The organism is Conexibacter sp. CPCC 205762, from assembly GCF_030646155.1.
Lineage (GTDB): Bacteria > Actinomycetota > Thermoleophilia > Solirubrobacterales > Solirubrobacteraceae > Conexibacter.
Window position 1 is genome coordinate 1 of the sequence record NZ_JAUTDN010000031.1, and the last position, 54,852, is coordinate 54,852.

The 54,852-nt window shown below is 73.3% G+C and carries 53 protein-coding genes and 1 pseudogene (1 of these 54 only partly in view); 25 read left to right on the forward strand and 29 right to left on the reverse strand.

Annotated features, from left to right (window positions below; translation table 11 throughout):
* Positions 1-610, reverse strand: a pseudogene (locus tag Q7L73_RS20225) (CdaR family transcriptional regulator); the annotation flags it as partial.
* Positions 607-2,619, reverse strand: coding sequence for a thiamine pyrophosphate-dependent enzyme (locus Q7L73_RS20230; RefSeq protein ID WP_304715626.1), 2,013 nt, complete (start codon positions 2,617-2,619; stop codon positions 607-609). The gene Q7L73_RS20230 and the pseudogene Q7L73_RS20225, both read right to left, overlap by 4 nt.
* 618 nt (positions 2,620-3,237) lie before the next feature.
* Between Q7L73_RS20230 and Q7L73_RS20235 the strand changes: the two genes are divergently transcribed.
* The 10 genes from Q7L73_RS20235 to Q7L73_RS20280 all read left to right on the forward strand — a co-directional run bounded on the left by Q7L73_RS20235 (position 3,238) and on the right by Q7L73_RS20280 (position 16,290).
* Positions 3,238-3,921, forward strand: a complete 684-nt coding sequence (locus Q7L73_RS20235) for a GntR family transcriptional regulator (protein ID WP_304692100.1) — start codon at positions 3,238-3,240, stop codon at positions 3,919-3,921.
* Positions 3,922-4,022: 101 nt separating this feature from the next.
* Entirely contained in the window at positions 4,023-6,137 is a 2,115-nt protein-coding gene (locus Q7L73_RS20240; protein WP_304692098.1) for a hydantoinase/oxoprolinase family protein, read from the forward strand.
* Between the two features lie 17 nt (positions 6,138-6,154).
* The gene (locus tag Q7L73_RS20245; protein WP_304692096.1) at positions 6,155-8,350 is read left to right on the forward strand and encodes a hydantoinase B/oxoprolinase family protein; all 2,196 of its coding nucleotides are present in this window, start codon (positions 6,155-6,157) and stop codon (positions 8,348-8,350) included.
* Positions 8,351-8,385: 35 nt separating this feature from the next.
* Positions 8,386-9,513: a substrate-binding domain-containing protein gene (locus tag Q7L73_RS20250; protein WP_304692094.1), complete on the forward strand. Its 1,128-nt coding sequence runs from the start codon at positions 8,386-8,388 to the stop codon at positions 9,511-9,513.
* Positions 9,510-11,024, forward strand: coding sequence for a sugar ABC transporter ATP-binding protein (locus tag Q7L73_RS20255; protein WP_304692092.1), 1,515 nt, complete (start codon positions 9,510-9,512; stop codon positions 11,022-11,024). Before Q7L73_RS20250 ends, Q7L73_RS20255 begins: the two co-directional genes overlap by 4 nt.
* Positions 11,021-12,010: an ABC transporter permease gene (locus tag Q7L73_RS20260; protein ID WP_304692089.1), complete on the forward strand. Its 990-nt coding sequence runs from the start codon at positions 11,021-11,023 to the stop codon at positions 12,008-12,010. Before Q7L73_RS20255 ends, Q7L73_RS20260 begins: the two co-directional genes overlap by 4 nt.
* Positions 12,007-13,017, forward strand: coding sequence for an ABC transporter permease (locus Q7L73_RS20265; protein WP_304692086.1), 1,011 nt, complete (start codon positions 12,007-12,009; stop codon positions 13,015-13,017). Before Q7L73_RS20260 ends, Q7L73_RS20265 begins: the two co-directional genes overlap by 4 nt.
* Positions 13,007-13,807: an SDR family NAD(P)-dependent oxidoreductase gene (locus Q7L73_RS20270; protein ID WP_304692084.1), complete on the forward strand. Its 801-nt coding sequence runs from the start codon at positions 13,007-13,009 to the stop codon at positions 13,805-13,807. Before Q7L73_RS20265 ends, Q7L73_RS20270 begins: the two co-directional genes overlap by 11 nt.
* Positions 13,804-15,195, forward strand: coding sequence for an aldehyde dehydrogenase family protein (locus Q7L73_RS20275; RefSeq protein ID WP_304692082.1), 1,392 nt, complete (start codon positions 13,804-13,806; stop codon positions 15,193-15,195). The genes Q7L73_RS20270 and Q7L73_RS20275 overlap by 4 nt, the downstream gene beginning before the upstream one ends.
* 18 nt (positions 15,196-15,213) lie before the next feature.
* Positions 15,214-16,290: an isocitrate/isopropylmalate dehydrogenase family protein gene (locus Q7L73_RS20280; RefSeq protein WP_304692080.1), complete on the forward strand. Its 1,077-nt coding sequence runs from the start codon at positions 15,214-15,216 to the stop codon at positions 16,288-16,290.
* Positions 16,291-16,358: 68 nt separating this feature from the next.
* Here Q7L73_RS20280 and Q7L73_RS20285 read toward each other — a convergent pair whose 3' ends face one another.
* A complete protein-coding gene (locus Q7L73_RS20285; RefSeq protein WP_304692079.1) occupies positions 16,359-16,610 on the reverse strand; it encodes a hypothetical protein in 252 nt (83 codons plus the stop codon).
* Positions 16,611-16,665: 55 nt separating this feature from the next.
* Between Q7L73_RS20285 and Q7L73_RS20290 the strand changes: the two genes are divergently transcribed.
* Together Q7L73_RS20290 and Q7L73_RS20295 are read left to right on the forward strand one after the other, a co-directional pair.
* Complete coding sequence (locus Q7L73_RS20290; protein WP_304692077.1) at positions 16,666-17,340, forward strand: hypothetical protein; 675 nt, start codon at positions 16,666-16,668, stop codon at positions 17,338-17,340.
* A 101-nt stretch (positions 17,341-17,441) separates the two neighbouring features.
* Positions 17,442-17,834 carry a DUF2237 family protein gene (locus Q7L73_RS20295; protein ID WP_304692075.1) on the forward strand — a complete coding sequence of 131 codons (393 nt, stop codon included), beginning with the start codon at positions 17,442-17,444 and terminating at the stop codon, positions 17,832-17,834.
* 13 nt (positions 17,835-17,847) lie between these two features.
* On the opposite strand, the gene ligA is transcribed toward Q7L73_RS20295, so the two are convergent.
* From ligA to Q7L73_RS20320, 5 genes are read right to left on the reverse strand one after another with little or no spacing between them, the layout of a single operon-like run.
* Positions 17,848-19,884 carry an NAD-dependent DNA ligase LigA gene (gene ligA / locus Q7L73_RS20300; RefSeq protein WP_370552420.1) on the reverse strand — a complete coding sequence of 679 codons (2,037 nt, stop codon included), beginning with the start codon at positions 19,882-19,884 and terminating at the stop codon, positions 17,848-17,850.
* Positions 19,885-19,914: 30 nt separating this feature from the next.
* A complete protein-coding gene (locus Q7L73_RS20305) occupies positions 19,915-20,697 on the reverse strand; it encodes an ABC transporter permease (protein ID WP_304692071.1) in 783 nt (260 codons plus the stop codon).
* Positions 20,694-21,629 carry an ABC transporter permease gene (locus Q7L73_RS20310; protein WP_304692069.1) on the reverse strand — a complete coding sequence of 312 codons (936 nt, stop codon included), beginning with the start codon at positions 21,627-21,629 and terminating at the stop codon, positions 20,694-20,696. Before Q7L73_RS20310 ends, Q7L73_RS20305 begins: the two co-directional genes overlap by 4 nt.
* A complete protein-coding gene (locus Q7L73_RS20315; RefSeq protein ID WP_304692067.1) occupies positions 21,626-22,777 on the reverse strand; it encodes an ABC transporter ATP-binding protein in 1,152 nt (383 codons plus the stop codon). Before Q7L73_RS20315 ends, Q7L73_RS20310 begins: the two co-directional genes overlap by 4 nt.
* Complete coding sequence (locus tag Q7L73_RS20320; RefSeq protein WP_304692104.1) at positions 22,774-23,934, reverse strand: PotD/PotF family extracellular solute-binding protein; 1,161 nt, start codon at positions 23,932-23,934, stop codon at positions 22,774-22,776. Before Q7L73_RS20320 ends, Q7L73_RS20315 begins: the two co-directional genes overlap by 4 nt.
* 156 nt (positions 23,935-24,090) lie before the next feature.
* Here Q7L73_RS20320 and Q7L73_RS20325 point away from each other — a divergent pair, with 156 nt between their 5' ends.
* Positions 24,091-25,152 carry a LacI family DNA-binding transcriptional regulator gene (locus Q7L73_RS20325; protein WP_304692065.1) on the forward strand — a complete coding sequence of 354 codons (1,062 nt, stop codon included), beginning with the start codon at positions 24,091-24,093 and terminating at the stop codon, positions 25,150-25,152.
* Positions 25,153-25,194: 42 nt separating this feature from the next.
* On the opposite strand, the gene Q7L73_RS20330 is transcribed toward Q7L73_RS20325, so the two are convergent.
* From Q7L73_RS20330 to Q7L73_RS20355, 6 genes are read right to left on the reverse strand one after another with little or no spacing between them, the layout of a single operon-like run.
* Complete coding sequence (locus tag Q7L73_RS20330; protein WP_304692063.1) at positions 25,195-25,818, reverse strand: RraA family protein; 624 nt, start codon at positions 25,816-25,818, stop codon at positions 25,195-25,197.
* Positions 25,808-26,200, reverse strand: a complete 393-nt coding sequence (locus Q7L73_RS20335; protein ID WP_304692061.1) for a VOC family protein — start codon at positions 26,198-26,200, stop codon at positions 25,808-25,810. Before Q7L73_RS20335 ends, Q7L73_RS20330 begins: the two co-directional genes overlap by 11 nt.
* Positions 26,188-26,973: an MBL fold metallo-hydrolase gene (locus tag Q7L73_RS20340; protein WP_304692059.1), complete on the reverse strand. Its 786-nt coding sequence runs from the start codon at positions 26,971-26,973 to the stop codon at positions 26,188-26,190. Before Q7L73_RS20340 ends, Q7L73_RS20335 begins: the two co-directional genes overlap by 13 nt.
* Positions 26,970-28,139, reverse strand: a complete 1,170-nt coding sequence (locus Q7L73_RS20345; RefSeq protein WP_304692057.1) for a Gfo/Idh/MocA family protein — start codon at positions 28,137-28,139, stop codon at positions 26,970-26,972. Before Q7L73_RS20345 ends, Q7L73_RS20340 begins: the two co-directional genes overlap by 4 nt.
* 10 nt (positions 28,140-28,149) lie before the next feature.
* Positions 28,150-29,601: a P1 family peptidase gene (locus Q7L73_RS20350; protein WP_304692055.1), complete on the reverse strand. Its 1,452-nt coding sequence runs from the start codon at positions 29,599-29,601 to the stop codon at positions 28,150-28,152.
* Positions 29,594-29,920, reverse strand: a complete 327-nt coding sequence (locus Q7L73_RS20355) for a SemiSWEET family transporter (RefSeq protein ID WP_304692053.1) — start codon at positions 29,918-29,920, stop codon at positions 29,594-29,596. The genes Q7L73_RS20350 and Q7L73_RS20355 overlap by 8 nt, the downstream gene beginning before the upstream one ends.
* Positions 29,921-30,064: 144 nt before the next feature.
* Here Q7L73_RS20355 and Q7L73_RS20360 point away from each other — a divergent pair, with 144 nt between their 5' ends.
* Positions 30,065-30,850 (forward strand): alpha/beta fold hydrolase, encoded by a 786-nt coding sequence (locus Q7L73_RS20360; RefSeq protein ID WP_304692051.1) that lies wholly within the window; start codon positions 30,065-30,067, stop codon positions 30,848-30,850.
* Positions 30,851-30,883: 33 nt separating this feature from the next.
* On the opposite strand, the gene Q7L73_RS20365 is transcribed toward Q7L73_RS20360, so the two are convergent.
* Positions 30,884-31,531 (reverse strand): ThuA domain-containing protein, encoded by a 648-nt coding sequence (locus Q7L73_RS20365; RefSeq protein ID WP_304692049.1) that lies wholly within the window; start codon positions 31,529-31,531, stop codon positions 30,884-30,886.
* 151 nt (positions 31,532-31,682) lie between these two features.
* The gene (locus Q7L73_RS20370; protein ID WP_304692047.1) at positions 31,683-31,976 is read right to left on the reverse strand and encodes a hypothetical protein; all 294 of its coding nucleotides are present in this window, start codon (positions 31,974-31,976) and stop codon (positions 31,683-31,685) included.
* A 3-nt stretch (positions 31,977-31,979) separates the two neighbouring features.
* On the opposite strand from Q7L73_RS20370, the gene Q7L73_RS20375 reads away from it, so the two are divergent.
* Positions 31,980-32,705: an alpha/beta family hydrolase gene (locus Q7L73_RS20375; protein ID WP_304692045.1), complete on the forward strand. Its 726-nt coding sequence runs from the start codon at positions 31,980-31,982 to the stop codon at positions 32,703-32,705.
* On the opposite strand, the gene Q7L73_RS20380 is transcribed toward Q7L73_RS20375, so the two are convergent.
* Both Q7L73_RS20380 and Q7L73_RS20385 read right to left on the reverse strand, forming a co-directional pair.
* Positions 32,695-33,813 (reverse strand): HD-GYP domain-containing protein, encoded by a 1,119-nt coding sequence (locus Q7L73_RS20380; protein WP_304692043.1) that lies wholly within the window; start codon positions 33,811-33,813, stop codon positions 32,695-32,697. The two genes, Q7L73_RS20375 and Q7L73_RS20380, sit on opposite strands and share 11 nt — an antisense overlap.
* A 62-nt stretch (positions 33,814-33,875) precedes the next feature.
* Positions 33,876-34,265, reverse strand: coding sequence for a hypothetical protein (locus Q7L73_RS20385; RefSeq protein ID WP_304692041.1), 390 nt, complete (start codon positions 34,263-34,265; stop codon positions 33,876-33,878).
* A 107-nt stretch (positions 34,266-34,372) separates the two neighbouring features.
* Between Q7L73_RS20385 and Q7L73_RS20390 the strand changes: the two genes are divergently transcribed.
* From Q7L73_RS20390 to Q7L73_RS20410, 5 genes are all read left to right on the forward strand, one after another.
* Positions 34,373-35,284: a glutamate cyclase domain-containing protein gene (locus Q7L73_RS20390; protein ID WP_304692039.1), complete on the forward strand. Its 912-nt coding sequence runs from the start codon at positions 34,373-34,375 to the stop codon at positions 35,282-35,284.
* Between the two features lie 52 nt (positions 35,285-35,336).
* Entirely contained in the window at positions 35,337-35,780 is a 444-nt protein-coding gene (locus Q7L73_RS20395) for a helix-turn-helix domain-containing protein (RefSeq protein ID WP_304692037.1), read from the forward strand.
* Positions 35,781-35,820: 40 nt separating this feature from the next.
* Positions 35,821-36,246, forward strand: a complete 426-nt coding sequence (locus Q7L73_RS20400) for a VOC family protein (RefSeq protein WP_304692035.1) — start codon at positions 35,821-35,823, stop codon at positions 36,244-36,246.
* 65 nt (positions 36,247-36,311) lie between these two features.
* On the forward strand, positions 36,312-37,052 hold the full coding sequence (locus Q7L73_RS20405) for a hypothetical protein (protein WP_304692033.1): 741 nt from the start codon (positions 36,312-36,314) through the stop codon (positions 37,050-37,052).
* Positions 37,053-37,808 (forward strand): hypothetical protein, encoded by a 756-nt coding sequence (locus Q7L73_RS20410; protein ID WP_304692031.1) that lies wholly within the window; start codon positions 37,053-37,055, stop codon positions 37,806-37,808. It begins immediately after the preceding gene.
* A gap of 8 nt (positions 37,809-37,816) precedes the next feature.
* Here Q7L73_RS20410 and Q7L73_RS20415 read toward each other — a convergent pair whose 3' ends face one another.
* The 6 genes from Q7L73_RS20415 to Q7L73_RS20440 are packed head-to-tail and all read right to left on the reverse strand — an operon-like array spanning position 37,817 to position 45,548.
* Complete coding sequence (locus Q7L73_RS20415; RefSeq protein ID WP_304692030.1) at positions 37,817-39,202, reverse strand: GH1 family beta-glucosidase; 1,386 nt, start codon at positions 39,200-39,202, stop codon at positions 37,817-37,819.
* A 14-nt stretch (positions 39,203-39,216) separates the two neighbouring features.
* A complete protein-coding gene (locus Q7L73_RS20420; protein ID WP_304692028.1) occupies positions 39,217-40,416 on the reverse strand; it encodes a sugar ABC transporter permease in 1,200 nt (399 codons plus the stop codon).
* Between the two features lie 5 nt (positions 40,417-40,421).
* A complete protein-coding gene (locus tag Q7L73_RS20425) occupies positions 40,422-41,207 on the reverse strand; it encodes an ATP-binding cassette domain-containing protein (protein ID WP_304692026.1) in 786 nt (261 codons plus the stop codon).
* The gene (locus tag Q7L73_RS20430) at positions 41,195-42,337 is read right to left on the reverse strand and encodes a sugar ABC transporter substrate-binding protein (RefSeq protein ID WP_304692024.1); all 1,143 of its coding nucleotides are present in this window, start codon (positions 42,335-42,337) and stop codon (positions 41,195-41,197) included. Before Q7L73_RS20430 ends, Q7L73_RS20425 begins: the two co-directional genes overlap by 13 nt.
* Positions 42,338-42,385: 48 nt before the next feature.
* Entirely contained in the window at positions 42,386-43,609 is a 1,224-nt protein-coding gene (locus tag Q7L73_RS20435) for an ROK family transcriptional regulator (protein WP_304692022.1), read from the reverse strand.
* Positions 43,610-43,625: 16 nt separating this feature from the next.
* A complete protein-coding gene (locus Q7L73_RS20440; protein ID WP_304692020.1) occupies positions 43,626-45,548 on the reverse strand; it encodes an RICIN domain-containing protein in 1,923 nt (640 codons plus the stop codon).
* 117 nt (positions 45,549-45,665) lie between these two features.
* Here Q7L73_RS20440 and Q7L73_RS20445 point away from each other — a divergent pair, with 117 nt between their 5' ends.
* Both Q7L73_RS20445 and Q7L73_RS20450 read left to right on the forward strand, forming a co-directional pair.
* Complete coding sequence (locus Q7L73_RS20445) at positions 45,666-47,282, forward strand: fatty acyl-CoA synthetase (protein WP_304692018.1); 1,617 nt, start codon at positions 45,666-45,668, stop codon at positions 47,280-47,282.
* Positions 47,282-47,974, forward strand: a complete 693-nt coding sequence (locus tag Q7L73_RS20450; RefSeq protein ID WP_304692016.1) for a response regulator transcription factor — start codon at positions 47,282-47,284, stop codon at positions 47,972-47,974. The genes Q7L73_RS20445 and Q7L73_RS20450 overlap by 1 nt, the downstream gene beginning before the upstream one ends.
* Here the strand turns inward: Q7L73_RS20450 and Q7L73_RS20455 are convergent.
* Positions 47,913-49,163 (reverse strand): PAS domain S-box protein, encoded by a 1,251-nt coding sequence (locus Q7L73_RS20455; RefSeq protein WP_304692014.1) that lies wholly within the window; start codon positions 49,161-49,163, stop codon positions 47,913-47,915. The genes Q7L73_RS20450 and Q7L73_RS20455 overlap by 62 nt on opposite strands.
* Positions 49,160-49,816 carry a response regulator transcription factor gene (locus Q7L73_RS20460; protein WP_304692012.1) on the reverse strand — a complete coding sequence of 219 codons (657 nt, stop codon included), beginning with the start codon at positions 49,814-49,816 and terminating at the stop codon, positions 49,160-49,162. The genes Q7L73_RS20455 and Q7L73_RS20460 overlap by 4 nt, the downstream gene beginning before the upstream one ends.
* 147 nt (positions 49,817-49,963) lie before the next feature.
* On the opposite strand from Q7L73_RS20460, the gene Q7L73_RS20465 reads away from it, so the two are divergent.
* A complete protein-coding gene (locus Q7L73_RS20465; RefSeq protein WP_304692010.1) occupies positions 49,964-50,269 on the forward strand; it encodes a hypothetical protein in 306 nt (101 codons plus the stop codon).
* Here the strand turns inward: Q7L73_RS20465 and Q7L73_RS20470 are convergent.
* Both Q7L73_RS20470 and Q7L73_RS20475 read right to left on the reverse strand, forming a co-directional pair.
* On the reverse strand, positions 50,245-51,708 hold the full coding sequence (locus Q7L73_RS20470) for an aldehyde dehydrogenase family protein (RefSeq protein WP_304692008.1): 1,464 nt from the start codon (positions 51,706-51,708) through the stop codon (positions 50,245-50,247). The two genes, Q7L73_RS20465 and Q7L73_RS20470, sit on opposite strands and share 25 nt — an antisense overlap.
* 50 nt (positions 51,709-51,758) lie before the next feature.
* A complete protein-coding gene (locus tag Q7L73_RS20475; RefSeq protein ID WP_304692006.1) occupies positions 51,759-52,097 on the reverse strand; it encodes a cupredoxin domain-containing protein in 339 nt (112 codons plus the stop codon).
* Positions 52,098-52,124: 27 nt separating this feature from the next.
* Between Q7L73_RS20475 and Q7L73_RS20480 the strand changes: the two genes are divergently transcribed.
* Together Q7L73_RS20480 and Q7L73_RS20485 are read left to right on the forward strand one after the other, a co-directional pair.
* On the forward strand, positions 52,125-53,162 hold the full coding sequence (locus Q7L73_RS20480; RefSeq protein WP_304692004.1) for a multicopper oxidase domain-containing protein: 1,038 nt from the start codon (positions 52,125-52,127) through the stop codon (positions 53,160-53,162).
* The gene (locus Q7L73_RS20485) at positions 53,159-54,364 is read left to right on the forward strand and encodes a ZIP family metal transporter (protein ID WP_304692002.1); all 1,206 of its coding nucleotides are present in this window, start codon (positions 53,159-53,161) and stop codon (positions 54,362-54,364) included. The genes Q7L73_RS20480 and Q7L73_RS20485 overlap by 4 nt, the downstream gene beginning before the upstream one ends.
* Here the strand turns inward: Q7L73_RS20485 and Q7L73_RS20490 are convergent.
* Positions 54,361-54,852, reverse strand: the 3' portion of a protein-coding gene (locus Q7L73_RS20490) for an ammonium transporter (RefSeq protein ID WP_370552421.1). It continues 756 nt past the right edge of the window; only the last 492 of its 1,248 coding nucleotides appear in the window; its start codon lies beyond the right edge, outside the window — the gene reads right to left on this strand; the stop codon is at positions 54,361-54,363. The two genes, Q7L73_RS20485 and Q7L73_RS20490, sit on opposite strands and share 4 nt — an antisense overlap.

Genomic DNA, 54,852 nt, shown 5'->3' on the forward strand with positions numbered 1-54,852 from the left:
CGGGCGGGCGCGGTGCGGCGCCGGCCGGGCGCGGCGCGGCGGCCTCGCTCGACGCGGTCGCGTGCGCGGTCAGCAGCAGCACGCCGTACGCGGCGGTCGGGGGCAGCAGGCCGTCGTCGAGCAGGGCGGCGGCGGCCGCGGCGGGGTCGCCGTCGCGGCGGCCGACCAGCTGGGCGAGCAGCTCGCGTTCGCGTTCGCGCTCGCCGTGCTCCAGCCGGCGCAGGCGGAACAGCTCGACGCCGATGTCGTGCGCGGCCTCGACGGCGGTTGCCAGCTCAGGGTCGCTGAGCGCGGCCGGCTCGTCGATCAGCCACAGGTAGCCGAGCAGCGTGCCGTCGAAGCGGACCGGGACGCAGACGCGAGCGCCCATGCCGAGGTCGCCGTTGGCGGGGACGCGGACGACGCCGTCGGCCTCCGCCAGCCCGCGCGACTCCAGCCAGCGGGTCACCTCCGGCGGCGCGGCGCGCTGCAGGATCGAGTCGCGCCGGACGCGATCGACCTCGCCGACGTGCGAGGAGTAGGCGAGCGAGCGGAAGCGCCGGTCGTCGAGCCCGACCGGCCGCTCCAGCTCGGCGGCGAGCGCGTCGACGAGGCCGAGCAGCTCGTTCATCGGACCGCGTCCTCGCCCGCGTCGCGCGCCGATGCCGCCGCGTCCCCTGCCGAGCGGGCGGCGACCAGGGCGGGATGCTCGACCATCTCGACCGCGGCGGAGCCGGGCTCGATCATCGGGTAGAGGATCTCGCCGAGTGCGACGTGCACGTCGAGCACGGCGGCGCGGCCGCAGGCGAGCGCGGCGTCGAGCGCCGGCAGCAGCTCGGCCTCGCTGCGGACCGTCCAGGCGGCGGCGCCGAAGCCGCGCGCGACGGCGGCGCAGTCGGTCGGTCTGGAGAGGTCGACGTGCGAGCGGCGCGACTCGTAGAACTGCTGCTGCCACTGGTCGACCATGCCGAGCACCTGGTTGTTCAGGATCACGATCAGCACCGGCAGCTCCGCGACGACCGCGGTCGCCAGCTCCTGCGCGGTCATCTGGAACGAGCCATCGCCGTCGACGCAGACGACCGCTGCGCCAGGCCGCGCCGCCTTCGCCCCGACCGCGGCTGGGGTGCCGAACCCCATCGTCCCGTGACCGCCCGAGGTGCAGAACGAACGTGTTCTCTCGCAGGCGAGGTATTGCATCGCCCACATCTGGTGCTGGCCGACGCCGGTCGTCCAGATGACGTCCTCGTGGCGCGCGTGGAGCGTGTCGCTGAGCAGCTCCAGCACCCGCTGCGGCTTCGGCGCCAGCTCGCGCGGCGCTTGCTCGTAGTGGAGCGGATGGCGCCGCTTCCACACGTCGACCTGCGTCAGCCAGGCGTTCGCGCCAGCATCTGCGGCAGCCGCGCCAGCATCTGCAACAGCCGAGCCGCGATCTGCGGCATCCGCGCCGGTGGGTGCGGCGATTGCGCCAGCGGGTGCGGCATCCGCGCCGGCCGGCGCGGCGACTGCGCCGGCGATCGCGGCGAGGGTGGCGCGGAGGGAGCCGACGATCGCGACGTCGGCGCGGCGGATCTTCGAGATCTCGCGCGGGTCGGCGTCGAGGTGGACGATCGCGGCGCCGGGGGCGAAGGCGTCGAGACGGCCGGTGACGCGGTCGTCGAAGCGAGCGCCGGCGGCGATCACGAGGTCGGCCTCGTTGAGCGTCAGGTTGGCGTGCTTGTGGCCGTGCATGCCGGGCGTGCCGGCCCACAGCGGGTGCGACTCCGGCAGCGCGCCCTTCGCCATCAGCGTCGTCACGACCGGGATCCGCGCCCGCTCCGCCAGCGCCCGCAGCTCGGCCGTCGCGTCGGCGTTGACGACGCCGCCGCCGGCGTACAGCACCGGGCGCCGCGCGTCCGCGATCAGCCCGGCGATCCGCGTCAGCGGTACCGCGCCCGGCTCCGGCTCGGGATCGCGTGAGCGAGGGGCGGCGTCATCGCGTGGGGCGGCGCCGGTGCGCGGCGCCGCGGCGGCACCCGTGCGCGAGGCGGCGGCGCGCGGCCCGGTGGCGCGCGCCGCGGCGGCGCTGTCGTTCGCACGGCCGGGCGCGACGTACTCGCACAGCGCCTCCTGCACATCGCGCGGGATGTCGACCAGCACGGGGCCGGGGCGGCCGGAGCGGGCGAGGCGGAAGGCGGCGTGAATCGTTGCGGCCAGCTCGCGCACGTCGCGGACCTGCCAGGCGCGCTTCACCAGCGGGCCGGCGACCGCGACGATGTCGCACTCCTGGAAGGCGTCGGTGCCGATCAGCTGCTGGCGCACCTGGCCGGTGACGCAGACCAACGGCGTCGAGTCCATCCGCGCGTTCGCGAGCGGCGTGACGAGGTTGGTCGCGCCCGGGCCCGAGGTCGCGAGCGCAACGCCGACCTCGCCCGACGCGCGCGCGTAGCCCTCGGCCATGTGGCCGGCGCCCTGCTCGTGCCGCGCGAGCACGTGACGGACGGTCGTGCCACGTGCGATCGCGTCGTAGAGCGGCAGGATCGCGCCGCCGGGCATGCCGAAGCAGACCTCGACGCCCTCCGCCTCGAAGGCGCGCAGGACGACGTCGGCGCCGTTGGCGGGGCGTACGTCGGTGGGGGCCGCGTCGGACGCGGCGGACGGCATGACGGTCATCGTGACCTCTGGTCGCGGAACGATTTCGGGCTGGCCAGCGGGTCGCCGGCGGCGAGGCTCACGCCGGCGTCGGGGCGGCCGGCGATGCCGCGCGCAGTGCGCGAGGCGGGCTTGAGGAGGCGTGACGAGACGCTGGCGACCGATTCCCCTAGCGGGGAATGCGCGCGCGGATCGCGATCGGCGCGAAGACGCTCGTGCGGGGCGCACGAGGGTCGATCGACCGCGGGCGGGAGCTGGAGCTGTGCTGAGCCACGGCGGTCATGCGCCGATCGTACGCCGCGGGCCAATTGAGCAGACGCGACAACTGTCGCGTCGTCACCGTGAGCGACGCAATTCCCTGTCGCAGTAGGCAAACAGAAAAACATTACGGTGCGTGAATCGACGCGACTGTGCCGGCAGTCACACATTGCCTTGACATCTCCACGGGGCGAGAAGATACTCGCCTTCGGATCCTGTATCCAGGATCCAATATCCGATCTGGGCACGCCGGCAGCGGTGCGTCCGGGGAAGGCGGCGCCGCCCGCGTGGGGCGCCTGAAGGGACCGGCGCCGAGGAGAGACGGCGCCGGGTAGGACTCCTGAAGTACGCCCCCCGCTTCGAAAGGACCCCGTGACCGAACAGCAGTCGACCGCGATCGCCTGGCGAGGACGGGTGCGGCTCGTGGACGAGGTCGCGGACGTCATCCGCGAGCGGATCTACGCGGGCACCTACGCGCCCGACGTGCCGCTGCGGCAGGAGCAGCTCGCGGCCGACCTGAACATCTCGCGCACGCCGCTGCGCGAGGCGCTGCGGATGCTGGAGACGGAGGGCCTCGTCAAGAACGAGCCCGGTCGCGGCGTCCGCGTCGTCTCGGTCGACGCGCCCACGCTGCTCGCCGGCTACGAGCTGCGCGAGGTGCTCGACGGGCTCGCCGCGCGGCTCTCGGCGCGGCACGCCACGCAGGAGGACCTCGACGTGCTCGAGGGCCACATCACGATCCAGCGCTCAGCGCTGGAGCAATCGGACGTCGGCGCCTACACGCGCGCCAACGTCGCCTTCCACGCCGCGATCGTCGCGATCGCCGGCAACGAGTTCCTCGCGGGCCAGCTCTCATTGATCCCGCTGACGGCCCAGGTCTTCACCCCCGCCCGGCGGATCGAGATGGTGCGCGCACGCGCCTCGGTCACCGAGCACGAGCGGATCGTCGCCGCGATCGCGGCGGGCGCGGAAGGAGACGCGGAAGCGGCCGCGCGCGCCCACATCCAGGTGACGATCGACCAGCTCAAGCGCAGCATCGCCGACGCCCCCGCCTGACCGAGCCGCACGAAACCGCACCACCGCTCACCGCACCCCGTTCCTCCCCGCACTCGCACCGCAGACCCAACGCTCCCCCGATGAAAGCCGGTACCCCGACCATGAGCGCCCTCCTCGTCGCCAGCGACATTGGCGGCACTTTCACCGACACGGTCACGATCGACGCCGACGGCGAGATCGGCCGCTACAAGGCGCCGACCGTCCCCGACGATCCGGCCCAGGGCGTGCTCGCCACGCTCGAGCTGGCGGCGAGCGAGCGCGGTCAGCAGCTCGACGAGCTGCTGCGGAGCATCACGCTGTTCGCGCACGGCACGACCGTCGCCACGAACGCGATGCTGGAGGGCAAGCGGGCGCCGGTTGGGCTGATCCAGACGCGCGGCTTCGGCGACACGGTGCCGATCATGCGCGGCTTCAAGTCGCTCGGCCTCGACGAGGACGCGGTCAAGAGCTTCCGCTCGCTGGTCAAGCAGGAGCTGGTCGTGCCGAAGCGGCTGATCGGCGAGGTGACCGAGCGCGTCGACTACAGAGGCCGCGTGATCACGCCGCTGGACGAGGCGGACGTGCGCGCGACCGTCCGCACGCTCAAGCAGCAGGGCGCCGAGACGTTCGCGGTCTCGCTGCTGTGGTCGTTCAAGAACGACAGCCACGAGCGCCGCGTCGCGCAGATCATCGAGGAGGAGGTCCCGGGCGCGCTGATCAGCCTCTCCTCCTCCCTCCTCCCCCGCCTCGGCGAGTACAAGCGCGCCGTCACGACGACGCTCAACGCGAGCCTGCGCCCCGTCCTGCGCAGAGCGGTCCGCAGCCTCGACGCGCGCCTGCGCGACGGCGGCCTCGACACCGAGCCGCTGCTGATGCAGTCGGGCGGCGGCCTCACGCCGATCTCCGAGATCGACGACCGCGCCGCCGCGACGGTCATGTCGGGCCCCGTCGGCGGCGTCGTCGCCTGCCAGTTCTACGGCGGCCTGCACGAGCAGAAGAACATCGTCGCGACCGACATGGGCGGCACCAGCTTCGAGGTCGGCCTGATCCTCGACGGCGAGGCGCACATCGCCAACTCCACCTGGGTCGGCCGCCACGAGATCGCGCTGCCGAGCGTGAGCGTCAGAACGGTCGGCGCCGGCTCCGGCTCGATCGCGAGCGTCGTCAACGGCGCGCTGAAGGTCGGCCCCGAGTCGGCCGGCGCCGTCCCCGGCTCGGCCTGTTACGGCCGCGGCGGCACGCGCCCGACGGTCGCCGACGCCGACGCCGTGCTCGGCTACCTCAACCCCGACAACTTCCTCGGCGGCCGCCTCACGCTCGACGTCGAGGCCGCGCGCGAGGCGATCCGCATCCACGTCGCCGAGCCGCTGGGCATGAGCGTCGAGGAGGCGGCGGAGGGGATCAAGACGATCGTCGACGCGCGCATGGCCGACCTGATCCGCGCCGCGACGATCAAACAGGGCTACGACCCGTCGGACTTCACGCTCTACGCCTACGGCGGCGCCGGCCCGACGCACGCCGCCTCCTACGGCCGCGAGCTGGGCATCGACGAGGTCGTCGTGCCGCTGACGGCGTCGGTCCACTCGGCCTTCGGCGTCGCCGCCGCGGACCTGATCCACACCGAGGAGATCTCCGACCCGATCCTCTCGCCCCCGGGCACCAGCGACCACGCCGCGGCGCTCGACCCGGCCGCCGTCGCCGCCCGCTTCGACCGCCTGACCGAGGCCGTCTACGCGGGCATGGAGCGGGCCGGCGCCAAGCATCGCGACCACGTCCGCCTGACGCGCTCGGTCGAGATGCGCTTCCGCTTCCAGATCAACGAGCTGACGGTGCCGGTCCCCAGCGGGCCGATCGACGCCGACGCGATCCGCGCGCTCGTGCGCCGCTTCATCGACAGCTACGAGGCCCGCTTCGGCGAGGGCTCGGCGTTCGAGGCGGCCGGGATCGAGATGACGACCTTCCGCGTCGTCGGCCGCAGCGCCGCGGCGAGACCGCAGCTGCGGGCCTTCGAGGGCACCGCCTCCAACGGCGCCGGCCCGCAGTCGAGCAGCCGCAGAGTGTTCGCCCACGGCGAGTGGCAGGACGCGACCGTCCTGCGCCACGAGGCGCTCAAGCCCGGCCTGGAGATCGACGGTCTCGCGATCGTCGAGATGAAGGACACGACGATCGTGATCGGCCCCGGCCAGCGCGGCACGGTCGACACGCACGGCTCCCTCGTCATCACGCTCGCACGCTGAATCCGGAGATCTGACCCATGAGCTCAATCGAGATCCCCCGCAAGGTCGACCCGATCACCGCCGAGGTGATCCGCCACCGCCTCTGGTCGATCAACGAGGAGGGCTCGCAGACGATGACGCACGTCTCGGGCTCCCCGGTCGTGCACGCGACCGACTACAACTTCGGCATCTACGCCGCCGACGGCGAGATGGCCGTGATCGGCGTCTACCTGCTGGTGCCGATCTACACCGGCTACATGGCGATCCAGGAGTTCCTGAACGGCTTCGACGACATCGCCGAGGGCGACGTCTTCATCGTCAACGACCCCTACAGAGCGGCCGAGCACCAGAACGACGTGCAGTTCTGCGCGCCCTTCTTCCACGACGGCGAGCTGATCGCCTGGATCGGCTGCATGGCCCACCAGGTCGACCTCGGCGGCATGGACGCCGGCTCCTGGTGCCCGACCGCGACCGACGTCTTCCAGGAGGGTCTGATGATCCCCCCGGGCCGGATCGTGCGGAAGGGCCAGGTCAACAGAGAGCTGTGGGACATCGTCGTCGCCAACTCGCGCATGCCCTCGGTCGTCTCCAACGACTTCACCGCCTTCCTCGCCGGCCTGAAGGTCTCCGGCGAGCGTCTCACCGAGCTGTGCGCCCGCTACGGCGGCGAGACCGTCAAGGCGGTCATGTCGCAGTCGATCGAGGGCTCTGAGCGAGGCCTGCGCGAGCTGCTGGAGACGCTCCCCGACGGCACCTTCGAGCACACCTCGTACCTCGACCGGCCCAACACGCAGGGCGGCGACGGCGACGAGCTGGTGACGATCAACTGCAAGCTGACCAAGCGCGGCGACGAGCTGATCTTCGACTACGACGGCTCCGACGAGCAGTCGCCCGCCTACGGCATGGCGACCCGCGCCGGCACCGTCGGCGCGGTCGCGACGCTGATGCTGTGCCTGTTCGGCTCCGAGCTGCAGTGGAACCACGGCCTGATGCGGCCGGTCACGGTGAAGGCGCGCGACGGCCTCTGCGTCACCGCGCAGCCGCCGATGCCGGTCTCCGGCGGCGCCGCCGGCGCCAACTGGGTCGCGATGAACGCGGCCGCCGGCTGCATCGCGAAGATGGTCTCGTTCTCCGACCGCTACAAGGGCCTCGCGTTCGGCCCCGGCGACGGCTCGTGGCAGCTCGGCCAGTTCGGCGGCCTCAACCAGTACGGCGAGCCGTTCGCGGCGATGTACATGGACTCGCTGCTGTGGGGCGGGCCCGCCTTCGCCGACCGCGACGGCGTCGACTCCGGCGGCGCGATGGTGATCCTCGGCGGCGGCACGCAGGACGTCGAGCAGCACGAGGTCGGCCAGCCGCTGCTGTACCTGTGGCGGCGCGAGGTCGCCGACTCCGGCGGCGCCGGCCGCAACCGCGGCGGCAACGGGATCGAGTTCGCGCTCGTCCCCTACGACACCGGCGAGGTCTCGGGCGTGCTCGCCACGCACGGCACCGCGCTGCCCAACCGCACCGGCATCTTCGGCGGCTACCCGGGCTCGGTCGCCCGCTACGAGGCCGTCAGAGGCGTCGACGCGCTCGCCGAGCTGAAAGCCGGGCGGGCGATCGTCTCGCTCGAGCAGGCCGGCGGCGAGCACGTGATCCTGCCGGGCGTCACCGCCGGCGCGGTCATCAAGGAGGGCGAGATCGTCAACGTCCGCCTGCAGAACGGCGGCGGCTACGGCGACCCGCTCGACCGCGCGCCCGAGCGCGTCCTCGCGGACCTGCTCGACGGCGCCGTCTCGCCCGCGACCGCGCGCGACGTCTACGGCGTCGTCGCCGACGGCGAGCAGGTCGACGCCGCCGCGACGGAGGCCCGCCGCAGAGAGATCCGCGACGCGCGCCTGGCGGCGATGGAGCCGCCGAGCGCCGCGTCGGAGGAGGAGGCCGACGCCGCCGAGGGCGTCGGCGAGGTCGCGTGGGGCGACTCGCTCCGCTTCGAGCAGCGCGACGGCCGCGCGGTCGCCGACTGCGCCCACTGCGGCCACCAGCTCGGCCCGGTCGGCGGCGACTGGCGCAAGCGCGCCGGCCGCGTGACGCTCGGAGCCGCGCAGGTCAACCCGCTGATCACCGTGCACGAGCAGTTGGTCGTGCACCAGTACGTCTGTCCCTCGTGCGCGGCGTCGTTGTGGGTCGACGTCGAGCCGCAGGACGGCTCGCTGTGGCAGGACTTCGCTCTGAGAGCAGCCACGGCTTAATTCACGCGCCCCGCGAGGGGCTCAGGAGGAGAGAGATGTCACAACGCAGTGGTGCACTGCTCGCGGCGCTGGCCGCGGGCATGCTCGCCCTTGCCGGTTGCGGCTCCAGCGACGACAACTCGTCGTCGAGCAGCAGCGCCGGCGACAGCGGCAGCTCGACGAGCGCGAGCAGCAGCGGTGGCGAGAGCAAGAGCGGCGGCGGTCCCTACAAGATCGTCCTCAGCAACAACTACATGGGCAACGAGTGGCGCCCGCAGATGGTCAACGTCGCGAGATTCGTCGCGGACAGAATGAGCGACAAGGTCGACCTCGACGTGCGCATCTCCGACGCGACGCCGGCCGCGCAGATCCAGTCGCTGCAGTCGGTGATCCGCCAGAGACCGGACGCGATCATGATCGACGCCGCCTCGCAGACGGCGCTCAACCCGGTGCTGGAGCAGGCCTGCAAGCAGGGGATCCTCGTCTTCTCCTTCGACCAGGTCGTCTCGGCCGACTGCGCCTACAAGCGGCCGCAGGACTACGAGGCGCAGGCGACCGACGCCGTCAACTGGCTCGGCACGCAGCTGAGAGGCAGAGGCAAGATCCTGATGGACACCGGCCTCGCGGGCATCCCGCTGTCGGAGACGTACGTCAGAGTCTGGAGACAGGTGCTCGCGGACAGATACCCGGGCATCGAGGTCGTCGGCACGTTCGAGTCGCAGTACGCGCCGGGCCCGGAGCTGCAGGGCGTCTCCGCCCAGCTCGCGCGCAACCCGCAGATCGACGGCATCCTCTCGGGCGCGTACATCGCCTCCGACATCAAGGCGCTGGAGCAGGCCGGCCGGCCGATGGTCCCGATGACGGGCCTCGACTTCAACGGCGGCCAGAAGCAGTGCGAGGCGAGAAGACTGAAGTGCTTCTTCATCGGCGCGCCGGCGTTCGTCTCCGGGATGGCGATCGAGCGGATCGTCAGAGTCCTCGACGGCGGCGAGCAGCCCAGAGACGAGATCTACTGGGACACCAACTACGTCTCCGCCGCCGGTGACATCGACTTCGGCGCGACGCAGAGAGTCGAGCCGCTGAAGGACGGCGAGAACTACTACGCCGACGGCTCCGACTCGCTCGTGACGCCGATCACGTACGGCGACTGGGACATAACCGCCGAGGACGTGCTGGCGAAATGAGCGAAGCGCTGGAGATCACCGGCCTGCGCAAGAGCTACGGCCCCGTCGAGGTCTTGCGCGGCGTCGACCTGCATGCGCGCGCCGGTGAGATCCACGCGCTGCTGGGCGAGAACGGCGCCGGCAAGTCGACGCTGATCAAGGTCCTCTCGGGCGTGACCGGAGCCGGTGCCGGCACGGTCACGCTCGGGGGCCGCAGGCTGACGCTCGGCCGCCCGACCGCCTCGACGGCGGCGGGCGTGCGGACCGTCTTCCAGGAGCTGTCGACGATCCCGCAGCTGACCGTCGCCGAGAACCTGCTGTACGGCGCCGAGCCGCTGACGCCCTGGGGGCTGGTCAGCGGGCGGCGCCTGCGGGCGCAGGCACGCGAGCTGCTCGCTCGCTACGGCCTCGCCCGCATCGACGTGACGCGCCCGCTCGGCGAGCTTGCGCTCGGCGACCGCCAGCTGCTGGAGGTCGTCAAGGCGCTGCGCGAGCAGCCGAAGGTGCTGGTGCTCGACGAGGCGACCTCCGCCTTGTCGAGCGAGGACTCCGCCTGGGTGCTGGAGCAGGGCCGCCGCGCCGCCGACAACGGCGCGGTCGTGCTGCTGATCACCCACCGGCTCGCGGAGATGCGGGCGCATGCGGAGCGGCTGACCGTGCTGCGCGGCGGCGAGAGCGTGCTGTCCGGCGCGACCGCCGACTTCACTGACGACGAGCTGATCGTCGGGATGCTCGGGCGGCGGCTGGAGGTCCTCTACCCGCAGCGCAGCGGGGCGCCGGGCGACGCGTTGCTGGAGGCGAGCGGGCTCGCCGTCGGCGACCGCATCGGCCCGCTCGACCTGACCGTCCGCAGAGGCGAGGTGCTCGGCATCGGCGGCCTGCAGGGCCAGGGGCAGCGCGAGCTGCTGATGGCGCTCGGCGGGGCGTGCGGGTCGCGCGGGAGCGTGCGCCTGAGCGGCTCGCCGTACGCGGCCAGCTCGCCGAAGGCCGCGCTCGCGGCCGGCGTCGCGCTCGTGCCCGAGGACCGCCAGCGGGAGGGCCTCTTCCTCCAGCAGCAGGTCCGCGACAACATCACGATCGCCTCGCTGCGGGCGCTGACGCGGCCCGGCGGGCTGCTCGACGCCGGCAAGGCCGAGGCCGCCGCGCGCGAGCAGGCCGTGCAGGTCGGCGTCGCGACCGATCGCCTCGGCACCGTCGTCTCGGCGCTGTCCGGCGGCAACCAGCAGAAGGTCGTGCTCGGCAAGGCGCTGCTGGCGAGACCGTCGGTGCTGCTGCTGCACGACTGCACGCGCGGCGTCGACGTCGGCACCAAGGCCGACATCTTCGCGCTGATCGCGGAGCTGGCCGACCGCGGCGTCGCCGTCGTCTTCTACTCCAGCGACCTGTCGGAGCTGGTCCACGTCTGCGACCGCGTCGCGGTGATGGCCGAAGGCCGGATCGTCGGCGAGGTCGCCGCTGACGCGCTGACCGAGCAGGCGATCCTGCGGCTCGCGGTCGGCGTCACCCCCACCCGCACGGAGGTCGCCGCATGAGCACCGCCTCTCCCCCCTTGGAGCGCGCGCCGCGCGGCGCGCGCCTGTCGCTGCCGCGGATCCCGCTCGGGACCGCCGCGACCGCGCTGCTGCTGCTCGTGCTGTTCGTCGTCGACCTCAACGTCCAGCCGGGCCTGTGGGACGTCGACCAGCTCGGCATGCTCGTGCAGACCGCGCTGCCGCTCGTCTTCGTCGCCGCCGCGCAGACGCTCGCGCTGCTGGTGCGCGGGATCGACCTCTCCGTCGGAGGCGTCTTCGCGATCGCGAACACGATGACCGCCGTCTGGGTCGGCGCCGACGGCGGCTGGCTGATGCTGATCGCAGTGTTGGCCGTCGGCCTCGCCGCGGGCGCGGTCAACGGCCTGCTGATCTCGTACCTGAACTTCCAGCCGTTCATCGCGACGCTCGGCACCTGGACCGCCTACTCCGGCATCGCGCTGATGATCCTGTCGACCGACGGCGGGATGGTCCCGACGGTGCTGAGCGACATGCTCTACGCGAGCTGGCTCGGGATCCCGTCGTCGTTCTGGATCGTGCTGATCGCCTTCCTGCTGTGGCGGATCCTGCGCGCCAGCCGCTTCGGCCACCAGCTGCTCGCGGTCGGCGACGACGAGGAGCGCGCGCGCCTCAACGGCACGCCGGTCAGACGCGTGCGGCTGCTCGTCTACGCGCTCGCCGGCGCCTGCGCCGCGGCCGGCGGGATCATGCTCGCCGGCGTCACCTCGACCGGCTCGCCGACCTCGGGCGACGGCTACATCCTGCTGTCGATCTCCGCCGTCGTGATCGGCGGCACCAGTCTCGCCGGCGGCAGAGGCGGCTTCGGCCTCTCGCTGATGGGCGTCTTCTCGCTGACGCTGATCAGCGACATCGTCACCGGCGCCAACCTCGACGTGTGGGTCTCCGTCGCCGCCTCGGCAGTGCTGCTGCTGGTGATGGTGACGATCCGCGCGCTCGCCGACCGCCGCACGGCAAGGAGCGCAGCATGAGCCGCCTGCGCGGACACGTCTCCGTCTCGACCGCATCGGCCTTCGGGCTGTGCGCGGTCCTGTTCCTGATCGCGACGATCCACTCGTCCGGCTTCGCCAGCGGCGGCAACGTCCGCCAGCTGCTCGTCTTCTCCGCCTTCATCGGCTTCGCCGCGCTCGGCCAGACGGTCGTCGTGCTCAGCGGCGGGCTCGACCTGTCGGTGCCGTGGCTGATGGCCTTCGGCGGGATCCAGCTGTCGCACTGGGCCGGCGACGGGATGCCGGGCGGGGTCGCGATCGCGCTGGTCGTGCTGGCCGGCGCGGCGATCGGCCTCGTCAACGGCGTCGGCGTCGCCTGGCTGCGGCTGCCGCCGATCATCATGACGCTCGCGATGGGCGGCCTCGTGCAGGCCTACCTGCTGTCGCTCGGCGTGCTCAACACGGGCGGCTCGGGCGTCCCCCACGCCGCCGAGGCGGCCGCCTCGGACCGGATCGGGCCGATACCGGTCGTCGCGCTGGTGTGGCTCGTCGTCGCGATCGGGATCGGGATCGTGCTGGCGCGCAGCGCCGCCGGCCGCCGCGTCTACGCGGTCGGCGCCAACGACGAGGTCGCGCGCCTCTCCGGCATCGACGTCGGCCGCGTGCGGCTGGCGGCCTACGCCCTGTCGGGCGCATCGGCGGCCTTCGCCGGCGTCATCCTGGCGGGATACGTCGGCTCGACCTACCTCGACATCGGCGCCCCGTACCTGTTCGCCTCGATCGCCGCCGTGATCGTCGGCGGCGCGTCGATCATGGGCGGACGGGGCACCTACTGGGGGACGGTCGCGGGCGCTCTCACGCTCACCGTCCTGTCCGCCATGCTGCCCCTCTTCCACCTGAGCGACGCCGGCCTGAAGGTCGTCTACGGCGTCGTGATCCTGGCCGGCGTCTGGCTCTCGCAGTCGGGCGGCGCGCTCGTCGCGCGGCTGCGCCAGCGCTCCTCCTCTCCCACCCCCGCATCGCCTGAGGTGAAGTCCGTTGAACCCTGACACCGTCTCCCCCGCCGCGCGGCCCGTGCCGCGCGGCGTCCCCGGCCGCCTCGACGGCCGCGTCGCGATCGTCACCGGCGCCGGCTCCGGCATCGGCCGCGCGACCGCGCTGCGGCTCGCCGCCGAGGGCGCCTCCGTCGTCGCCTCCGACCTGTCCGCCGACGCCGCCGCCGAGACGGCCGCGCTGATCGGCGACAGCGCGCTCTCGTGCCAGGCCGACGTGACCGACGGCGAGGCCGTCGAGCGGCTGGTCGCGACGACCGTCGCGACCTTCGGCGGCGTCGACGTCTTTCACAACAACGCCGGGATGGCGCAGGCGGCCAAGCCGCTCGGCGACGTCGCGCGCGCCGAGTGGGATCGCCTGATCGCGGTCAATCTGACGGCCTTCTTCGTCGGCGCCCAGGCGGTCGCGCCGGCGATGCGGGCGCGCGGCGGCGGCTCGATCGTCGTCACCGCGTCGACCTCCGCCGTCCACCCGCGCGCCGGGCTGAGCGCCTACGCGGCGGCGAAGAGCGGGGTGCTCGGGCTCACGCGCGCGCTGGCGCTGGAGCTGGCGGCCGACCAGATCCGCGTCAACGCGATCAACCCGGTCGCGGTCAGAACGCCGATGCTGAGCGAGTTCAGACTCGCGGCCGACGAGGAGCTGTTCGACAAGCTCGCGACGACGATCCCGCTCGGGACGGCGATCGACGCCGAGGACGTCGCGGCCGCGGTCGCCTACCTCGCCTCCGACGACGCCCGCTACGTGACCGGGATCGCTTTGAACGTCGACGGCGGGCGGGACCTGTGAGCGCCCTGTCGGAGCAGTTCGACGTCGTCGACCCGGCCACGCGGCAGCCGTTCGCGTCGTTGAAGGAGTTCACCGCCGCCGAGGTCGACGCGGTCGTGCGGGCCGCGTGGGAGGCGCAGCGCTCCTCCGCCGACTGGCGCGTGCCGGTCAAGCGCGGGTCGGCGCTGCTGCGCCTGGCGCGGCTGATCGAGCGCGACGGCGAGCGGCTCGCGCAGCTGGAGATGCGCGACACCGGCAAGCCGCTCGCGCAGGCGCGCGGCGACGTCGCCGTGACCGTCCGCTACCTGGAGTTCTACGCCGGCGCGGCCGACAAGCTCGAAGGCCGGCAGATCCCGCTCGGGCCGGACACGATCGACTACACCGTGCGCGAGCCGTGGGGCGTCTGCGGCCAGGTGATCCCCTGGAACTATCCGCTGCAGATGATCACGCGCGTCGCCGCACCGGCGCTGGCGGTCGGCAACGCGGTCGTCGTCAAGCCGTCCGAGCTGGCGTCGCAGACGCCGCTGGAGTGGGCGCGGCTGGCGGTCGAAGCGGGCGTGCCCGAAGGCATGGTCGGGATCGTCACCGGGCACGGCGCCGCCGGGGCCGCGGTCGTCGAGCACCCGCTGGTGTCGCACGTGACCTTCGTCGGCTCGGCCGCGACCGGCTCGCGCGTCGCGCACGCCTGCGCCGACCGGCTCGTGCCGGTCGAGCTGGAGCTGGGCGGCAAGTCGCCGAACGTCGTCTTCGCCGACGCCGACCTCGACAGAGCGGTGCCGGCGATCGTGAAGTCGCTGATCCAGAACGCCGGGCAGTCGTGCTCGGCCGGCTCGCGGCTGCTCGTGCACGCTTCCATCGCCGACGAGCTGGTCGAGCGGGTGGGCGATGCGATGCGCGCCCTGCGGATCGGGCCGGGTGCTGACGATCCCGACCTCGGCCCGCTGGTCGCCGAGCGCCAGCTCGACAACGCGCTGCGGATGCTCGACACGGCGCGCTCCGAGGGCGCCTCGGTGGTGAGCGGCGGGGCGCGGCCGGCCGGCTTCGAGGACGGCTGGTACCTCGAGCCGACGCTCGTGACCGGCGTCGCGCCGGGGATGGAGCTGTTCCGCGAGGAGGTCTTCGGGCCGGTGCTGGCGACGACCGTCTTCGAGTCCGACGAGGAGGCGATCGCTTTGGCGAACGACTCGCCGTACGGCCTCGTCGCCGGCGTCTGGACGCGCGACCTCTCGCGCGCCCACCGCGTCGCGGGCGCCGTCCAGGCCGGGCAGGTGTTCGTCAACTCCTACGGCGTCGCCGGCGGCGTCGAGATCCCGTTCGGCGGCATGAAGCGTTCCGGCTACGGACGCGGCAAGGGGATGGACGCGATGTACGCGTACACCCAGGTCAAGAACGTGTGCATCGCGCTCTGAGATGGGCTGGAGGCTGTGATGGAGGCAGGTAGAACGCTGCGCGTCGCGGTGATCCGCGGCGACGGCATCGGCCCGGAGGTCGTCGCGGCGGCGCTGCCGGCGATCTGCGACGCGGCCGCGCACGACGGCGTCGCGGTCGTCTGCGAGGAGCTGGACTGGGGCGGCGAGCGGCTGCTGCGGACCGGCGCCGCGATGCCGCCGGACGCGCTGGACCTCGTCCGCGCCCACGACGCGATCCTGTTCGGCGCGATCGGCCACCCGCAGATCGACCCGGCCGAGTCGGTCTGGTCGCTGGTGCTGCCGCTGCGCAAGGGGCTGGAGCTGTACGCCAACCTGCGCCCGGTCGTCGGCTGGGACGGGCTCTGGTCGCCGGCGCGCGAGGGTGTCGAGGTCGACTTCCTCGTCGTGCGCGAGAACACCGAGGGCGAGTACAGCGGGATCGGCGGCCGCGCCCACGCCGGCACGCCGCTGGAGGTCGCGACCGAGGTCGCCGTCCACTCGCGGCCTGCGATCGAGCGGATCGCGCGCTGCGCGTTCCTGCATGCGCGCGAGCGGGGCCAGCTGCTGACGCTGGCGACGAAGTCGAACGTCAACCGCCATGGCTACGGCCTCTGGGACGAGGTCGTCTTCGAGCTGGGCGCGCGCGAGTTCCCGGACGTGGCGCTGGAGAAGAACTACGTCGACGCGCTGGCGACGCGGATGGTCGCGCGGCCGGAGTCGCTCGGCGTCGTGCTGGCCGGCAACCTCTTCGGCGACATCCTCTCCGACCTCGGCGCCCCCTTTGCCGGCGGGCTCGGGATGGTGCCGTCGGCCAACGTCGCCCCGGGCCTCGACGTGCCGGGCTTCTTCGAGCCGGTCCACGGCTCCGCGCCCGACATCGCCGGCAAGGGCGTCGCCAACCCGTTGGCGACGGTGCTGAGCGGCGCGATGCTGCTGCGCGAGAACGGCTGCCCCGCCGGCGCCGGCGCGCTGGAGACGGCCGTCGCCGCGGCGATCCGCGACGGCGCCGTCACCGCCGACCTCGGCGGCCGCGCCACCACCGCTGAGGCCGGCGAGGCCGTCCGCGCCGCCCTCCCCGCCGCCGTCACCCCCTGAGGCGGCCGGAGCCCCGGTCGTTTGCTGTCGATAGACGACAGCAAACGACCGGGGATGCCCTCGTCAGCTCAGCGGTAGCGCAGGTGGTAGCGACCGTTGCGGTCGCGGTTGGAGCACGAGTAGCCGTAGCGGTTGTAGTCGCGCTCATACGCCCGCGCGCAGAACTGCCCGGCCGCGATGCATCTCGACTGCCCGCCGATCGTCGCGCGCTTGCAGGCGATCTGCGCCTGCGGCGCATCGTTGCCGGCGAGCACGCTCGACGGCGTCGCCGCGCCGAACGCGAGCGTCGCGGCAGCCGCCGCGGCAAGAAGCTTCTTCACCCTGTCCCCTTTTCCCTGGTCTGACTGACGCGGGTCACTGTACCCTCCACCACCGATGGCCGGGATCGGAGTGCTGCGTGAGGGTCCGCTCCATGCGGCGGTGAAGGAGCTGCTGGCGGTGCCGGGGGACGTCGCCGAGGTGAGGGTCGGCAGATGGGTGATCGACCTGGTGCGGGCCGACGGGGAGCTGGTCGAGGTGCAGACCGGCGGCTTCGGGCCGCTGGCGCCGAAGCTCGACGGGCTGCTCGACGACCATCGCGTGCGGATCGTCCACCCGGTCGCGGCGGAGCGGCGGATCGTGCGGGTCGGGGAGGGCGGCGAGGTGCTGTCGGCGCGCAGATCGCCGCGGCGGGCGACGGTCGTGGAGATCTTCGACAAGCTCGTCACGTTCCCGTCGCTGCTCGCGCATCCGAACCTCACGATCGAGGTGCTGCTGACGCGTGAGGACCACATCCGCGGCCCGGAGCCGATCAGACGCCGCCGGCGCACGCGCGATCCGGGGCAGCGGCGGCTGGTCGACGTGATCGAGCGGGTCGAGCTGCGGCAGCCGGCCGACGTGCTGAGCGCGCTGCCGCCGCTCCCCGGCGAGCCGTTCACGACGCGCGAGCTGGCGAGCGCGCTGCGCTGCCCGACGATGCTCGCGCAGCGGACCGTCTACTGCCTCAAGCTGATGGAGCTGGTCGAGCCGGCCGGCAAGCGCGGCCGCGCGCCGCTGCACCGGCTCGTCTGACCCGCAAGCGTCCGCGCGCCCGCCCCGCGCCACGGGTGATCGCTGCCGCCGCGCAAACGGGGATACTCAGCAGCGTGAGCGAGGAGAGCGAGCCTGGTCGTGTGCCTGAACGCAACGTGCTCGGGAGCGATCTGGAACCGTGCGGGACGGATCCGCTGACCGGCTTCTATCGCGACGGCTGCTGCACGACCGGTCGCGACGACCTCGGCTCGCACACGATCTGCGCCGTCGTCACAGCCGATTTCCTCGACCACCAGGCGTCGATCGGCAACGACCTGCGCACCGCCGTCCCGGCCTACCGCTTCCCCGGCCTCAGACCGGGCGACCGCTGGTGCGTCACCGCCGCCAACTGGCTGCGCGCCCACGCCGACGGCGCCGCCGCCTTCGTCGTGCTCGCCTCGACGCACGAGCGGGCGCTGGAGATCGTCCCGCTGCACGCGCTGCGCGAGCACGCCGTCGACGTGCCCGCGGACGCGAGCAGCTTGCTCGACTGAGCCGCCGCCGCGCTCAGCGCAGCCCGGCGTCGACGAGCCACTGCCACGCCTGCGCCTGGTCGACGACCGCGACGCCGAGTCTCGCCGCCTTGTCGGTCTTCGCGGCGCCGACGTCGGCGCCGGCGATCAGGTAGGTCGTCGCTCTGGAGACCGACGAGGCGGAGGTCGCGCCGGCCTGCTCCAGCAGGCGGACCAACGCCGGGCGCGGGACCTTCTGGCCCGAGTCGGGATCGGAGAAGCCGCCGGTGACGACGACCGTCGCGCCCTTCAACGGCGTCTCGGCCGCCTCGGCGACGTCGACCGGCCTGTCCTCCTCGCGCACGTCGAGGGAGACGCCGGCCGCGCGCAGCGCCGCGATCTCGGCGCGGACCTCCTCGCGCGCGAAGTAGGCCACGAGCGACGCGGCGACCTTCGGGCCGATGTCGCGGATCGCCTCCAGCTGCTCGGCGCTCGCCTCCGCGATCTGCTCGATCCGCTCGAAGCCCGCCAGGCAGAGCCGCTTCGCGACGCCCTCCGACGCCATCGGGATCGCGAGCCCGATCAGCGCCCGCCGCAGCCCGAGGCCGCGCGATCCGTCGATCCCGGCGACGAACGCGGCGGCCGAGGTCTCGCCCATCCGCTCGTACTCGATCAGTCTCTCGGCGGTGATCGCGTAGAAGTCCGACGGCCGCTCCAGCACGCCGTCGTCGGCGAGCTTCTCGATCCAGGTCGTGCCGACGCCCTCCATGTCGGCGGCGTGGCGCGAGGCCCAGTGGATCAGCCGCCGCACCGCCTGCGCCGGGCACTGCAGGTTCTCGCACCACAGCTCCTCGCCGGTCCCCTTCACGACCAGCTCGGTGCCGCACGACGGGCAGTCGGCCGGGAACTCGATCTCCTGCTCCTCGCCCGTCCGTCTGTCGGCGAGCGAGCCGGCGATGAACGGGATCACGTCGCCGCGGCGCATGATCCGGACGGTGTCGCCGACGCGGATGTCGCGCTCGCGCACGAGCCGCGGGTTGTGCAGCGAGGCGAACGTGACGGTCGTGCCGCCGACGAAGACCGGCTCGACCTCGGCGCGCGGCACGACGCGGCCGATCTTGCCGACCGGGAAGGTGACGCGCAGCAGTCTCGTCGTGCGCTCCTCGGCCGGGTACTTCCAGGCGAGCGCGCCGCGCGGGGCGGCGGCGTTGGCGCCGGCCGCCTCGAAGGCGCGCAGCGCGGCCAGCCGGACGACCGCGCCGTCGATGTCGAAGTCGTATCTGTCGCGGCGCGAGGCGATCACCGCGATCGCGCCGCGGACGCCGCCGGCGTCGGCCGCCTCCAGCACGTCCGGCAGCTCGAAGCCGAGCGCGCCCATCTTCCTGAAGACGTCGCCGCCGTCGTCCTCGGCCCCCTCGACGAACATGTCGAAGGCGCGGAAGCGCAGCGTGCGGCCGTTCTCGACGCACGCCTGCGGCGACTTGTGGACGAGCGTACCCGCCGCCGCGTTGCGCGGGTTGACGAGCGGTCTGTCCGGGTGCGTGTCGTTGTAGGCGTCGAAGACCGAGCGCAGCATCACCGCCTCGCCGCGGACCTCGACGCGGCCGGGCGCGTCGATGCTGAGCGGCACGCCGAGCACGACCAAGCGCGCCTTCTCGGTCACGCGCTCGCCGTCGCGGCCGTCGCCGCGCGTGGCGACGTACTCCAGCGCGCCGTCCTGGTAGGCGAACGCGAGGCTGATGCCGTCGAGCTTCGGCGTGACGCGGAATGTCTGGCCGGGGAAGCGGGCGCAGAAGGCGTCGAGCTGCTCGTCGGTCGTCGCCTTCTCCAGCGACAGCATCGGCCGGCTGTGGCGGATCGTCTGCCCGGCGACCAGCTCAGGCGCCCACGGCCGCTCCAGCGGGTTGTCGTCGAGGACCAGCTCCGGGTTGGCGTCGAGCAGCTCCTGCAGCGCCCGCTCGAGCGCGTCGTAGTCGGCGTCCGGGATCTCCGGGACGGCCTTCGCGTAGAGCGCCCGGTGGTGCTCGATCTGCGCGACGAGGTCGCGCGCCTGCTGCTCGACGTCAGTGGACACGCCGGGAAGATAGGTCATGCAGACGCAGACCGCCTCCCGGCGCGGAACTCATCGCGCGACGTCGCGCAGCGACACCAGCCGCCCGGCGATCAGCGTCGCCAGCACCGTCGCCGCGAGGATCGTCGAGGCGAGCGCGTTGATCGCCGGCGTCACGCCCGTGCGCAGGCCGCCGAAGATCACGACCGGGACCGTCTGGTCGCCGCCGTTGACGAACAGGCTGATGATGAACTCGTCGGCCGAGGTCGCGATCGACAGCAGCGCCGCCGAGACGATCGCCGGCGCGATCAGCGGCAGCAGCACGCGCGCGAACGCCTGCGGGCCGCTCGCGCCGAGGTCGCGCGCGGCCTCCAGCATCGACAGGTCGAGGTTCTGCAGCCGCGCGCCGATCAGCGCGATCACGAGCGGCAGCGTCACGATGATGTGGCCGACGATCACCGCCTGCAGCGACAGCTCGAAGCCGATGCGGGTGAAGAACGACAGCAGCGCGACGCCGATGAACAGCGCTGGCACGACCATCGGGACGACGAAGAAGCCGGCCAGCACGGCGGTGATCCGGCGCGGCAGCCGCACCAGCGCGAGCGCCGCGGCGGTGCCGGCGACGACCGAGCAGGAGGCGCTGATGAGCGCGACCTGGAGGCTGTTGCGGAGCGCGTCGGTGTACTCGACGTTGGTGAAGATCTCGCGATACCAGGACAGCGTCAGGCCCTTGATCGGCGGGCCGGCCGCGGCCGAGTCGTTGAACGAGAACAGCACGACGCAGACGACCGGCGCGAACAGGAACGTCAGCAGCGCGCCGACGAACAGCCACGCGAGGATCGGCGGACGTCTCATCGCAGCACCTTTCCGCCGACGAAGCGGACGATCCCGATGATCGTCAGCGACACCAGCAGCGTCGTGAACGCGAGCGCGGCGCCGCGCGGGAAGTTGTAGTCGGTCTGGAAGGTGTCGGTGATGACGACGCCGACCATCGTGCCGTTGGCGCCGCCGACCAGCTGCGGGACGACGTAGTCGCCGGCCGCCGCCAGGAACGCGAGCGCCCACGAGAAGAAGATCCCGGGCCAGGCGAGCGGCGCGGTCACGCGCCAGAAGGTCCCCCAGCTGCCGCAGCCGAGGTCGCGCGCCGCCTCGATCTCCGCGTCTCTGACGTTCTGCAGCGCTGCGTAGACCGGCAGCACCGCGAGCGGGATCAGGAAGTTGGCGAGCACGACGATCGCGGCGCCGCGGTTGAACAGCAGGAACGACAGCGGCTCGCTCGTGATCCCGAGCCCTCTCAGCGCCGAGTTGACGATCCCGGAGTCGCCCAGCAGCGTCCGCCAGGCGTAGACCCGCACGAGGTAGCCGCTGAACATCGCGATCACGACCGCGAACAGCAGCGGCTCCTGCCAGCGCCGCAGCTTGAAGCGCAGCGTGTGCGCGAAGGCGAACGCGAGCCCGGCCGACAGCAGCGAGGCGCCGCCGGCGATCTTGATCGTGTTCCACAGCAGGCGGCGGTAGGAGTCGTCGGTCAGCGCCTGCTTGTAGGCGTCGAGATTCCACTCCGCGACGATCTCGTAGTCTCTGACGCGCCACAGCGAGTAGAGGAAGAAGACGACCAGCGGCGCCAGCAGGAAGAAGGCGACGAAGGCCGTCGCGGGGCCGACCTGGAGGCCGAGCGCGAGCGCTCTGCGCCCGCCGGCGCCGAGTCGCCGCCGCCCGCCCGGCCCCTGCCCGCGCCGCCCGCCGCGCGCGGCCGTCGCGCCGGGGCGCGCCTCGGTGACGCTCATGCGGGCGCCCCGTCGGGCGGCAGGACGCGCGTCGCGGCGGCGCCGAAGCAGGCCAGCACGCGCTCGCCCTCGGCGATCCCGTCGGCCTCCGCGCGCGACAGCTCGGCCGTCAGCACGACCTCCTCGGCGACGCGCACGTGCGCGCGCACGAGGTTGCCGAGGAAGACGATCCGCTCGACCGTCCCCGGCAGGCCGTTCTCGGCCTCGCCGGCCGCCTGGCCGGGCCGCTGCAGCGCGATCCGCTCGGGCCGGATCGAGACGATCGCCGGGCCGGCCGCGGGCGTCGTGGCGCCGGGCGCGACGTGCAGCACGCCGGCCTCGGTCGTGACCGTCGCGAGCGCGCCGACGTGGCCGTCGACGACGCCGTCGAGCAGGTTCGCCTCGCCGACGAAGTCGGAGACGAAGACGTTCGCCGGCTGGTCGTAGACCTCGCGCGGCGAGCCGCCCTGGACGATCCGCCCGCCGTTCATCAGCACGATCCGGTCGGACATCGTCAGCGCCTCCTCCTGGTCGTGCGTGACGAACACGAAGGTCGTGCCGAGCTGCTCCTGGATCCGCCGCAGCTCCAGCTGCATCGTCTTGCGCAGCTTCAGGTCGAGCGCCGCCAGCGGCTCGTCGAGCAGCAGCACCTCGGGGCGGCCGACGAGCGCGCGCGCCAGCGCGACGCGCTGCGACTGGCCGCCGGAGAGCTGCGTCGCCTTGCGCTCCTCGACGCCGGAGAGGCGCACCAGCTCGAGCATCTCGCGGACGCGCTCGGCGCGCTCGCGCTTGGGCACTCTCGCGATCGCGAGCGGGAAGGCGATGTTGTCGAAGACGCTCTTGTGCGGGAACAGCGCGTAGCTCTGGAAGACCGTGTTGACGTTGCGCTTGTTCGGCGGCAGCGCGTCGACCGTCTCGCCGTTGATCGCGACCGTGCCGGCGTCCTGCGTCTCGAAGCCGCCGATGATCCGCAGCAGCGTCGTCTTGCCGCAGCCGCTGGGGCCGAGCAGGGAGATGAACTGGCCGCGCTCGACGTGCAGCGAGCAGCCGGCGAGCGCGCTGTAGGAGCCGAAGCTCTTGCGCACGTCGTCGATCGCGATCGCCGGCGCGCCCGCGGCCGCCGGGATGCTCCCGGCGGCCGTCTCGCGCTCTTCCACGACGGTGTTCACGCGGCCGCTATGCGGGCCCATGCGTCGTTCCAGTCGGTCGGGGTGGTGAAGCCCTTGTCGGGCTGCGGGTACTGGAAGATCGGGGCCGCCCCGCCGCCGATGTTGTCGCCTCTGTAGCCGTAGAGCGCGACGTTGGAGCTGTCGACTCTCGCGATCGCGGCCTCGTTGACGGTCGCGTTGCCGGAGGAGTCGGCCATCGCGGTCTGCGCCGCGGTGCTGAGCATGAAGTCGATCAGCGCGTAGGTCGCGTCGAGGTTCGGCGCGTCTCTGGCGATCACGTACGTGTCGATCCAGGTCGAGCCGCCGTCGCTCGGGATGATCGACTTGGCCTCGTCGGCGTTGCGCTGGTTGACGAGCGCCGAGGTGCCGAACCAGGTGCCGCTGCCGGTCACCCAGATGTCGCCGGTCGACAGCAGCTGCGCCATGTCGGACGGGTCGCCGGTGATCGTGCGGACCTGCGTCTTCTTCAGCTTGATGACGTAGTCGGTGACCTCGGCCAGCTGCGGCTTGGTCAGCGTCGTCATGTCGTAGCCGAGCACCGCCGGCCAGATCTCGAACGTCGGCCCGGGACCCTCCGGCAGCAGCACCTTGCCCTTCAGCTCCGGCCGCAGGATGTCTCTCCACGAGGTCGGCGCGGTCTTCAGCTTGGTCGTGTTGTAGACCATCCCGTCGAAGCCCCACGCGACCGGGATCGCGTACGCCTTGCCGTCGACGGTGCCGGCGGTTCTGATCGCGTCCTTCATCGCCGGGACCATCAGGTCGGCGTTTCTGAGCCGGTCGAAGTCGATCGGCTGCAGCAGACCGGCGCGCACGAGCTGCTCGGTGTAGGCGATGTTCGGCGTCGCGAGGTCGATCTTGCCGAGGCCGCCGGCCTTCAGGCGCGAGAAGATCTCCTCGTTGGTCGCCAGCCGCTGGTTGGCGATCTTGACGCCGTGTCTGCCGGTGAACGGTCTCAGCACGCCGGCGTCGAGGTAGCTGCCCCACGCCATCGCCGTGACCGTCCCGCCGATCTCACCGCTGCCGCCGCTGCCGCCGCTCGCGCCGCTGTCGGCGTCCGACGAGCCGCACGCCGACAGCAGGCTGCCGCCGAGTCCCGCGGCAAGGGCAGTACCGCCGATCCGGCGGACGAACTGACGCCGGTCGAGCTTTGTCTCCATGGGCACCCACGCTCTCCTTTACGACTGGTCCGTGACCACTGTCACGGTCAATGTAATCGTTATCATAGCCCGAGCGCAAGGGGCGGTTGTTGTCCAGATGGATAAGAAACCGACTAGCGACGCAGACAGCACTTCTCGGATGTACGCTTCACTGCAATGGATACCAACGATCAGGGCTCGTCTGCGGCCGCGCCCCGTCCGACGGTGCAAGATGTCGCGCGGGCGCTCGGTGTCTCCACAGCGACGGTCTCGCGCGCGCTGAGCGGCAGCCCCAACGTCAGCACGGCCACGCGCGAGAAGGTGATGCGCGGTGCCGCCCAGCTCGGCTACCAGCCGAACGTGCTCGCCCGCGCGCTGCGCCAGGAGCGCAGCTCGCTCGTCGGGCTCGTCGTCCCCGACGTCCGCTCGGACTTCTTCGCCGCCGCCTCGTCGGTGCTGCAGCGGGCGCTGGAGGAGCACGGCTTCCGCCTGATCCTCGGCATCACCGGCGACGACCCCGACGCCGACCGCGACTATCTCGTGACGCTGCTGCAGCACCGCGCCGAGGGGATCGTCCACGTCCCCTGCACCGACGAGGGCGCCGCGCCGCTGCTCGGCGGCGTGCCGACCCCTCCCCCGGTCGTCGAGTTCCTGCGCCAGTCGAGATCGAACGTCGCCGACACGGTCGTCTCCAACGAGCGCGAGGGCGCGCGTCAGCTGGCCGAGCACCTGATCGCCTTCGGCCACCGCCGCCTCGCCGTGCTCGCCGGGCCGGACCGCTTCAGCACCACGCGCGACCGCGTCGGCGGCTTCGTCGACGGCGCCGACGCGCACGGGCTGGAGGTCGAGGTCCGCTACGGCCTCTACGACCACGACTGGACCCATCGCGAGACGCTGACGCTGATGGCGGGCGACGCCGAGACGCGGCCGACGGCGCTGTTCGCGGCCGGCAACCGGCTCGTCTCGGGTGCGCTGCAGGCGCTCTCGGAGCTGGGCCTGCGGGTCCCGGCCGACGTCTCGCTGGTCGGCGCCGACGACCCCGACTGGTTCCGCGGCTGCACTCCCTCGGTCACGACCTTCGCCGCGCCGCTGGAGCAGATGGGCCTCGTCGCCGCGCAGACGCTGCTGGGCCGGATGCGGCCGAAGGGCAGACAGCCGCGCGTCGGCCCGATCCACGCGCTGCTCGGCGGCCAGCTGATCGTGCGCGGATCGAGCGGGCCGCCGGCGGCGGGCGCGTAGCGCGCTCGCGCGCCGCGCCCGAGCCCGCCCGCCCGCCCCGCCTCAGGAGGCGATCGCGCCGCGCAGGTTCAGCAGGTCGAGCGTCAGCTCGCCGGCGCGCAGCCGCGTCTTCATCTGCTCCTCCGCCTGCCAGCGTCTGAGCGCGCCGGCGTGGGCGGCGGCGACGTCGGCGGGGTCGACCGCGACGACGCCGTCGTCGTCGGCGACGATCCAGGAGCCGCGCTCGACGCGCGCCCCGGCGCAGACGATCGGCTCGCCGACCGTCCCCGGCGAGCGCTTCTCGGCGCCGCGCATCGCGACCCCGGTCGACCACACCGGCAGTCCCAGCTCGGCGACCTCGGCGACGTCGCGGACGCCGCCGTCGACGACGATCGCGACGACGCCGCGCGCGAGCGCGGCGACCGCCAGCACGTCGCCGAGGTGGCCGACGAGGATCCCGCCGCCGTCGACCATCAGCACGTCGCCGGGCTCGGCGACCGCGACCGCGCGGTGGACGGCGAGGTTGTCGCCGGGCGCGCAGCGCAGCGGCAGCGCGCGGCCGGCGACGATCCCGAAGCCCTGCGTCGTCGGCCGCACCTGCGGCGCCAGCGCGCCGCGGCGGCCGTTGGCCTCGTAGACGGTCGCGGCGCCGAGGTCGGGCGGCAGCGCCGGCAGCTCAGGCGTCATCGGGCAGCTCCTCCATCAGCTCGACGCAGATCCCGGGGAGCGGCTCCAGGAACGCGATCCGGCGGCGGCCGAAGCTGCCGCGGATCTCCTCCGGGCCCCACAGCAGCGCCTCGCTCCAGCCCCTGTCGGCGAGCGTCGCCGCGAGGTCGTCGACGAGGTAGGAGACGTGCAGCCAGCCGGGCTTCGACGGCTGCGGCCGGGCGCTGTCGTGGATCGCCGACTCGAACAGGTTCAGGCGCGTGTCGCCGACGGCCAGCTCGGCGAAGCGCTCGTCGTCGCCGAGCGAGTGGACGGTCGTCAGCTCGATCCCGGGGAGCGCGCCGAGCAGGGCGATCGCGGCATCGAGCTGCTCGACCTTGGCGGCGAGGTTCACGAGGCGCATGCGTCGGCCTCCTCGGTCTCCGCGCTGAACTCGAGCGTCTCGAAGAACGACGGCGGCAGCGCGGTGTCGGCGAGCGCGGCGATCGCGCGGTCGACGTGCCACTGGCCGCGCGCGACGGTGAAGACGCCGTGACCGGGCAGCAGCGCGTCGACCCCGAGGCCCTGCAGCCGCAGGATGTCGCGGCGGTAGTCGTCGAGCGAGCAGCCGGGCAGGTTGACGATCCCGATCCGGCCGAGGTGGAAGAGCGCGTCGCCGGTCAGCAGCGCGCGGCGGCCGCCGACGTCGACCTGGAAGCACATCGAGTCGGGCGTGTGGCCGGCGGTCGCGATCGTCTCCAGCGTGAGGCCGCCGGCGCGCAGCCGCTCGCCGTGGCCGAGCACGCGGTCGGCCGCGAAGGTCGGGAAGCTCCAGCCGGGCGGGTACATCCCGATCGCGACGTTGCGCGGGATGCCGGGGTCGGTGCCGCGCGCGAGCACGTCCTGCGCGCCGTCGGGGACCCACAGCTCGCAGCCGTAGCGCTCGCGGAAGGCGACGCAGCCGGCGGTGTGACCGTCGTGGTAGTGGGTCACGAGCACGGCGGAGATCCGCTGCGGGTCGAAGCCGTCGGCGCGGATGTTGCGCTCGATCGCGTCGACGTCGAGGCCGCGGCCGGGGTCGACGAGCAGCAGCTCCCCGTCCTCGCCGCCGTCCAGCAGCCAGGTGTTGCAGTCGAAGCGGTGCGAGAGCGCGAACTGCTCGCTGCCGACGAGGTGGACGCCGTCGAACAGCTTCACGCCGCACCGCCGCCGAAGAGGCGCTTGCGCAGGATCACGCTGTCGGCCGGCAGGTCCAGCTCGCGCACGCCCGCGGCGCCGCGCCGGTAGACAGGGTCGGCAGGATCGAGCGGCAGCGCGATCGGCCCGCCCAGCGCGGCCGATCTGTAGGCGGCGAGGGCGATCTCGAGGTCGGCGCGGCCGTCGGCGGCGGTCACGCCCGGTCTGCCGTCGAGCTGGCCGAGGAAGGTCTCGATCGCGCCGCGGTAGTACCAGTCGAACGGGTCGCGCGTCCAGTCCAGCTCGTGCAGCGTCTCGTCGCGGCGATCGGTCATGTGGCCGACGGCGCGGGCGACGTTGTGGGGCGCGCTGATGCCGCCCTCGTGGACGATCTTCAGCACGCCGTGGGAGCCGAAGACGGTGACGTCGCCGGTCGAGCCGCCGCCCCAGGTGAGGTCGACGGTCGCGTAGGCCCCGTCGGCCGTCTCCAGCCGCATCGAGACGCGGTCCTCGACGTCGCCGGCCTGCACGTCGACGCGGTCGATCGTGGCGCTGACGCGGACGATCTCGGCGCCCCCGAGCAGGCCGCGGGCGAGGTAGATCGCGTGGATCCCGTAGTCGATCGTGATGCCGCCGCCGGCGACCTCGGAGCGCAGCCGCCAGCTCTTCGCGTTCGCGCCGGTCGTGTCGGGTGCGAAGACGCCGATCGCGCTGACGCGGGCGAAGCTCGGCCGCCCGATCGCGCCCTGCTCGACCAGCTCGCGCATCTTCGCGTGCGAGGGGAAGTGGGCGAAGTTGCGGAAGACGCCGATCGGCGTGCCGCTCCGCTCCGAGGCGGCGACGATCCGATCGGCCTCCTCCAGCGACATCGCCAGCGGCTTGTCGCAGGCGGCGGCGACGCCGGCCTCGGCGGCGGCGACCAGCAGGTCGGCGTGCGTGTGGTGCGGCGTCGAGACGTCGACCGCGTCGACGAGGCCGGAGCGCAGCAGCTCGTACGGGTCGGCGAAGCAGCGCTCGGCCGGGATGCCCAGCTCCCGCTGCGCCCGCTCGCGCGCAGCCGGCGACGGGTCGGCGACGGCGACCAGCTCGATCCCGTCGATCGCGGCGTACGAGGGCAGCTTCAGGTCCCACGCCGCAAAGCCGAGCCCGATCAGCCCGATGCGACGGATGTAATCGTTTGCACTCACAGTTCTGATCCTAGCGGTCGGGGGTGGTGGTGTCGAGGTCTGGGGCGGTTGGCGCGATTCGCGGCGCGGCTTGCGCGGTTGTCGGCGCGGCTTGCGCGGTTGTCGGCGCGGCTTGCGCGGTTGTCGGCGCGGCTTGCGCGGTTGCCGGCGCGGCTTGCGCAGGTGCGGGCGCGGCTTGCGCAGGTGGCGGCGCGGCTGGCGCGGTCGCGGCGAGGCGGCCGTGGGCGGCGAGCAGGTCGCGGACGCGGTCGTGCGGGAGCGCGGGGATCGTCAGGCCGCCCTTGCCGGTCATCGTGCGGTTGGCGACGAGCGCGTTGAGGACGGCCTCCTCGACCGCCTGCACGGTCGCGGCGTAGAAGCGGTCGAGCGCGTGCCACTGGAGAAAGTCGAGCCGCCCGCCGGCGGGCTCCTGCGTCCGCGGCGCGCCGCGGCGGAAGGCACCCGCGTTCGCGGTCGAGAACGCGAGCGCGAGGTCGCCGGACCAGTGCGAGCCGCACGTCCCGCTCCGCCCCAGCCCCAGCGCCGCCCGCCGCGCCAGCGCCGTGCACTGGTGCGGCAGCAGCGGCGCGTCGGTCGCGACGATCACGATCACCGATCCGGCGCCGTGGGGGACGCCGTCGGCGGGGCTGGGCGCGGACGTCGGGGCGCCAGGCGCGGCGGGCGCCGTCGGGGCGCCAGGCGCAGCGGCGGAGGCGGCGGCCGGCGTGCCGAAGGCGGGCGCCGTCGGCGCGGTGGAGGCGGCGGGCGGGACGGCGCCGTGGGCGACGAGCGCGTCGCCCAGCTCCCGGCCCACCGGCACCCCGGCGACGAGCAGCTCGTCCGGGGCACCGAAGTTCGCCTGCACGTAGGCGCCGACGACGTGCTCGGCGCCGTCGACCTCGACCAGGCGCGAGGCGCTGCCCGCGCCGCCCTTGAAGCCGTAGGCGACCATGCCGGTGCCGCCGCCGACCGAGCCCTCCTCGATCGCGCCGCCGCGGGCGTCGTCGAGCGCGGCGTGGACCACGGCCTCGGTCACCGCGCCCGCGTCGAGCGCGTTGAGGCGGCCGTCCCACGTCTCGGCCGCGATCGGCAGCAGCCACAGCTCGGCCAGCTCCGGTGCGTGCTCGGCGACCCAGGAGATCGTCGCCGCGTGTGCGGTCCCGACGGCGTGGGTGCTCGTGAGCGTGATCGGCAGCGCGCAGGTGCCCGACTCGGCGACCCAGGCCGTGCCGGTCATCTCGCCGTTGCCGTTGAGCGCGAAGCAGCCCGCCGCGCAGGGGTCGCCGGGCGCGGAGCGACCGCGCGGATGGATCGCCGTCACGCCGGTGCGGACGTCGTCGCCGGCGATCACGGTCGCGTGGCCGAGCTCGAGGCCGGCGACGTCGGTGATCGCGTTCAGCGGGCCCGGCCGGCCGTCGAACGGGATCCCGAGCGCGCGGGCGCGCGGGAGCCCGGCGGGCGTGCGGAGCTGCGGGTCAGTCATGCGGGAGCGCCTCCAGCGCGGGCGCGCGCCGGAAGCGCAACGCGGTGATGGTCACGACGGCGTTGGTGACGATGCCGATCGCGTTGGCGAGCACGACGACGAGGTCGCCGCGGGCGAGGCCGTACGCGAGCCAGACCCCGGAGCCGAAGGTCGCGAACGCGAACAGCTCGATCGCGATCTCGTCGGAGCGGCGCAACAGCAGCAGCCGTCTCAGCTGCGTCAGCGGCATCAGCGCCATCGCAACGCCCGTGCACGTCACCAGCGCCGTGATCAGGCCGGCGGCGCCGATCGTCGCCGTGATGTAATCGTTTACGTGCACACTTTCACGGTAGCGATCCAGACGGCGAGATGCGAGGCGGCCGCGAGCGCGCAGGCCGAAGCGCGACGCGCGGAGGCGCGAACGCGAGGCGCGGAGGCGCGAACGCGAGGCGGCAGCGCAGGCGCGATGCGGGACGATGGGGCGATGACGACGCTGCACGTCGAGCGCCGCGGCGCGGGCGCGCCGCTGCTGCTGATCAGCGGCCACGGCGGCACGACCGCCTCCTGGCCGGAGCCGTTCCTGACGGCGCTCGCGCGGGAGTTCGACTGCATCGCCTACGACCACCGCTCGATCGGCGCCTCCCCCTCCCTCCCCGGCCCCTTCACGCTCGCCGACCTCGCCGACGACGCCGCGGAGCTGCTGGACGAGCTGGGCCTCGCCGACGCCCACGTCTTCGGCCCCTCGATGGGCGGGATGGTCGCGCAGCAGCTGGCGCTGCGGCATCCGCGGCGGATCCGCACGCTCGCGCTCGGCTGCACCTACTGCGGCGGCCCCGGCGCCGCGCTCGTCTCCCAGCAGGAGTGGCAGCCGGTCGCCGACGCGATCGCCGCCGGCGACACGGAGGCGCGACTGCGCGCCACGTGGGAGCTGGGCTTCTCACCCGCCCATCGCGCCGACCCGGCGCGCTTCGACGCCTACCGCGCAGCGGCTGCGGCGCACCGGCCGAGCACCCGTGACGTCGAGACCTTCCTCGCGCAGGACCGCGCGATCGACGCCTTCGACGTGCAGGCCCAGCTGCCGCGGATCGCCGCGCCGACGCTCGTGATCCACGGCGACGCCGACCGCATGATCCCGCTCGCGAACGGCAGGCTGATCGCGTCGCGGATCCCAGGCGCGCGGCTGACCGTCCTCGCGGACGTCGGGCACGACTTCTGCAGCGAGCAGCCGGCGGCGAGCGCCGCCCTGCTGCGCGGCCACGCGCGCGGGTGAGCGAGCGGCGCGCGCGACTGTGCGAACCCCGCCCTACGCGCGCGCCGCCCAGGCGAAGCCGCGACGGATGAACTGCGCGACCGAGGGGTGGTCGAGGTCGGCCGGGTCGTGGCCGAGCGAGCAGTAGAAGACCCTGCCCGCGCCGAAGCCCTTCGTGTAGACGACCGGGATCTTCGCCCCAGCCGCCCACGGCACCAGCTCGGCGTCGATCGTCGTCGAGGCGAGCACGCGCACCGCCGGGTCGACGTGCAGGTAATACAGCTCCGAGGTGAACTCGAACGCCTCGACGCCGGCGACGATCGGGTCGCCGGGCACGTCGACCTCGACGCGATACGGCGTGAAGCCGCCCGGCTCGGCGACGAACTGCGAGCCGAGCACGTACTGGTAGACGACGCTGGAGCGGAACGAGTCGGCGCTCCCGTGCCAGGCGCCGAGGCCGCTGCCGGCCCGCACCGCCTCGCGCAGGTTGACCTCCTGCGTTCTCGTCAGCGAGCCGAGCGCCCACTGCGCGCTGATCAGGTCGTACTGACGCAGCCGCTCGAAATCCTCGAAGACGGCGACGTCGTCGGCGAGCGTCGCCTCGATCCCCTCCGCCTCCAGCAGCGCCGCGACCTTCTCGGCCCCCTCCTGCGGCTTGTGGCCGGGCCAGCCGCCCCACACGATCAGCGCGCTGCGGCTCATCGCGCCACCTCGCTCACGCGCGTCGAGGAGAGCGAGGAACTGGCGAGGGTGGCGCGGCGCCCACGGCGCGCGGCGGCTGCGATCGTCTGCATCGCACGATTGTAATCGATTGCAAGCGTGCGGTACAACGACCGGCAGGTCGTCCGGCGCGTCAGGAGCCCGGCCCGCGCGCCTGCTCGCGCCAGTGCTCGGGCAGGTCCGGGTGCTCGGCGAAGGCGAGCGCGTCGTCGGCGCCGGCGGCGGCGATCGCGTCCCAGACCTGCGTCAGCGCGTCGTCGAAGGAGACGGCCTCCAGCGAGATCTCGACGATGCCGACATCGTCCGGTCTGCCGACGGTCGCGCCCGGCAGCGCGGCGGCGATCCGGTCGAGCGCCTCGGAGACGGCCTCGCGCGGGTTGACGACGTAGAGCGCGACCCGCTGCGCGCTGTTGTCAGAATCGGCCATGCGATGACCGTACCCCGCCGCGCAAGCACCAAGCCAGCCGCCGCCGCGTCACCCGCGGGGGCGCCGGGCGGCGCCGACCCGTCACCCGCCGGGGCGCCATGCGGCGCCGTCGCGGGCGGCCTGCTGCTGCCGACCCCGCACGGCCCCGCCCGCGCCCACCTCCATCTGCCGGCCGCCGCGCCGCGGTTCGCGCTCGTGCTCGGCCACGGCGCCGGCGGCGGCGTCGCGGCGCCCGACCTCGTCGCCGTCACCGCGGCGCTGGTGGAAGACGGCGCGGCGGTCGCGCTGGTCGAGCAGCCCTACCGCGTCGCGGGGCGCAGAAGCGCCGCCCCGGCGAGACAGCTCGACGTCGCCTGGGAGGCGGTCGTCGCGCAGCTGCGCGCGGGGCCGCTCGCCGGCCTGGCGCTGGTGACCGGCGGGCGCTCCTCCGGCGCTCGCGTCGCCTGCCGCACCGCGCTCGCCGTGCAGGCAGCGGGCGTCCTCTGCCTCGCCTTCCCGCTGCAGCCGCCGGCGCGCAGAGACGGCAGCGTGCCGCCCGACCGCCTGCCCGAGCTGAAGCAGGCGGGCGTGCCGGTGCTGGTCGTGCAGGGCGAGAGAGACCGCTTCGGGATGCCGCCGAGAGCGCGCGGGCGGACGATCTCGGTCGTCAGAGGCGATCACGCGCTGCGCGGCGACAGAGCGGCGATCGTCGCCGCCGTGCGCGGCTGGCTGCGCCGGCTCAGACTCTGACGACCGGCATCCGCGGCATGCCGGGGCGCAGGTCGATGTCGAACTCGCGGATCGAGCCGTCGTCGTCGACGAAGCGCACGCGCGGCTGGTAGGGCCGCGACGGGTCGACGGCCGCCACGACGCCTCTGCTGCCGTCCTCCAACGTCAGCTCGTGCCCGGCCGGGTACGGCATCACGAGCTGGCGGAAGGTCGAGACGATCGTCGGGTCGAAGGCGGTGCCGGAGCCCTCCTGCACGACCTCGACGCCGACGTGCGCCGGCCGCGCCGGCTTGTACGGCCGCTCCGAGCGGACCGCGTCGTAGACGTCGGCGACGGCGGCGATCCGCGCCAGCTCCGAGATCCGCCGGCCGGCGATCCCGCGCGGATAGCCTCTGCCGTCCCAGCGCTCGTGGTGGAAGCGCACGACCGAGATCGCCAGCATCGACGTCGTCGTGTGGTTGAGCATCGCGGCGCCGTACTCGGGGTGGCGCTTGATCATCTCCCACTCGCGCGCGTCGAGTCTGCCGGGCTTGTCGAGCACGTCGCGCGGGATCGCGAGCTTGCCGATGTCGTGCACGAGCAGGCCGAAGCCGAGCTGCGTCATCCGCTGCGGGATGCGGTCGTAGCGCTGGCGGCCGCGATGGTCGGTCCAGCCGTGCTCGCGCCAGTGGCGCGCGGCGATCAGCAGGCCGAGCGTGGTGACGCGGACCGAGTGCTCGTGCGTGTACGCGTCGGCTGTGCGCATCTCCGAGAGCGCGAAGACGGCCTCGGGCAGGCCGGAGATCTCGTGCGCGATCGAGGCGGCGACGTCTCTCAGCCGCTCGACGTCGCGGCTGTCGAGCTGCTGGCCGGAGGCCAGTCTCTCGCGCGCCTGGGCCAAGGTCGCGGTGACCTCCTGCTCGGCGCGGTCGCGCGTCTCGGGGTTGAGCGCCTCCAGCGGCTCGATGCCGTCGCCCAGCTCGTCGTCGACCCAGACGGCGGCGACCCCGAGCGCGCGCAGGCGGCGGCACATCGACTGCGTCAGCAGCGTGCCCGACAGCAGCAGCGGCGCGGTCCCGACCGGACCCGAGCGGACCTCGCGCGCGACGCGCGTGCCTGGCTTGAGGTGGCGTGAGGAGACGAGCCGCATCAGCCGGATTCTGTCAGTTGATGCCAGTTTTGACTGTTCTGCATGGGCGGCTGCATCGCTGGTCAGTCGAGCGTGAGGCGGCGGCGCACGACGTCGCCGACCTCGATCCGGTGGGGAGCGGCGTAGTAGTCGAAGCGGCTGACCTTGATGCCGTGGATGCCGAGCGCCGCGAGCAGGTCGTCGGCGGCGCTGCCGTCGATGAAGCCGAGCAGGTCGGCCGTGGCCGAACGGTGGGTCGGGACCGCGTGCGGCCCGGACGGCTGGCCGGTGAAGCGCTGCCTGCCGCTGCCGGCGTCGACCTCCGCGAACGCGACGCAGGTGAGCAGGACGACCTCGCCGGCGCGCCAGGCGTCCAGCTCCTGCCTCGCCTCAGGGGTCAGCACGCCGATCTTGTCGACGAAGGCGCCGACGGGATCCGCAGGTTCCTCGAACAGCGTCCCGGTCGCGTGCACGCGCGCCGTCCCTTTCGTGTGGGCCTCGAAGTTGCGCACTCTTTCTCCGGGTTAGATCGACCGCGATCGCCCAGCGTTGAGGCCGGTCCTGCGTTAGCGTCGAGATCGTGAACGCGATCGACCATCTGGAACGGGTCGCGGCGCGTGACGCCGGGCGCGGGATCGGGCCGCTGGCGCAGGCGGCCGCGGGCGGTCTGCGCGCCGCCGCGACAGGGATCGCGGCTGTTTCGGCGCCGTCGCTCGCGTTCGTGACCGGCTGCTTCGTCGTCCGCTCCGAGCCGCCCGCGCCGGAGACCGACGGCCCGGTCGGAGCCGCGCTCGCGGCGGCCGCGTTCGCGCGGATCGGCATCGAGGCGCGGCTGGTGACCGACGCGCGCTGCGCGGCGGTGGTGCGCGCGTGCGCCCCCGACCTCCCGCTGCATGTCGGCGACGAACCCGATCCCCTCGAGGAGGAGCTGGCGGCGGCCGGCGTGACGCACGTCGTCTTCGTCGAGCGGCTGGGGCCGGCGGCCGACGGCGTCGTGCGCAACATGCGCGGCGACGATGTCAGCGCGGTGACGCCGCCGCTGCACCGGCTCGCCGACGGTCCGTGGGCGACGATCGCGATCGGCGACGGCGGCAACGAGGTCGGCATGGGCGCCCTCCCGCCGCCGCTCGTCGCCGCGACGGTCGCCCACGGCGAGCGGATCCACTGCGCCGTCGCCTGCGACGCGCTGATCGTCGCCGGCGTCTCCAACTGGGGCGCGATCGCGCTCGCGCACGCCGTCGCGCTGCTCATCGCAGGCGCGGATGCCGCGGATCGCGGCGCGGCTGTTGCAGATCGCGGCGCATCTGTTGCAACTCGCGGCGCGGATGCGGCGCGCGCGTGCCTCTCCCCTGCTGCGCACGACGCCGTCCTCGCCGCCGCCGTCGCGGCCGGAGCGGTCGACGGCGTGCTGGGCAGACCGGTCGCGTCGGTCGACGGCGTCGACCCCGCCGTGCAGCACGAGATCCTGCTCGCGCTCGCCGCAGCCCGCTGACGCGCGCCGATCGCGCTGGAGCCAGCTCGCGGCGCGCGGTACGGTCCGCTCCATGGCCTTCGTCCCGCCTGCCCGGCACCTGCTGCGCGCCAAGGACCTCGCCGACGCCCGTTACGCGGAGCCGCTCGGCGTCGACGACCTCGCGCGCGCGGCCGGGCTGTCGCGGGCGCACTTCAGCCGCGAGTTCCGGCGCGCCTTCGGCGACTCGCCGCACGCCTACCTGCTGACCCGCCGGCTCGAGCGCGCCGCGGCGCTGCTGCGCACGACCGACAGGTCGGTCGCGGAGGTCTGCTTCGCGGTCGGGCTGCAGAGCGTCGGCTCCTTCACGACCAGCTTCACGCGCACGTTCGGCAGATCGCCGACCGCCTACCGCGCGACCTTCCCGCCCGCCTCGCTGCAGGCGCGCGTGCCGATGTGCGTCTGGCGCGCCTACAGCCGGCCGAGCCCGAGACAGCACGTTTCGAGAAGACAGCCGGGCGCCGCCGCTTCAGCATGACGGGCACCGCTTCGCCCGACCGCCTGAGGAGGCAACACCGATGATGCAGATCGCCAACGCGCAGCTGTGGGTGCACGACCAGGAGGAGGCGCTCGCCTTCTACACCGAGAAGCTCGGCTGGGAGGTGAAGGCCGACGTGACGCTGGCCGAGATGGCCGACTTCCGCTGGCTCGCCGTCGGCCCCGCCGGCCAGGACGGCACCTCCGTCGTGCTGATGGCGATCCCCGGCCAGCCGGTGATGGACGACGCCTCCAGAGCGCAGGTCGAGGAGCTGATGGGCAAGGGCTTCGCCGGCTCGATCTTCCTCACGACCGACGACGTCCGCGCCGACTACGAGCAGCTGAAGGCGCGCGGCGTCGAGTTCAGCGAGCCGCCGGAGGAGCGCCCGTACGGGATCGACTGCGGCTTCCGCGACCCCTCAGGCAACAACTTCCGCCTCTCGCAGCTCGTCGAGCTGCCCGTCTGAGCGGCGTCCAGCGCAGCGCGGCGGCTGCGCGACGACGAGCAGCCGCCGCGTACGATGACGCGCACATGCCGAGAACGTCCCTCCTCGCCGCCGCCGCAGCGCTGCTGCTGGCGCTGCCGGCCACCGCCATCGCCGCCGATCCACTGCCCGTCGGGAAGGCGCAGGGCGTGCGCGTGACCGGCGCCCGCACCGGAGTCGTCTTCCACTTCGGCCCCGGCGCCGCATCGCTCCGTCGCGAGGTCGCCGGCAGACGCGTCGCGGTCAGCTGCACGGCGCTCCCGCGCGACGAGGACAAGCTCGGCGTCGTGCCCGGCGGCAGCAGCGGCGGCACATACGTGCGCGTCGCGCGCAGACGCGCCCCGCTGCGCACGGGCATGGTCGAGCCGACCGCCGACTACTGCTCGCTCGGTCTGCCGGGGAAGTCGCCGCTCGTCTCGGTCCCGCTGACGCAGGCCGGCGCGATCGTCCTCGACGAGCGCGAGAAGGCGTCGATGTTGCTGTCGCTGCAGCTGATCGCCGGCACGATCGGCGACCGCGTCACGCCCTCCGCCTACCCGACGCCGGCCCGCTTCGTCGCCAGCAGAGAGGCGCGCTCGCTGACCGCCGGCGGGTACCCGATCGTCGCGCTCGCCGCGCCGACCGACACGCCGCAGGGCCGCAGAGCGTTCGGCTACTGGAGCGACGGCGGACGCAGCGCCGCGTTCGTGACGCTGTCGGCGAGCGGCAGACGGCTCTACCTCCAGGTCGGCCCCGACGCCGCGCTCAGCACCAACATCGCCGGCGCGATCTTCGGAGCGGAGGACTAGATGGCCGCGCGACGGCTCACGCTCGCGGCGGCGCTCACCGCGCTCGCGCTCGCGGCGCCCGCAGTCGCAGACGCCAAGCCGCTGCCGGTCGGCAGCGCCGACGGCGTCCGGATCGAGCAGCATCGCACCGGGACGACGATCGTCTTCACGAGACGAGCCGACCGGCTGTGGCGCCAAGTCGCCGGGCAGACGGTCGAGCTGAGCTGCATGCGGCTCAGCGACACCGGCGTCGGGCTCGTCACCGAGGGCGGCTTCGGCTACAGCTTCAAGGTGCCCAAGCGGCGCCAGCCGCTGCGGCCCGGGATGCTCAGTCCGCCGCTGGGCGACTGGTGCACCGTCTCGCTCGTCTTCGAGCACCCGCGAACGCTGCGGTTCGAGACGCTCGTCGCCGTCCCACTGACGCAGGCCGGCGCCGTCGTGCTCGACGAGCGCGAGCAGGCGGGCTGGATGAGCGCCGTGCTCGCGATCGCCAGCAGCGTCACGAACGGCGCCAGACCGGCCGGCTACCCGACGCCGGCCCGGCTGACGACCGGCCGCTGGGCGAAGGCGATCAGACGCGACGGCTACCGCATCACGGCGCTCGCCGCCGCGACCGACACGCCGCCGCCCGGCCGTGTCGGCTACTGGAGCGACGGCGCCCAGCGCGCGACCGTCGTCACGCTCTCGGGCAGCGGCCGCCGCCTCTTCATCGAGGTCGGCCCTGACGACGCGCTCAGCACGAACGTCGCCAGGGCGATCCTCAACCTCGCCGGCTAGCTACCAGGTCACTGGACGACCCGCGGCGGGTCGCCGGCGCCGACCGCGTCCTCGCCGCCGACCGCGTTGGCGGCGATCACGCGGCTGAACCACTTCGCGCTCGCCTTCGGGATCCGCTCCTGCGTGCGGTAGTCGACGTAGACGAGGCCGAACCGCTTCGAGTAGCCGAGCGCCCACTCGAAGTTGTCCATCAGCGACCAGACGAAGTAGCCGCGCACGTCGGCGCCCTGCTCGATCGCCTGCGCGGTCGCGCGGAAGTGGCCGTCGAGGAAGGCGATCCGCTCGACGTCGTCGACCTCGCCCTCGGGGTCGACGTAGTCGGCGAAGGCGGCGCCGTTCTCGGTCACGTACAGCGGCAGGTCGGTGTAGTCGGTCGCGACCCGCACCAGCACCTCGCGCAGCCCGTCGGGGTGGATGCCGATCTCGCCGTCGGTCAGCGGGCCGGCGTCGGGCTCCTTGACCCAGCCGCGCGGGTCGTCCGCCGACGGCGAGACGAAGTGGCGCTCGTAGAAGTTGACGCCGAGGTAGTCGAGCGGCTGCCCGATCGCGGCGAGGTCGCCCTCCTGCACGAACTCCATCGCGGTCGCGACGCTCTGCAGCTCGACCATGTCCTGCGGGTAGGCGCCCTTGAAGAGCGGGTCGAGGAACCAGCGGTTCTCGCGCCCGTCGACCCGCCGCGCGGCCTCCAGCGCCGCCGGGTCGTCGCTCGACGGCCACGCCGACGAGAGGTTGAGCGTGATCCCGACCTGGCCGCTGACGCCCGCCCCGCGCAGCGCGGAGACCGCCCGCCCGTGGCCGAGCAGCAGGTGGTGGGAGGCGGCGACGCCCGCCGCCAGGCTCTGCACGCCCGGCGCGTGGCGCCCCTCCATGTAGCCGAGGAACGACGAGCAGTACGGCTCGTTCAGCGTCACCCAGAACGGCACGTCGTCCTTGAAGACGCGCGCGATCTGCTCGCTGTACTCGCCGAACCGCTCCGCGGTCGAGCGGACGGCCCAGCCGCCCTCCTCCTGCAGGTCCTGCGGCAGGTCCCAGTGGTAGAGCGTCACCATCGGCGTGACGCCGCGCTGCTGCAGCCCGTCGAGCAGCCGCTTGTAGTGGTCGACGACGTGCTGGACGAGCGGACCGCGGCCGTTGGGCTGGATCCGCGGCCAGGCGAACGACAGCCGGTAGCCGCCGAGCCCGAGCGAGGCGACGAGGTCGAGGTCCTGCTCCCAGCGGTGGTAGTGGTCGCAGGCGATGTCGCCGGTGTCGCCGTGATGGACCTTGCCCGGCGTGCGGGCGAAGACGTCCCAGATCGACGGCGTGCGGCCGCCCTCCTGCGCGGCCCCTTCGATCTGGTAGGCCGCGGTCGCGGCGCCCCACAGGAAGCCGTCCGGGAAGTTGACAGTGCTCATGTCCTGGTTTTCTCCTACGCGCCCCGCGCGGCGCGCCGGCGCCGGCTGATCGCATCGATGCTCACAGCCGCCACGAGAATCGCTCCCGTGGCGATGTCCTTCGTGCTCGACGGCTTGCCGAGCAGGTCGAGTCCGTTCTCCACGCTCGCGATCACGAGCGCGCCGAGCAGCGCCTGGTAGACGCGCCCCTGGCCGCCGAAGAGGCTGGCGCCGCCGATCACCGCGGCCGCGATCGCCTCCAGCAGCAGCGTGCCGCCGCCGGTCCCGGTCGAGACCGCGAACTGGCGCGAGACGGCGATCAGGCCCGCGACGGCCGCGAGGCCCGCGGCGAGCGCGAACACCAGCACGCGGATCTGGTCGACGCGCACGCCCGCGCGCCGCGCCGCCTCTCTGTCGCCGCCGATCGCGAACAGGTGACGGCCGAGCTGGGTGCGGGTCGTCAGCGCGCCGAGCGCGACCGAGATCCCGATCAGCACGACGAGCAGCCACGGCACGCCGAAGTAGCCGTCGAGGTAGGCGACGACGAGCGCGCCGAAGGCCGCCGGCGCCAGACAGGCGGCGACGTCGTGCGACAGCGGGCGCGTCGTCAGCGACAGCCGCGTGCGCGCGCGGCGCCGCAGCGCGACGTCGGCCCACCAGCCCGCGACGGCGACGACCAGCAGCAGCCAGGCGAGCCAGCTCGGCAGGTAGCTGTTGGCGATCCCGCGCACGAACTCGTCCTCGACGCGCAGCTCGCCGGCGTTGCCGAGCAGCGTCAGCTGGACGCCCTGCCAGGCGAGGAAGCCGCCGAGCGTGACGACGAACGACGGCACGCCGACCAGCACCGAGATGCCGCCCTGCAGCAGCCCGGCGGCGGCGCCGACCGCGATCGCGAAGGCGATCGCCGCCCACGTCGGCCAGCCGTGGTTGGTCAGCAGCACCGCCACGACCGCCGCGCACATGCCGGCGAGCGTGCCGAGCGAGAGGTCGATCTCGCCGATCAGCAGCACCAGCACGACGCCGAGCGACAGCATCCCCACGACCCCGACCTGGAGGACGAGGTTGGAGAGGTTGCGCGCGGTCAGGAAGTTCTCGTTCAGCAGCTGGAAGACGAGCCAGATCAGCGCCAGGCCGATCAGGACCGGGACCGGCCCCCAGTCGGCGTCGCGCGCCGCGCCGAGGCGGGCCGCCAGACCGAGGCGGGCGCCGTCGCGTCCCGGGGCGTCTGCCCTCACGGCGCTCATGATGCCTTCGCCCCGGACAGCAGCCGCCCGCCGGTGATCGCCGCGACGACGTCGTCGGGCTCGCTCTCGGCGCGCACGAACGTGCCGGCGTTTCTGCCCAGCCGCAGGACCGCGATCCGGTCGGCGACGCGGAAGACGTCGGAGAGGTTGTGCGAGATCACGATCACGCCCAGCCCGCGCTCGGCGAGCGACCGCACGAGCCCGAGCACCATGTCGGTCTGCTCGACGCCGAGCGCGGCGGTCGGCTCGTCGAGCAGCACGAGCTTGGAGCCCCACAGCACCGCGCGCGCGACCGCGACCGCCTGCCGCTGGCCGCCCGACAGCCCCGACACGGGGCGCCGGACGTCGCGCAGCGTCGTCACCGACAGCTCCGCCAGCACCTCGCGCGTGCGCTGCTCCATCGCCGCGTTGGAGAGCCGCCGCAGCCGCCCGGCCAGCGGCGCCTTGACCTGCTCGCGGCCGAGGAAGAGGTTGGCGACGACGTCGAGGTTGTCGCAGATCGCGAGGTCCTGGTAGACGGTCGCGATCCCCAGCTCGGCGGCGGCCTGAGGCCCGCTGACGCGGACCTCGTCGCCTTCGAACAGGATCCGGCCCTCGTCGGCCGTGTGGGCGCCGGCGATCGTCTTCACGAGCGTCGACTTGCCGGCGCCGTTGTCACCGACGAGGGCGAGCACCTCGCCCCGCCGGACCTCCAGGTCGACGCCGTTCAACGCGTGAACGGCGCCGTAGGACTTGCGGATCCCCTCCAGTCTCAGGAGGGGCGCTGAATTCACTGCGGGCATCTCGCCGCCGCCTTGCCCGTGCAGACTCTCTCCGGCGTCGTGAAGCCGTCGGCGAAGACGGTGTCGACGATGTTGTCCTTCGTCACGACGACCGGGTCGAGCAGGATCGACGGCACGTCGCCGGCGCCGTTGTCGGTCGTGCCGGTCGCCAGCGCTCTCGCCTCGTCGGCCTTGCCGGTGCCGAGCGCGACGGCGACTCTGGCGGCCGCCTCGGCCTCGGCCTTGATCGCCTTGTAGACCGACATCGTCTGCTGGCCGAGCAGGATCCGCTGGAGCCCGGCGTCGGTCGCGTCCTGGCCGGTGACGAGCACTCTGCCGGTCAGCCCGCGCGGCTCCAGCGCGTTGACGACGCCGCCGGCGAGGCCGTCGTTGGCGGCGATCACGCCGTCGACCTGGTCGTTGAGGCGGGTCAGCGCCTGCTCCATCAGCGTGCGACCCTTCTGCGGGTCGAACTGCTGCGCGTCGCCCTCGTACCCGAGTCTGAGCGTGCCGTCTCTGATCAGCGGGTCGAGCGCTCTGTGCGCGCCGGCCTTGAACTGGCGGCCGGGCGCGATCGACTGGTCGCCGTTGATGAACGCGACGGTCGAGCCCTCTCTCAGCTCTCTCGCGAGGAACTCGCCCTGCAGCTGGCCGACGATCTCGTTGTCGAACGAGACGTAGAAGTCGGCGTGGCCGTCGGTGATCAGGCCGTCGTAGGAGACGACCGGGATTCTCGCCTGCTGCGCCTTGTCGGAGATCGCCGCGCCGGCCGCCTCGTCCAGCGGCGAGACGACGATCACGTCGGCGCCGTTGGTGATCGCGGACTCGGTCTGCGTCACCTGCCGCGCCGAGTCGCCCTCGGCGTTGTTGGCGATCACCTCGGCGCCCGGGGCGATCTCCTGCACCGCTCTCTCGAACAGCGGCTTGTCCTGGTTCTCGAAGCGGTCGGCGCAGGTCGAGCAGGGCATCAGGAAGGCGATCTTGAGGCCCTTCCCGCTCTGCCCGCCGGACTCGCCGCCCGTCGTGCTCGCCGTCGTCGCGCTGCCACTGCCCGTGCTCTCGTCGTCCGACGAGGAACCGCAGGCGGCCAGGCCGCCGCCCATCAATGCCGTCGTGGCGACCAACGCCACGACCGATCGCAGGTGCTTCACCGTGCGTCCTCTCCTCCGTGGGTGTGTCTGGGGGTGCTGCGGGGTGCGTCAGGGTGCTGCGAGCGCCGCCCGCTGCCCGCCTGCGGCGAAGAAGCGGTCGACGATCATCGTCGCCGCCCCGAGCGCGACCGCATCGGGGCCGAGGCGACAGAGGTCGAGCGTCAGCTGCTCGAACGGCGGTCTCAGCGCGCGCCCGCCGGCCTGCTCCGCCACCAGCGGAAGCAGCAGCGGACCGAGCCGCAGCCCGACCCAGCCGCCGACGACGACGCGGTCGGGGTTGATCAGGTTGACGAGGTCCGAGACCCCGGCGCCGAGGTAACGGGCGGTCTCGCGCAGGACGCCGAGCGCGCGCTCGTCCCCCGCCTCCGCCGCGACCGCCAGCCGCTCGATCGCCGCCTCGTCGCCGTGACCGCCGGCCGGCTCGCCGCCGTCCCCTCCGGCGGCCAGCCAGCGGCGTGCGATCGCCGGCGCCCCGACGTAGGCCTCGAGGCAGCCGTGCGCGCCGCAGCGGCACGGGTCGCCGTCGAGCACCAACGTCGTGTGGCCCCACTCGCCGGCGGACGCGCTCGCCCCGCGGTAGACCGCTCCGTGCTGCAGGAACGACGCCCCGACGCCGGTCCCGATCAGGCAGACCATCACGTCCTGGTCCTCGCCGGCGGCACCGAACCACGCCTCCGCCGTCCCCAGCGCCTTCGCGCCGTTGGAGACGAACGACGGCAGCCCGGTCCGCTCGGCCAGCAGCGTCGCCAGCGGCACGCCCTCCCAGCCGATGCTGGGTGCGTGCACGAGCGTCGTGCCGCTGCTGTCCTCGACGATGCCGGGGACGCCGACGCCGAGCCCGAGCACGCGCTCGCGCTCGACGCCGGCGCCGTCCAGCAGCCGCTGCACGCCGTCGGCGACGAGGTCGGCGATCGCCTCCGCCCGCTGGTCGTCGGCGCCGACCGGCAGCTCGACCTCGGCGGTGCGCTGCAGCGCCAGGTCGAACAGCTCCAGCCGCACCGCCGTCTCGCCGAGGTCGATCCCGACGATCGCGCCGTAGCGCGGGTTGATGCCGGTCAACGAGGCCGGACGGCCGCCGTTGGAGGGGAGCTGCCCGGCCTCGCCGAGCACCCCCTCCTCCAGCAGCTGCCCGACGACGTTGGCCGCGGTCGCGGCGCTGACGCCCGCGCGGACGGCGATGTCCTGCCGGCTGATCGGCCCCTCGCGGCGGAGCGTGTAGAGCACGCTCGCGCGGTTCGCGAGACGGACGTCACGGGTTGTCCTGCGGGTCACCGCCATCCTCCTGCGCTCAGCTCGTGGGGACGAGCTGCCACTCCTGGTTGGGCTCGCCCGTGAAGGTCGCCCACTGCTGGATCTGGGTGTCCTCCTCGAGTCTGCCGTCGGTCAGGTCGAGCGACTTGCCGGAGCCGCGGTTGACGATCCGGTAGTAGCCGGAGGTCGCGGCCGTGATCGACCACTGCTGGTAGACGTTCCCTGACCCCGTGACGGCCCACTGCTGCATCTTCCCGCCGTCGGCGGTCGAGCTGCCGTTGTCGAGCCCGAGGCCGCTGTTGCGGTTGATCAGGTTGTAGTAGCCGCTGCCGATGTCGACGAGTCTCCACTGCTGGTCGTAGTCGGAGTTGTCGAGCCACTGGACGATTCTCGCGCCGTTGGCCGTCGAGGCGCCGGAGACGCCGAACGGCTTGCCGCTGGTGCGGCTGACGAACTTGAAGATCCGCCCGTTGGCCGGCGTCGCCGGCAGCGACGTGGCGGCCGGGATCGTCCCGCGGAAGGTCGCTGTCGCGCGCGACCCGAGCGTGTAGCTGAACGACCCTCTGCCGTTCCAGCTGACCGTGAACGCGGTCGATGTCGTGTTGGTGTTGTGCGCGACGAGCACCTCCTGGCCGCTCGGGTCCTTGAACGCGGCCGTGACGATCCCGTGCGCGTCGACGGTCGAGCCGATGTGTCTCGATCCGACCGGGACGAACTTCGAGATCTGCCCGAGCTGGAAGTAGCTGTTGCGCAGCGTCACCGCGCTCGTGCTCGGGTCGATCGTGATCAGGCCGACGCAGCTTCTGCAGCCGCCGAGGGTCGGGCCGGCGCTCGGGTCGAGCGCGATGTTCCACGTGATCGCGCCCTCAGCCCAGTTCTGGACCGACTTCAGCGCCATGTCGGCGGTGCCGTATCTGATGATGTCGGTCGGACCGGTGTCCGACGAGCACTCGGTCTCGAAGATGCTCTTCGTCGGGAAGAGGTTGTGGATCTTCGTCATCGCCGCCGGATCCGACGGGTTGTCGTAGCAGTGCCACGCCGTGCCGTCGAAGCTGCTCGCGTTGGCGTTCAGCAGCGCGAGCGGGTTGGCGAAGAACTCCCAGTTGTGGTCGAAGCCGAGGATCTGCTTCGACAGGCCCGCTCTCGTCAGCGTCGGGCGCAGGTAGTTGGCGACCCACGAGCCCTCGGCCGCCGGCGTCCAGCTCATGCCGGGGTAGTCGGTCGGGCAGTAGCCGGGCTCGTTCTGCGGCGTGACCGCCCAGATCGGGATCCCGTTGCTCTCGTACGCTCTGATCCAGCTCGCGAAGTAGTCGGCCCAGTCCTGGTAGTTGGCCGCGTTGAGCGTGCTGTTGACGCCGCCGGTGTTGCAGATCATCGAGCCGTTGGACTTCATCCAGCCGGGCGCGCTCCAGGGGCTGGCGACGATCTTCAGGTTCGGGTTGATCGCGAGCGCGTCTCTGATCATCGGGATGATCCGCCCGGTGTCCTGGCTGGTCAGCGCGAAGGCGCTGCCGGAGCTGTCGCGCGAGGTCCAGTGTCTCGTCGCGGCGGTGAAGTCCGACGACGTCATCGGCACGCGCCAGAACTGGAAGCCGACGCCGTCGGCCGCGCTCGTGGCGAAGATCTTGTTCATCAGCGTCGAGTACGCCGACGGGTTCGACGTCTTCAGTCTCGCCAGCAGGTACGCCGACGAGTCGGTGAACGAGGCGCCGAAGCCGCCGCTGATCGTCTGCGTCACCTTGCTGTCGTCGACCTCGACGTTGATCGTGCCGCGCGCGGCGCTGCCGAGCGTGACGTTGGGCTGCGCCGTCAGCCCGCTGCTGCCGCTTCCCGGCGTCTGCCACACGTTCAGCGTCTCGCCGACCGCGAGCGCTGAGCTGGGTACTGCTCCGAGCGCGACCGTCGCTCCGACTGCAAGCAGGGCCGCGCGACAGGCGCTGGTGAGCCTGTTCCGCTCCATCTCTCCTCCAACCTCGCTGGAACAACCCTTCGGACGGGACTTAACCTAAGAGCTAGAAGAAGTCCCTGTCAAGGGTCCGGGTACGGTTTCCTGCGAACCCTGCAGCGAGGAGAGCGGATGAGCATCGAGGAGACGGTCGGCAGCGCGCGGCGGCAGTCGCTGGCGGACCTGCTGCGGCGCTCCGCGGCCCGCCATCCGGCGCGCGTCGCGGTCTCGGAGGGCGCGCGGGCGCGGACCTTCGCCGAGCTCGACGCCGACGCCTCGCGGATCGCGCAGGCGCTGCACGCGCGCGGTGTGGGCGCAGGCGACCGCGTCGCGCTGCTGGCGCGCAACTGCCTCGACTACGTCCAGGCGATCTTCGGCGTCGCACGCGCCGGCGCCGTGCTGGTGCCGGTCAACTTCATGCTGGGCGGGCGGGAGGCCGGCTACGTGCTCGGGCATTCGAGAGCGGTCGCGCTGATCGCGCAGGAGGCGCTGGTCGGGGTCGCCGAGGAGGCGCTGGCGACCCGCGCGGAGGCCGCTCCCGCGTCCGGCGCGGAGGCCTCCCCCGCGATGCGCGCCCGCGTCGTCATCGGCGACGGCGAGCCGGCGGAGGGCTGGGAGCCGTTCTCCGCGCTGCTCGCGCACGACGACGCGCGCGATCCGCAGGTGCCGCTGGCGCCCGACGCGCCGGCGCAGGTCCTCTACACCTCCGGCACCGAGTCGCGGCCGAAGGGCGCGGTCCTCTCGCACGACGCGCTGATCGCGCAGTACGCCTCGTGCGTGATCGACGGCGGCATGAGCGGCGACGACGTCGAGCTGCACGCGCTGCCGCTGTTCCACTGCGCCCAGCAGCACTGCTTCCTCGTGCCGGACGTGTGGCTCGGCGCGCGCAGCATCATCCTCCCCGGCCCCGACCCGGCGACCGTGCTGGAGCGGATCGAGGCCGACGGGGTCACGAAGCTGTTCGCGCCGCCGACCGTCTGGATCTCGCTGCTGCGCCACCCCGACTTCGACCGCCGCGACCTCTCCTCGCTGCGCAAGGGCTACTACGGCGCCGCGATCATGCCGGTCGAGGTGCTGCGCGAGCTGGGCGAGCGGCTGCCGCAGGTGCGGCTGTGGAACTTCTACGGGCAGACCGAGATGGCGCCGGTCGCCGTGATGCTGCAGCCCGAGGACCAGATCCGCAAGGCCGGCTCGGCGGGGCGCGCGGCGTTGAACGTCGAGACGCGCGTGATCCGGCCGGACGGGAGCGACTGCGCGGCTGGCGAGATCGGCGAGATCGTCCATCGCAGCCCGCACGCGATCCTCGGGTACCTCGACGACCCGGACAAGACGGCAGCGGCGTTCGCCGGCGGCTGGTTCCACTCCGGCGACCTCGGCACGCTCGACGACGAGGGCTACCTGACCGTCGTCGACCGCATCAAGGACATGATCAAGACGGGCGGCGAGAACGTCGCGAGTCGCGAGGTCGAGGAGGCGCTGTACGAGCACGACGCGGTCGCCGAGGTCGCGGTCGTCGGCGTGCCGCACCCGGTCTGGATCGAGGCGGTCGTCGCGATCGCGGTCCCGAGAGCGGGCGCCGCGCTCGACGCCGACGCGCTGATCGCCCACGCGCGCGAGCGGCTGGCGCCGTTCAAGGTGCCGAAGGCGGTAGCGGTCGTCGACGCGCTGCCGAAGAACCCGAGCGGCAAGCTGCTGAAGCGAGACCTGCGCGAGCAGTACGCCGCGCTGGCGGACGAGATCGCGCGCTAGTGGCGGCGCCGACGCCGGACGCGGGCGTGCCGGACGCTGGGCGGGCGCTGCGCGTCCTGCTCGCCGACGACGAGCCGCTGCTGCGGGCAGGGCTGGCGCAGCTGCTCGCGGACGCGGGGATCGAGGTCGTGGCGCAGATCGGCTCCGCGGACGAGATCGCCGCCGCCGTCGCCGCGCACGCGCCCGACGTCGCCGTGATCGACATCCAGATGCCGCCCGGCGGGAGCGACGACGGCCTGCGCGCGGCGATCGCGCTGCGCCGCTCCGGCGCGCCGACGCGCGTGCTGGTGCTGTCGAACTTCCTCGAGGAGCGCTACCCGCTGGAGCTGATCGGCGACGACGCCAGCGGCGTCGGCTACCTGCTGAAGACGCGCGTCGCCGACGCGGGCGCGCTGGTGGAGGCGCTGCGGCGGGTCGCGGCCGGCGGCTCCGCGCTCGACCCGGAGGTGGTCGCGCGGATGGTCGGCCGGCGCCGCCCGGCCGACCCGCTGCAGACGCTGACGCCGCGCGAGCGCGAGGTGCTGACGGGGATGGCCGAGGGCCTCTCCAACCGCGGCATCGCCGACGCGCTCGGGGTGTCGGAGGCGGCGGTCGAGAAGCACGTCACGCGCCTCTTCGGCAAGCTCGGCCTCAGCCGCCAGCCGGATCGTCACCGGCGCGTGCAGGCGGTGCTGGCGCTGCTGCGGCCGTGAGCGGCAGGCGGGCTTCGAGGACGGTGCCGGGCGCGCCCCCGCCAGCGTCAGCCGCGAAGCCGGACGCGCCAGCATCAGCCGCGAAGCCGGGCGCGCTCGCGCGAGGCGGCGCGCCCTCCCTCAGCGCGAGCCGCCCGCCGAGCGCCTCGACCCGATCGCGCAGACCCGCCAGCCCGCGGCCGGGCGCGGGCGTCGCGCCGCCGCGGCCGTCGTCGGCGACGGTCACGACCAGCTCGCCGCCGTCGTCGGTCACGCGCACGCTGGCGGCCTCGGCGGCAGCGTGCTTGACGACGTTCGTGAGCGCCTCGGCGATCGTGTAGTAGGCCGCCGCCTCGACCGCCGCCGGCCAGCGCCGCTCGGGGATCTCCAGCGTGACGACCAGCGGCAGCGGCCCCGTCAGCGACTCGACCGCCGCCGCCACGCCGCGGTTGGTGAGGATCTGCGGATGCAGCCCCGAGCCGAGGTCGCGCAGCTCCGCGATCGCGCCCTGCGTCTCGCGCGCGGCCGCCTCGATCAGCGCCGCGACCTCGCCGCGATCGCCGCCCGCCTCCCCGCCGCCCGCGCCCGCCTCGCCCCGGCTCGCGAGTGCCTCTCCGCCGCCAGCCGGCTCAGCGCCCGCCGCGGCGCGATCCGCCGCCCGCCGCAGCGCCAGCAGGATCCCGATCAGCCGCTGCTGGGCGCCGTCGTGGAGGTCGCGGACGAGCCGGCGGCGCTCGGCGTCGGCCGCCTCGACGATCCGCGCGCGGGAGGCGTGCAGCTCCTCCGCTCGCGCCCGCGCGACCGCCTCGCGCCGCAGCGCCTCCTCCGCCTCCAGCTGCGCCGTCACGTCGCGGAAGACCACGACCGCACCGCGCCCGCCGGCCGTCGCCAGCGGCGCGGAGGAGTACGCGACGCGGAAGCTCGAGCCGTCGCGGCGCCAGAAGACGTCGTCCTCGGCGCGCACGGTCTCGCCGCTCGTGCGCGGCCGCAGCAGCGGGCAGTCCTCCTCTGGGAAGGGCGTCCCGTCGCCGTGATGGTGGTGGATCGTCGCGTGGCTGGGGCGGCCGAGCAGCGCCTCCCCCGGCCAGCCGAGCAGCTCCAGCGCGGCCGGGTTGGCGAACTCGACGCGGCCCTCGTGGTCGACGACGTAGACCGCGTCGGCGATGCTGTCGAGCAGCAGGCCGAGCAGCTCCGGCGGCGCGCTTCTCATGAGGCCCGCAGCCGCGTCAGGACCGCCATCACGCGACGGTGCTCGCCGGCCTCCTCGCCGAGGCCGAGCTTGTCGAAGACGCGCGTCGCGTGCTTGTCGACGGCCGCCGGGGTGATCTGCAGCAGCGCCGCGATGCCGCGGTTGGACTTGCCCTCGGCCATCAGCGTCAGCACCTCCCGCTCGCGCGGCGTCAGCTCCGCCAGCGGGTCGTCAGCGCGGCGGCGGCCGACGATCCGCGCGACGACCTCGGGGTCGAGCGCCGAGCCGCCCGCTGCGACCCGCTCGATCGCCTCGACCAGCGCGCCGACGTCGGCGACGCGATCCTTCAGCAGGTAGCCGACGCCGCTCGCGTCGTCGCCGATCAGGTCGAGCGCGTAGCGCTCCTCGAGGAACTGCGACAGCACGACGACGCTCGTGCCGGGCAGCGTCGCGCGGATCTCGCGCGCGGCGCGGAGGCCGTCGTCGGTCCCGTCGGGCGGCATCTGCACGTCGACGAGCGCCACGTCGGGCCGGTGGGCGCGCGCCTTGCGCAGCAGCTCCTCGGCGTCGCCGGCCTCGGCGACGACCTCGATCCCCGCGTCCTCCAGCAGCCGCGCGACGCCCTGGCGCAGCAGCGCGTTGTCGTCGGCGACGAGCACCCGGAGCGGAGCCATGGGCCGCACCCTACCGCCGCCCGCCTCGCGCCCGCCGACGCCCCGCGCGATGTCGGGTTTTCCCGACAGCGGCTGTCCGATCGCGCCCCTGTCCGCGCCCGCGCGCGACTGCGACGCTCGACGCACACTCCAACGAGGAGCCCAGCGATGCCGAACCAGACCCCGGCCAGAGAGCCGACCAGCCCGCTGCTGGTGACCGTCCGCTACGTGCTGCCGATCGCCGTCGTCGTGGCCGGCCTGATCTTCTTCCTGACCGACCCGACCGTCCGCAACTTCGAGGGCCCCGCCGCCCTGATCGGCGCCGGCCTCAGCGTGCTGCTGCTGAACGTCCTCCACCGCGCCGGCGTCCGCGGCGACGTCGACCGCGACCGTGAGGCCGCGGCCCGCAGCTACTTCGACGCCCACGGCCACTGGCCCGACGAGGCGCGTCAGGCCGGCGGCATGTCCAAGTAGACGGTCTTCGTCTCGGTGAAGAACGAGACGGCCGCCTTGCCCTGCTCGCGCGAGCCGGAGCTGGAGTCCTTCGTGCCGCCGAACGGCGCCTGCGGCTCGGCGCCGGCGGTCTCGGAGTTGACGTGGACCATGCCGGCCTCGACCTCGCGCACGAACGCGAAGGCGCGCGCGACGTCGCGCGTGAAGATCGACGCCGACAGCCCGTAGGGCGTGCCGTTGGCGACCTCGACCGCCTGCTCCAGCGAGTCGACGGGGATGATCCCGACGACCGGGCCGAAGACCTCCTCCTGCCCGAGCCGCGAGGCCGGGTCGACACCGCCGTAGACGGTCGGCGCGACGAACCAGCCGTCGCCGGCCGGCTGGCCGGCACGGCCGCCCGCGAGCAGCTCGTGGCCCTCGTCAGAGGCGATGTCGAGGTAGCCGAGCACCTTCTGCTGCTGCGGCTGCGAGACGACCGGGCCGATCTGCGTCCCCTCCGCGAGCGGGTCGCCGACGCGCAGCGCCGCCGCGCGCTCGGCCAGCCGGGCGGTGAACGCCTCGCGGATCCCCGGCAGCACGAGCGCGCGGCTGGTCGCCGTGCACTTCTGGCCGGTCGACCACATCGCGCCTCTGAGCGTCTGCTCGACCGCCTGGTCGAGGTCGGCGTCGTCGAGCACGATCACCGGGTTCTTGCCGCCCAGCTCCAGCTGCACCTTGACGCCGCGGCCGACGACCGCCTGCTGGATCGCGCGGCCGGTGCCGGTCGAGCCGGTGAAGGTCAGCGCCGCGATCCGCTCGTCGCCGGTGACGGCGTCGCCGATCGCGGCCGGCAGGCCGTGGACGAGGTTGAGCACGCCGGCCGGCAGGCCGGCCTCGTGCAGCACCTCGGCGACGCGGATCGCGCACAGCGGCGTCAGCTCCGACGGCTTCCACACGACCGTGTTGCCGAACGCGAGCGCCGGCGCGATCTTCCAGACCGGGATCGCGACCGGGAAGTTCCACGGCGTGATCACGGAGACGACGCCGAGCGGGACGCGCTCGGACCAGAGGAAGGTCGTCGCGCCCGCCGACGGCAGCACGTCGCCGACCGGCTGCGACGCCTCGCCGGCGAACCAGCGCAGGATCTGCGCGGCGCGCGTCACCTCGCCGCGGCCCTCGGCGAGCGTCTTGCCCTCCTCGCGCGACAGCTCCGCTCCGAGCGAGTCGACGCGCGCGAACAGCAGCGCGGCCGCTCTGAAGAGGATCTCCCCGCGCGCCGGGCCGGGCGTGCGGCGCCAGCCGGGCGCGGCAGCCGCGGCGGCGTCGTAGGCCTCGCGCACCTCGGCCGCGGTCGCGCCCTGCAGCCGCACGACCGCCTCGCTCGGGCGCGCCGGGTTGAAGCGCTCCAGCAGCTCCCCGCCGCCGTGCCTCCACTCGCCGCCGATCAGGACTCCACGGACGGTCGGGTCGGATGCGGTCATCGGAACTGCTCCTCCTGCACTCGGGACGGCTGACGGCTGAGCGGCGGACGCTACTCGACCACGATCCGGCCGCGCATCCCGGGGTGCAGCGAGCAGGCGTAGGCGAGCGTGCCGGCCGCTGCGGGCGCCTCCGTCGACCACTCCTCGCCGCCTCTGACGAGCGGCGATCCGATCCCCTCGGCGACGACGTCGTGCGGGACCTCGCCGTCGTTGCGCCAGCGGATCTCCTGGCCGGGCGCGACGGTGATCTCGGCCGGCGCGAAGGTCAGGTCGTCGCGCATCTCGACCGCGACCCCTCCGCTCTGCTCGCCGCCGCCACATCCCCCGAGCGCGACTGCGGTCACGACCAAAGCCGACTTGAGGATCGTGGCGCATTTGTTTTTTGGCATGCCTCAAATATGATTCACTTCCGCCTCATGCACAAGACCACGCGACGATCGCTGCTGTCCACAGCCGGCCTCTCCGCAGCCGGCCTCGTCGCTGCGAAGAGCGTCGGCGCGGCCGCGCATCAGCACGGGGCGAGCGCGCCTGCGCAGGGCCCCGCCCACGCCCACGGCGGCGGCGCCAACGGCCCCAGCTTCCGCGCCGGCGGCGCCGTCGACAACGCGCTCAACGGCTTCGACCCGACCGAGCTGCTGCGCGACTTCGACTGGGGCAGAACGACGCGCCTGCCGTCGGGCCGCGTGCTGCGCGAGTGGACGATCCACGCGCTCGACAAGGAGATCGAGGTCGCGCCCGGCGTCTCCTTCCCGGCCTGGACCTTCAACGGCCGCGTGCCCGGCCCGACGCTGCGCTGCCGCGAGGGCGAGCGGCTGCGGATCGAGTTCGTCAACGGCTCCGCCCACCCGCACACGATGCACTTCCACGGCATCCACCCGTCCGACATGGACGGCGTCCCCGGCCAGGGCGCGGGCCTGGTCGAGCCCGGCATGCGGACCGTCTACGAGTTCGACGCCGAGCCGTTCGGCCTCCACCTCTACCACTGCCACGCCGCGCCGCTGGCGGAGCACATCGCGCGCGGCATGTTCGGCACGTTCATCGTCGACCCGAGAGCCGGCCGGCCGGAAGCCGACGAGCTGGTGATGGTGCAGGCCGGCTGGAACACGACCTTCGACGCGGAGGGCAACCAGCTCTACCACGTCAACGGGATCCCCTTCTGCTACATGCACGAGCCGGTCAGGGTCAGACGCGGCGAGCTGGTGCGGATCTACCTCTCCAACCTGCTCGAGTACGACCCGGTCAACTCGTTCCACCTGCACGGGAACTTCTTCCAGCACTTCCCGACGGGCACGAGCCTGACCCCGATCGAGTTCACCGACACGATCGCGCAGGTGCAGGGCCAGCGCGGGATCCTCGAGATGAGATTTCCGCACCTCGGCCAGTTCATGTTCCACGCCCACAAGAGCGAGTTCGCCGAGCTCGGCTGGATGGGCCTGTTCGAGGTGGTCGCATGAGCGCCGCCGCCCCTGCTCCGGCGGCGCCGCGCGGGCGGGCCCCCGTCTGGCTGCTGGCGGTCGCGATCGTCGCCGTGATCGGCGGCGTGCTGGCCGTGCTGGCGCTCGCCGGCGGCGACACGCTGCCCGAGCGCAGAGGGCCGCCGGTGGAGGAGCTGGCGGTCGAGCGCACGGTCCTGAAGCCGGGCACGATCGAGCTGACGCTGCGCAACACCGGCCCCGACGCGGTCGCGGTCGCGCAGGTGTCGGTCAACGACGCCTTCGTCGACTTCGAGCGCAGCACGAGCGAGATCGGCCGCCTCGGCAGCGCCAAGCTGACGATCGACTACCCGTGGCAGGAGGGCTCGCCGTACGCGATCAACCTGCTGACCTCGACCGGCGCGGTGATCCCCGCGGCGGTCGCCGCCGCCGTCGAGACGCCCGCCGACGACGGCTCGTTCTTCGCGCTGATGGCGCTGCTGGGGCTCTACGTCGGCGTCATCCCGGTCACGCTCGGGATGCTGTTCCTGCCGCTGCTGCGGCGCTCGGGGCCGGCCTGGACGCAGGTGCTGATCGCCTTCACCGTCGGCCTGCTCGCCTTCCTCGTCGTCGACGGCGCGCTGGAGGCGTTCGAGGCCGGCGGCGCGAGCGGCGGCGCCTTCGGCGGGCCGGAGCTGCTGTTCCTCGGCGCGGGGCTGTCGTTCCTCGTGCTGAGCGGGCTCGACGCGTGGACGAAGCGGCGGCGCGCGGGCGCCGCGGCCGGCGGCGCCTCCCCCGCGCGGCTGGCGCTGCTGATCGCGGTCGGGATCGGCCTGCACAACTTCGGCGAGGGGCTCGCGATCGGCTCCGCCTACGCGCTCGGGGCGCTCGCGCTCGGCGCCTTCCTCGTCGTCGGCTTCGCGCTCCACAACACGACCGAGGGACTCGCGATCGTGACCCCGTTCGCGGGCGGCAGATCGCCGTCGCCGCTGCTGCTGGTCGGGCTCGGCGTCGTCGCCGGCGCGCCCGCGATCCTCGGCGCGGTGATCGGCGCGACCGTCGGCAACGCCGAGCTGTCGTCGTTCCTGCTCGGGATCGGCGTCGGCGCGATCGTCCAGGTGGTCGTCCAGCTCGCGCCGGCGATGCGCGACGCGGACGGCAGACTGCTGCACCCGCGCGCCGCCGCCGGGGTCGCGGCGGGCGCGCTGGCGCTGTACGGGACGAGCCTGCTGGTCGCCGCCTAGCGGGCCGCGACGGGGACGGGCAGCTTCTGCCCGTCCTCCGGCGTGACGAGGATCGCGCCCTCGCCGGTCGCGTACGCCTCCTCGCCGTGCTGGACGATGTCCATCCCGATCGCCTCCTCGCGCTCGCTCGCGCGCAGCGGCATCAGCTTGCCGAGCACGATCAGCAGCACGTACGTGACGCCGAAGGCGTAGGCCGGCGTCGCGACCGCCGCGATCAGCTGCCACAGCAGCTGCTTCGCGTCGCCGTGGAGCAGCCCGTCGCCGACGCCGTTCCAGGCCTCGCTCGCGACCAGCCCGAGGAAGACGATCCCGAACAGGCCGGCGGTGCCGTGCGCGGCGAGCACGTCGAGCGTCTCGTCGACGCGCGTGCGCGTGCGCCAGACGATCAGGAAGTACGACGGCAGCGCCGCCAGCGCGCCGAGCGCCATCGCCCAGCCGGGCGAGATGTAGCCGCCGGCCGGCGTGATCGCGACGCAGCCGACGACCAT

What these genes read in the sequence shown, in the direction of transcription:
- Q7L73_RS20460 (WP_304692012.1), bottom strand. Translation starts at nt 49,816, where the DNA reads ATGGCTCCGCTCCGGGTGCTCGTCGCCGACGACAACGCGCTGCTGCGC.
- Q7L73_RS20380 (WP_304692043.1), bottom strand. Translation starts at nt 33,813, where the DNA reads ATGCGGCTCGTCTCCTCACGCCACCTCAAGCCAGGCACGCGCGTCGCG.
- Q7L73_RS20305 (WP_304692071.1), bottom strand. Translation starts at nt 20,697, where the DNA reads ATGAGACGTCCGCCGATCCTCGCGTGGCTGTTCGTCGGCGCGCTGCTG.
- Q7L73_RS20350 (WP_304692055.1), bottom strand. Translation starts at nt 29,601, where the DNA reads ATGACTGACCCGCAGCTCCGCACGCCCGCCGGGCTCCCGCGCGCCCGC.
- ligA (WP_370552420.1), bottom strand. Translation starts at nt 19,884, where the DNA reads ATGACCTATCTTCCCGGCGTGTCCACTGACGTCGAGCAGCAGGCGCGC.
- Q7L73_RS20265 (WP_304692086.1), top strand. Translation starts at nt 12,007, where the DNA reads ATGAGCCGCCTGCGCGGACACGTCTCCGTCTCGACCGCATCGGCCTTC.
- Q7L73_RS20250 (WP_304692094.1), top strand. Translation starts at nt 8,386, where the DNA reads ATGTCACAACGCAGTGGTGCACTGCTCGCGGCGCTGGCCGCGGGCATG.
- Q7L73_RS20255 (WP_304692092.1), top strand. Translation starts at nt 9,510, where the DNA reads ATGAGCGAAGCGCTGGAGATCACCGGCCTGCGCAAGAGCTACGGCCCC.
- Q7L73_RS20445 (WP_304692018.1), top strand. Translation starts at nt 45,666, where the DNA reads ATGAGCATCGAGGAGACGGTCGGCAGCGCGCGGCGGCAGTCGCTGGCG.
- Q7L73_RS20245 (WP_304692096.1), top strand. Translation starts at nt 6,155, where the DNA reads ATGAGCTCAATCGAGATCCCCCGCAAGGTCGACCCGATCACCGCCGAG.
- Q7L73_RS20330 (WP_304692063.1), bottom strand. Translation starts at nt 25,818, where the DNA reads ATGACGCCTGAGCTGCCGGCGCTGCCGCCCGACCTCGGCGCCGCGACC.
- Q7L73_RS20475 (WP_304692006.1), bottom strand. Translation starts at nt 52,097, where the DNA reads ATGCCAAAAAACAAATGCGCCACGATCCTCAAGTCGGCTTTGGTCGTG.
- Q7L73_RS20415 (WP_304692030.1), bottom strand. Translation starts at nt 39,202, where the DNA reads ATGAGCACTGTCAACTTCCCGGACGGCTTCCTGTGGGGCGCCGCGACC.
- Q7L73_RS20290 (WP_304692077.1), top strand. Translation starts at nt 16,666, where the DNA reads ATGGCCGGGATCGGAGTGCTGCGTGAGGGTCCGCTCCATGCGGCGGTG.
- Q7L73_RS20400 (WP_304692035.1), top strand. Translation starts at nt 35,821, where the DNA reads ATGATGCAGATCGCCAACGCGCAGCTGTGGGTGCACGACCAGGAGGAG.
- Q7L73_RS20485 (WP_304692002.1), top strand. Translation starts at nt 53,159, where the DNA reads ATGAGCGCCGCCGCCCCTGCTCCGGCGGCGCCGCGCGGGCGGGCCCCC.
- Q7L73_RS20470 (WP_304692008.1), bottom strand. Translation starts at nt 51,708, where the DNA reads ATGACCGCATCCGACCCGACCGTCCGTGGAGTCCTGATCGGCGGCGAG.
- Q7L73_RS20360 (WP_304692051.1), top strand. Translation starts at nt 30,065, where the DNA reads ATGACGACGCTGCACGTCGAGCGCCGCGGCGCGGGCGCGCCGCTGCTG.
- Q7L73_RS20260 (WP_304692089.1), top strand. Translation starts at nt 11,021, where the DNA reads ATGAGCACCGCCTCTCCCCCCTTGGAGCGCGCGCCGCGCGGCGCGCGC.
- Q7L73_RS20320 (WP_304692104.1), bottom strand. Translation starts at nt 23,934, where the DNA reads ATGGAGACAAAGCTCGACCGGCGTCAGTTCGTCCGCCGGATCGGCGGT.
- Q7L73_RS20375 (WP_304692045.1), top strand. Translation starts at nt 31,980, where the DNA reads ATGACCGTACCCCGCCGCGCAAGCACCAAGCCAGCCGCCGCCGCGTCA.
- Q7L73_RS20310 (WP_304692069.1), bottom strand. Translation starts at nt 21,629, where the DNA reads ATGAGCGTCACCGAGGCGCGCCCCGGCGCGACGGCCGCGCGCGGCGGG.
- Q7L73_RS20280 (WP_304692080.1), top strand. Translation starts at nt 15,214, where the DNA reads ATGGAGGCAGGTAGAACGCTGCGCGTCGCGGTGATCCGCGGCGACGGC.
- Q7L73_RS20365 (WP_304692049.1), bottom strand. Translation starts at nt 31,531, where the DNA reads ATGAGCCGCAGCGCGCTGATCGTGTGGGGCGGCTGGCCCGGCCACAAG.
- Q7L73_RS20230 (WP_304715626.1), bottom strand. Translation starts at nt 2,619, where the DNA reads ATGCCGTCCGCCGCGTCCGACGCGGCCCCCACCGACGTACGCCCCGCC.
- Q7L73_RS20410 (WP_304692031.1), top strand. Translation starts at nt 37,053, where the DNA reads ATGGCCGCGCGACGGCTCACGCTCGCGGCGGCGCTCACCGCGCTCGCG.
- Q7L73_RS20440 (WP_304692020.1), bottom strand. Translation starts at nt 45,548, where the DNA reads ATGGAGCGGAACAGGCTCACCAGCGCCTGTCGCGCGGCCCTGCTTGCA.
- Q7L73_RS20240 (WP_304692098.1), top strand. Translation starts at nt 4,023, where the DNA reads ATGAGCGCCCTCCTCGTCGCCAGCGACATTGGCGGCACTTTCACCGAC.
- Q7L73_RS20405 (WP_304692033.1), top strand. Translation starts at nt 36,312, where the DNA reads ATGCCGAGAACGTCCCTCCTCGCCGCCGCCGCAGCGCTGCTGCTGGCG.
- Q7L73_RS20395 (WP_304692037.1), top strand. Translation starts at nt 35,337, where the DNA reads ATGGCCTTCGTCCCGCCTGCCCGGCACCTGCTGCGCGCCAAGGACCTC.
- Q7L73_RS20455 (WP_304692014.1), bottom strand. Translation starts at nt 49,163, where the DNA reads ATGAGAAGCGCGCCGCCGGAGCTGCTCGGCCTGCTGCTCGACAGCATC.
- Q7L73_RS20425 (WP_304692026.1), bottom strand. Translation starts at nt 41,207, where the DNA reads ATGCCCGCAGTGAATTCAGCGCCCCTCCTGAGACTGGAGGGGATCCGC.
- Q7L73_RS20480 (WP_304692004.1), top strand. Translation starts at nt 52,125, where the DNA reads ATGCACAAGACCACGCGACGATCGCTGCTGTCCACAGCCGGCCTCTCC.
- Q7L73_RS20325 (WP_304692065.1), top strand. Translation starts at nt 24,091, where the DNA reads ATGGATACCAACGATCAGGGCTCGTCTGCGGCCGCGCCCCGTCCGACG.
- Q7L73_RS20465 (WP_304692010.1), top strand. Translation starts at nt 49,964, where the DNA reads ATGCCGAACCAGACCCCGGCCAGAGAGCCGACCAGCCCGCTGCTGGTG.
- Q7L73_RS20370 (WP_304692047.1), bottom strand. Translation starts at nt 31,976, where the DNA reads ATGGCCGATTCTGACAACAGCGCGCAGCGGGTCGCGCTCTACGTCGTC.
- Q7L73_RS20335 (WP_304692061.1), bottom strand. Translation starts at nt 26,200, where the DNA reads ATGCGCCTCGTGAACCTCGCCGCCAAGGTCGAGCAGCTCGATGCCGCG.